Origin of the sequence: Aquimarina megaterium XH134 (genome assembly GCF_000520975.1) — a bacterium.
Taxonomy (GTDB): domain Bacteria; phylum Bacteroidota; class Bacteroidia; order Flavobacteriales; family Flavobacteriaceae; genus Aquimarina; species Aquimarina megaterium.
In genome coordinates this window covers 1-57,671 of sequence record NZ_JACB01000014.1, presented here as the reverse complement: position 1 = coordinate 57,671, position 57,671 = coordinate 1, and the positions used below count along the sequence as shown (strand labels likewise).

Annotated in this window: 57 protein-coding genes (1 of these 57 running past the window's edge); 35 read left to right on the top strand and 22 right to left on the bottom strand. The window is 32.5% G+C overall.

Annotation, left to right across the window (positions count from 1 at the left end):
• On the bottom strand, positions 1–270 hold the beginning of the coding sequence (locus Z053_RS0110175) for a flavodoxin family protein (RefSeq protein WP_025664911.1). Its footprint begins 330 nt before the window's first position; only the first 270 of its 600 coding nucleotides appear in the window; its start codon is at positions 268–270; the stop codon falls past the left edge of the window.
• Positions 271–297: 27 nt separating this feature from the next.
• Entirely contained in the window at positions 298–684 is a 387-nt protein-coding gene (locus Z053_RS0110170; RefSeq protein WP_025664910.1) for a hypothetical protein, read from the bottom strand.
• A 197-nt stretch (positions 685–881) separates the two neighbouring features.
• Between Z053_RS0110170 and Z053_RS28310 the strand changes: the two genes are divergently transcribed.
• Positions 882–1,640, top strand: a complete 759-nt coding sequence (locus Z053_RS28310) for a BRO-N domain-containing protein (protein WP_025664909.1) — start codon at positions 882–884, stop codon at positions 1,638–1,640.
• 160 nt (positions 1,641–1,800) lie between these two features.
• Here Z053_RS28310 and Z053_RS0110160 read toward each other — a convergent pair whose 3' ends face one another.
• Together Z053_RS0110160 and Z053_RS0110155 are read right to left on the bottom strand one after the other, a co-directional pair.
• Positions 1,801–2,241, bottom strand: a complete 441-nt coding sequence (locus Z053_RS0110160; RefSeq protein ID WP_025664908.1) for a GNAT family N-acetyltransferase — start codon at positions 2,239–2,241, stop codon at positions 1,801–1,803.
• A gap of 1 nt (position 2,242) precedes the next feature.
• Positions 2,243–3,481 carry a YncE family protein gene (locus Z053_RS0110155; RefSeq protein WP_025664907.1) on the bottom strand — a complete coding sequence of 413 codons (1,239 nt, stop codon included), beginning with the start codon at positions 3,479–3,481 and terminating at the stop codon, positions 2,243–2,245.
• A gap of 283 nt (positions 3,482–3,764) precedes the next feature.
• Between Z053_RS0110155 and Z053_RS0110150 the strand changes: the two genes are divergently transcribed.
• Complete coding sequence (locus Z053_RS0110150) at positions 3,765–4,556, top strand: LytR/AlgR family response regulator transcription factor (protein WP_025664906.1); 792 nt, start codon at positions 3,765–3,767, stop codon at positions 4,554–4,556.
• 1 nt (position 4,557) lies between these two features.
• Positions 4,558–5,640, top strand: coding sequence for a sensor histidine kinase (locus Z053_RS0110145; protein WP_025664905.1), 1,083 nt, complete (start codon positions 4,558–4,560; stop codon positions 5,638–5,640).
• Between the two features lie 19 nt (positions 5,641–5,659).
• On the opposite strand, the gene Z053_RS0110140 is transcribed toward Z053_RS0110145, so the two are convergent.
• Positions 5,660–6,331 carry an SGNH/GDSL hydrolase family protein gene (locus tag Z053_RS0110140; RefSeq protein WP_025664904.1) on the bottom strand — a complete coding sequence of 224 codons (672 nt, stop codon included), beginning with the start codon at positions 6,329–6,331 and terminating at the stop codon, positions 5,660–5,662.
• Between the two features lie 261 nt (positions 6,332–6,592).
• Between Z053_RS0110140 and Z053_RS0110135 the strand changes: the two genes are divergently transcribed.
• The 5 genes from Z053_RS0110135 (at position 6,593) to Z053_RS0110115 (ending at position 12,632) form a co-directional block, all read left to right on the top strand.
• Entirely contained in the window at positions 6,593–7,414 is an 822-nt protein-coding gene (locus Z053_RS0110135) for a hypothetical protein (RefSeq protein ID WP_025664903.1), read from the top strand.
• A 239-nt stretch (positions 7,415–7,653) separates the two neighbouring features.
• Entirely contained in the window at positions 7,654–8,550 is an 897-nt protein-coding gene (locus tag Z053_RS0110130) for a LysR family transcriptional regulator (RefSeq protein ID WP_025664902.1), read from the top strand.
• Positions 8,551–8,629: 79 nt separating this feature from the next.
• Complete coding sequence (locus tag Z053_RS0110125; protein ID WP_035095775.1) at positions 8,630–9,577, top strand: YeiH family protein; 948 nt, start codon at positions 8,630–8,632, stop codon at positions 9,575–9,577.
• Positions 9,578–10,053: 476 nt separating this feature from the next.
• Positions 10,054–12,258 carry a PAS domain-containing sensor histidine kinase gene (locus tag Z053_RS0110120; protein WP_025664900.1) on the top strand — a complete coding sequence of 735 codons (2,205 nt, stop codon included), beginning with the start codon at positions 10,054–10,056 and terminating at the stop codon, positions 12,256–12,258.
• Positions 12,255–12,632: a response regulator gene (locus Z053_RS0110115; RefSeq protein WP_025664899.1), complete on the top strand. Its 378-nt coding sequence runs from the start codon at positions 12,255–12,257 to the stop codon at positions 12,630–12,632. The genes Z053_RS0110120 and Z053_RS0110115 overlap by 4 nt, the downstream gene beginning before the upstream one ends.
• Before the next feature lie 41 nt (positions 12,633–12,673).
• Here Z053_RS0110115 and Z053_RS0110110 read toward each other — a convergent pair whose 3' ends face one another.
• The 3 genes from Z053_RS0110110 to Z053_RS0110100 form a co-directional block, all read right to left on the bottom strand.
• On the bottom strand, positions 12,674–13,783 hold the full coding sequence (locus Z053_RS0110110) for a DEAD/DEAH box helicase (RefSeq protein WP_025664898.1): 1,110 nt from the start codon (positions 13,781–13,783) through the stop codon (positions 12,674–12,676).
• Positions 13,784–13,872: 89 nt separating this feature from the next.
• Positions 13,873–14,262 carry a hypothetical protein gene (locus Z053_RS0110105; RefSeq protein ID WP_025664897.1) on the bottom strand — a complete coding sequence of 130 codons (390 nt, stop codon included), beginning with the start codon at positions 14,260–14,262 and terminating at the stop codon, positions 13,873–13,875.
• Positions 14,263–14,472: 210 nt separating this feature from the next.
• Positions 14,473–15,363, bottom strand: coding sequence for a DUF72 domain-containing protein (locus Z053_RS0110100; protein WP_025664896.1), 891 nt, complete (start codon positions 15,361–15,363; stop codon positions 14,473–14,475).
• 159 nt (positions 15,364–15,522) lie between these two features.
• On the opposite strand from Z053_RS0110100, the gene Z053_RS0110095 reads away from it, so the two are divergent.
• The 4 genes from Z053_RS0110095 (at position 15,523) to Z053_RS31470 (ending at position 20,437) form a co-directional block, all read left to right on the top strand.
• Positions 15,523–16,260, top strand: coding sequence for a LolA-like protein (locus Z053_RS0110095; protein ID WP_025664895.1), 738 nt, complete (start codon positions 15,523–15,525; stop codon positions 16,258–16,260).
• Positions 16,261–16,326: 66 nt separating this feature from the next.
• Positions 16,327–19,395: a WD40/YVTN/BNR-like repeat-containing protein gene (locus Z053_RS0110090; protein WP_025664894.1), complete on the top strand. Its 3,069-nt coding sequence runs from the start codon at positions 16,327–16,329 to the stop codon at positions 19,393–19,395.
• Between the two features lie 223 nt (positions 19,396–19,618).
• The gene (locus tag Z053_RS0110085) at positions 19,619–20,023 is read left to right on the top strand and encodes a hypothetical protein (RefSeq protein ID WP_025664893.1); all 405 of its coding nucleotides are present in this window, start codon (positions 19,619–19,621) and stop codon (positions 20,021–20,023) included.
• 237 nt (positions 20,024–20,260) lie between these two features.
• Positions 20,261–20,437 (top strand): hypothetical protein, encoded by a 177-nt coding sequence (locus tag Z053_RS31470; protein WP_160112203.1) that lies wholly within the window; start codon positions 20,261–20,263, stop codon positions 20,435–20,437.
• 51 nt (positions 20,438–20,488) lie between these two features.
• Here Z053_RS31470 and Z053_RS0110080 read toward each other — a convergent pair whose 3' ends face one another.
• Positions 20,489–21,442 (bottom strand): phosphoribosylaminoimidazolesuccinocarboxamide synthase, encoded by a 954-nt coding sequence (locus Z053_RS0110080; RefSeq protein ID WP_025664892.1) that lies wholly within the window; start codon positions 21,440–21,442, stop codon positions 20,489–20,491.
• A 59-nt stretch (positions 21,443–21,501) separates the two neighbouring features.
• Positions 21,502–22,458 (bottom strand): PhoH family protein, encoded by a 957-nt coding sequence (locus Z053_RS0110075; protein WP_025664891.1) that lies wholly within the window; start codon positions 22,456–22,458, stop codon positions 21,502–21,504.
• A 265-nt stretch (positions 22,459–22,723) separates the two neighbouring features.
• Between Z053_RS0110075 and Z053_RS0110070 the strand changes: the two genes are divergently transcribed.
• The 3 genes from Z053_RS0110070 to gldG all read left to right on the top strand — a co-directional run bounded on the left by Z053_RS0110070 (position 22,724) and on the right by gldG (position 26,375).
• Complete coding sequence (locus tag Z053_RS0110070) at positions 22,724–23,554, top strand: SAM hydrolase/SAM-dependent halogenase family protein (protein WP_025664890.1); 831 nt, start codon at positions 22,724–22,726, stop codon at positions 23,552–23,554.
• Positions 23,555–23,622: 68 nt separating this feature from the next.
• On the top strand, positions 23,623–23,907 hold the full coding sequence (locus tag Z053_RS28305; protein WP_035095772.1) for a putative quinol monooxygenase: 285 nt from the start codon (positions 23,623–23,625) through the stop codon (positions 23,905–23,907).
• A 68-nt stretch (positions 23,908–23,975) separates the two neighbouring features.
• Positions 23,976–26,375: a gliding motility-associated ABC transporter substrate-binding protein GldG gene (gene gldG / locus Z053_RS0110060; RefSeq protein WP_025664889.1), complete on the top strand. Its 2,400-nt coding sequence runs from the start codon at positions 23,976–23,978 to the stop codon at positions 26,373–26,375.
• A 108-nt stretch (positions 26,376–26,483) separates the two neighbouring features.
• Here the strand turns inward: gldG and Z053_RS32130 are convergent, their stop codons facing one another.
• The gene (locus Z053_RS32130) at positions 26,484–26,642 is read right to left on the bottom strand and encodes a hypothetical protein (protein ID WP_316930174.1); all 159 of its coding nucleotides are present in this window, start codon (positions 26,640–26,642) and stop codon (positions 26,484–26,486) included.
• Here Z053_RS32130 and Z053_RS0110055 point away from each other — a divergent pair.
• From Z053_RS0110055 to Z053_RS30040, 9 genes are all read left to right on the top strand, one after another.
• Positions 26,578–27,225 (top strand): ABC transporter ATP-binding protein, encoded by a 648-nt coding sequence (locus Z053_RS0110055; RefSeq protein ID WP_316930173.1) that lies wholly within the window; start codon positions 26,578–26,580, stop codon positions 27,223–27,225. The genes Z053_RS32130 and Z053_RS0110055 overlap by 65 nt on opposite strands.
• Before the next feature lie 355 nt (positions 27,226–27,580).
• Positions 27,581–28,603: a hypothetical protein gene (locus Z053_RS0110050; protein ID WP_025664887.1), complete on the top strand. Its 1,023-nt coding sequence runs from the start codon at positions 27,581–27,583 to the stop codon at positions 28,601–28,603.
• A gap of 124 nt (positions 28,604–28,727) precedes the next feature.
• On the top strand, positions 28,728–29,084 hold the full coding sequence (locus Z053_RS0110045; protein WP_025664886.1) for an MmcQ/YjbR family DNA-binding protein: 357 nt from the start codon (positions 28,728–28,730) through the stop codon (positions 29,082–29,084).
• An 82-nt stretch (positions 29,085–29,166) separates the two neighbouring features.
• Entirely contained in the window at positions 29,167–30,513 is a 1,347-nt protein-coding gene (rmuC, locus tag Z053_RS0110040; protein WP_025664885.1) for a DNA recombination protein RmuC, read from the top strand.
• 24 nt (positions 30,514–30,537) lie between these two features.
• The gene (locus Z053_RS28300) at positions 30,538–30,876 is read left to right on the top strand and encodes a hypothetical protein (protein ID WP_035095769.1); all 339 of its coding nucleotides are present in this window, start codon (positions 30,538–30,540) and stop codon (positions 30,874–30,876) included.
• 385 nt (positions 30,877–31,261) lie between these two features.
• Positions 31,262–32,422 (top strand): serine hydrolase domain-containing protein, encoded by a 1,161-nt coding sequence (locus Z053_RS0110030; RefSeq protein ID WP_035095766.1) that lies wholly within the window; start codon positions 31,262–31,264, stop codon positions 32,420–32,422.
• Between the two features lie 2 nt (positions 32,423–32,424).
• On the top strand, positions 32,425–32,793 hold the full coding sequence (locus Z053_RS0110025; RefSeq protein WP_025664882.1) for a hypothetical protein: 369 nt from the start codon (positions 32,425–32,427) through the stop codon (positions 32,791–32,793).
• Positions 32,794–32,836: 43 nt separating this feature from the next.
• Positions 32,837–33,379 (top strand): acyl-CoA thioesterase, encoded by a 543-nt coding sequence (locus Z053_RS0110020; RefSeq protein WP_025664881.1) that lies wholly within the window; start codon positions 32,837–32,839, stop codon positions 33,377–33,379.
• Between the two features lie 71 nt (positions 33,380–33,450).
• Positions 33,451–33,831, top strand: coding sequence for a c-type cytochrome (locus Z053_RS30040; RefSeq protein WP_025664880.1), 381 nt, complete (start codon positions 33,451–33,453; stop codon positions 33,829–33,831).
• An 85-nt stretch (positions 33,832–33,916) separates the two neighbouring features.
• Here Z053_RS30040 and Z053_RS0110010 read toward each other — a convergent pair whose 3' ends face one another.
• The 4 genes from Z053_RS0110010 to rpmH form a co-directional block, all read right to left on the bottom strand.
• The gene (locus tag Z053_RS0110010) at positions 33,917–35,134 is read right to left on the bottom strand and encodes a S8 family peptidase (protein ID WP_025664879.1); all 1,218 of its coding nucleotides are present in this window, start codon (positions 35,132–35,134) and stop codon (positions 33,917–33,919) included.
• A 629-nt stretch (positions 35,135–35,763) separates the two neighbouring features.
• Positions 35,764–35,892, bottom strand: coding sequence for a hypothetical protein (locus Z053_RS32075; protein WP_255518909.1), 129 nt, complete (start codon positions 35,890–35,892; stop codon positions 35,764–35,766).
• A 216-nt stretch (positions 35,893–36,108) separates the two neighbouring features.
• Complete coding sequence (gene carB / locus Z053_RS0109995) at positions 36,109–38,961, bottom strand: carbamoyl-phosphate synthase large subunit (protein ID WP_025664878.1); 2,853 nt, start codon at positions 38,959–38,961, stop codon at positions 36,109–36,111.
• Positions 38,962–39,061: 100 nt separating this feature from the next.
• Positions 39,062–39,220, bottom strand: coding sequence for a 50S ribosomal protein L34 (rpmH, locus tag Z053_RS30685; protein WP_074410140.1), 159 nt, complete (start codon positions 39,218–39,220; stop codon positions 39,062–39,064).
• 176 nt (positions 39,221–39,396) lie between these two features.
• Between rpmH and Z053_RS0109990 the strand changes: the two genes are divergently transcribed.
• From Z053_RS0109990 to Z053_RS28290, 3 genes are all read left to right on the top strand, one after another.
• Positions 39,397–40,281: a DUF6263 family protein gene (locus Z053_RS0109990; RefSeq protein WP_152538287.1), complete on the top strand. Its 885-nt coding sequence runs from the start codon at positions 39,397–39,399 to the stop codon at positions 40,279–40,281.
• Positions 40,282–40,289: 8 nt separating this feature from the next.
• The gene (locus Z053_RS0109985) at positions 40,290–40,805 is read left to right on the top strand and encodes a hypothetical protein (protein ID WP_025664876.1); all 516 of its coding nucleotides are present in this window, start codon (positions 40,290–40,292) and stop codon (positions 40,803–40,805) included.
• A 150-nt stretch (positions 40,806–40,955) separates the two neighbouring features.
• The gene (locus Z053_RS28290; RefSeq protein ID WP_025664875.1) at positions 40,956–41,762 is read left to right on the top strand and encodes a TlpA family protein disulfide reductase; all 807 of its coding nucleotides are present in this window, start codon (positions 40,956–40,958) and stop codon (positions 41,760–41,762) included.
• A gap of 7 nt (positions 41,763–41,769) precedes the next feature.
• Here Z053_RS28290 and Z053_RS0109975 read toward each other — a convergent pair whose 3' ends face one another.
• From Z053_RS0109975 to Z053_RS0109965, 3 genes are all read right to left on the bottom strand, one after another.
• Positions 41,770–42,138, bottom strand: coding sequence for a sulfite exporter TauE/SafE family protein (locus Z053_RS0109975; protein WP_025664874.1), 369 nt, complete (start codon positions 42,136–42,138; stop codon positions 41,770–41,772).
• A gap of 146 nt (positions 42,139–42,284) precedes the next feature.
• Positions 42,285–43,235, bottom strand: coding sequence for a lytic transglycosylase domain-containing protein (locus tag Z053_RS0109970; protein ID WP_025664873.1), 951 nt, complete (start codon positions 43,233–43,235; stop codon positions 42,285–42,287).
• A 67-nt stretch (positions 43,236–43,302) separates the two neighbouring features.
• On the bottom strand, positions 43,303–43,974 hold the full coding sequence (locus Z053_RS0109965; RefSeq protein ID WP_025664872.1) for a hypothetical protein: 672 nt from the start codon (positions 43,972–43,974) through the stop codon (positions 43,303–43,305).
• Positions 43,975–44,280: 306 nt separating this feature from the next.
• Between Z053_RS0109965 and Z053_RS0109960 the strand changes: the two genes are divergently transcribed.
• Positions 44,281–44,583 (top strand): GNAT family N-acetyltransferase, encoded by a 303-nt coding sequence (locus tag Z053_RS0109960; RefSeq protein WP_025664871.1) that lies wholly within the window; start codon positions 44,281–44,283, stop codon positions 44,581–44,583.
• A 79-nt stretch (positions 44,584–44,662) separates the two neighbouring features.
• Here Z053_RS0109960 and mtaB read toward each other — a convergent pair whose 3' ends face one another.
• A complete protein-coding gene (mtaB, locus tag Z053_RS0109955; protein WP_025664870.1) occupies positions 44,663–45,976 on the bottom strand; it encodes a tRNA (N(6)-L-threonylcarbamoyladenosine(37)-C(2))-methylthiotransferase MtaB in 1,314 nt (437 codons plus the stop codon).
• A 156-nt stretch (positions 45,977–46,132) separates the two neighbouring features.
• On the opposite strand from mtaB, the gene Z053_RS0109950 reads away from it, so the two are divergent.
• Both Z053_RS0109950 and Z053_RS0109945 read left to right on the top strand, forming a co-directional pair.
• On the top strand, positions 46,133–47,740 hold the full coding sequence (locus tag Z053_RS0109950; RefSeq protein ID WP_035095785.1) for an ABC transporter substrate-binding protein: 1,608 nt from the start codon (positions 46,133–46,135) through the stop codon (positions 47,738–47,740).
• A 115-nt stretch (positions 47,741–47,855) separates the two neighbouring features.
• Entirely contained in the window at positions 47,856–48,038 is a 183-nt protein-coding gene (locus tag Z053_RS0109945) for a hypothetical protein (protein WP_025664868.1), read from the top strand.
• Between the two features lie 161 nt (positions 48,039–48,199).
• Here the strand turns inward: Z053_RS0109945 and Z053_RS0109940 are convergent, their stop codons facing one another.
• The 3 genes from Z053_RS0109940 to Z053_RS0109930 all read right to left on the bottom strand — a co-directional run bounded on the left by Z053_RS0109940 (position 48,200) and on the right by Z053_RS0109930 (position 50,849).
• Positions 48,200–49,381: a GlmU family protein gene (locus Z053_RS0109940; RefSeq protein ID WP_025664867.1), complete on the bottom strand. Its 1,182-nt coding sequence runs from the start codon at positions 49,379–49,381 to the stop codon at positions 48,200–48,202.
• Positions 49,382–49,983: 602 nt separating this feature from the next.
• Complete coding sequence (locus tag Z053_RS0109935) at positions 49,984–50,235, bottom strand: type B 50S ribosomal protein L31 (RefSeq protein WP_025664866.1); 252 nt, start codon at positions 50,233–50,235, stop codon at positions 49,984–49,986.
• A gap of 137 nt (positions 50,236–50,372) precedes the next feature.
• Positions 50,373–50,849 (bottom strand): hypothetical protein, encoded by a 477-nt coding sequence (locus Z053_RS0109930; RefSeq protein WP_025664865.1) that lies wholly within the window; start codon positions 50,847–50,849, stop codon positions 50,373–50,375.
• A gap of 327 nt (positions 50,850–51,176) precedes the next feature.
• On the opposite strand from Z053_RS0109930, the gene Z053_RS0109925 reads away from it, so the two are divergent.
• The 5 genes from Z053_RS0109925 (at position 51,177) to Z053_RS0109900 (ending at position 57,040) form a co-directional block, all read left to right on the top strand.
• Positions 51,177–51,704, top strand: coding sequence for a DUF4199 domain-containing protein (locus tag Z053_RS0109925; RefSeq protein ID WP_025664864.1), 528 nt, complete (start codon positions 51,177–51,179; stop codon positions 51,702–51,704).
• A 153-nt stretch (positions 51,705–51,857) separates the two neighbouring features.
• Entirely contained in the window at positions 51,858–52,385 is a 528-nt protein-coding gene (locus Z053_RS0109920; RefSeq protein ID WP_024771189.1) for a DUF4199 domain-containing protein, read from the top strand.
• Between the two features lie 3 nt (positions 52,386–52,388).
• A complete protein-coding gene (locus tag Z053_RS0109915) occupies positions 52,389–53,336 on the top strand; it encodes a glycosyltransferase family 2 protein (protein ID WP_025664863.1) in 948 nt (315 codons plus the stop codon).
• Between the two features lie 121 nt (positions 53,337–53,457).
• Positions 53,458–55,185, top strand: a complete 1,728-nt coding sequence (locus tag Z053_RS0109905) for a phospho-sugar mutase (protein WP_025664862.1) — start codon at positions 53,458–53,460, stop codon at positions 55,183–55,185.
• A gap of 31 nt (positions 55,186–55,216) precedes the next feature.
• Positions 55,217–57,040 (top strand): ABC transporter ATP-binding protein, encoded by a 1,824-nt coding sequence (locus Z053_RS0109900; RefSeq protein ID WP_025664861.1) that lies wholly within the window; start codon positions 55,217–55,219, stop codon positions 57,038–57,040.
• The last annotated feature ends 631 nt before the right edge of the window (positions 57,041–57,671 follow it).

Below are 57,671 nucleotides of genomic sequence, written 5' to 3'. Positions count from 1 at the left end.
ATTTTTGGCAGCAGCTACTGTTACCACTTTTGATCCCCATCCTTTCTCTGATAAGCCTTCTGCAAATGATTTGCTTACCTTTTCATCAAGATTATAAATCGGATCAGGGTCGTAAACGATAAGTGCCTTCTGATCACTACTAACTGCTCCTACAATAGCAAACTTTTCTGGCCCTTTTTTACCCACAATGACAGTAAGCACTATCCAAACAATCAATGTTAATCCTAATACTACCAGAATATTCATCATCATCCTTTTTCTTCTTTTCATTATCAGTAATTATGTTTTTTAAAAAGATTAATATGGAACCAGTTCATATCCTGCATTCAGTAAGAGAACTCCTATTAAAAACAGTAGTACATATAACACTTGTACTAATTTTATATTGATAAATTCTAACCATTTTGCGGTTCCTTTCGGAAAGACAAATAGCAACAACCCCATACCTAATGAAGCCCAACCTATGGCTGTAATGATAAATTTCCAACTTGGTTCCCATATGTTATGAAAAAGGATGTTGAGTAATCCCACAATAATTGCTATAAACGAGATTATTATTACAAATTTTTGATCCTTCAGGTCCTCAAAAATCTGTTTAATCCTATTGGGATTAAAGCTCAATATGAAGAAAAACATAATCAAATACCAACCCCAAAATTTTGCTAAAAATATAGATATGTCCATAATAAACTTTTATATGATCCATCTCAAATATAAAGACTACACTTCTCTTTTAATATGACCAATGTCATTAGAGTACTCTTTAAAACTCACTCATAAGTCCAGTGCTATGAAAGTATTTAAAGATTTCAGAATCTGACAATTATCATTGTGAGATAATATATATGTGATTATTTTTATTTCTCTGGAAAACCACGGTAATGAAATCAGAAATCGTAAAAAAAGAAACTAATTATTTTCAGCAGTTAACGTCTGTAGAAATCAATAATCAAATTTGGTTTATTGTTGATGAAGTAGTGAAAGTGCTAGAGTTAGGAAATCCAGATGAAGTATGGAGTACACTGGATATAGAAGAACGTTTTGCTACCGAAATATTCTATAATGGAACTCAAAAAAATGCGAACCTAATTTCTGAAAGTGGTTTGTATTCTTTAATTTTTAAAAGTACGACAAACGGTGCTAAAAAATTTAGAAAATGGATTACTAACCAGGTTTTACCACTAATACGTGTTAGAGGATATTACACTACAAAACGGCTAGAAATACCCAATTTTGTAATTCGGTTTAATGACAATTGGGATCGCATATCTTCTGGCTATTTTTCGATATTAAGCGAACTTTTTATTAGGTTATATGGACGATTTGAACAAGAAGGTTATATTTTACCTAATAAAGCTTTAGATGGTAAAGAAATAAGGCCCGACATTAGTGTTTCTCTTCATTTTGAAAAATATCTTGAAAAAAAATTCCCACAATATAATCGTGAATTTAAAACATATCTTCATCGATTACCAAGTGGTAAAGAAATAGAAGTGAAACAATATAGGAATCATTTGCTACCCATATTTATAGATTTTGTCGACAAACATTGGTTACCCGAACATGCATATACTTATTTTAAAAGTCGTGATAAAGAAGCATTAAAATACCTTCCAAAATTAATCAGATCAGAAATTTAATATCAAACTCTTTATTTCAATTTACAAAATAAGCAACATACAAATTCTCTAAATTATTCCTGAGATATTTTTATTAAGACATTTTTTCACCCTAGTTAATCATGGATCAGTTATCTTTTTGAAGGGCTACAGGTCTAAAAGAAAGGAGCTTTACAAACGATCACGTTTTCATCTTATAGAGATGTAAACCCTTTGCCCAATAATGTTCTTCGATATGGTACGTTTCTAGTCCAAATTTCGCGTAAAATTGATACGAAAGCTGCGAAGTCCAAACTTCAATATTATGTATATCTGCGTCTTTGTCTATCTCTTCTAAGCAGTGTGAGATAATTTTTCTTCCTATTCCTTTACCTTTGAAATCTGGGTGAATAAAATCCCATGAAAGCCTTGCGGTAATATCATTACTTTTATGATAACCCCCGCAACCAATTACCGCATTTTTATTCTTAGCAAGAAAATATGTAGCACTGTGCAATTTTAAATACTCTGTAAAGTCGCTCCACTCTTCTTCTGCAAAATACTCAGGGACATTTAGAAAAAAAACATTCTTGATTTCTGATAACTGTTCTTCTTTATATCTAATAATTTCTTCTTCAATCATTTTAGAAAGGATTTAAAATTCTAATTCTTTGTGGCTCCCATTGCTCTACTAATGGGGTGTTCTTTTTATCATAAAAAGGCCATTGACTGTTCGAAACATAAAGATACCCCTTTTCTTTATAAAATTTACCGTTAGTAGGCTCTCCATTATGTGGCAATGCATTATCCAAGATTTCGACTTTAATTACTTTATTAGCATCTGTAGTAAGTTGTATTACCTTTTTAGGATTAGAATTATTTTGGATAGCAATTAATGTATTATCATTAATATAATTTAAACCGTCTATGCCTTTTAATAAATATGCTTTAGATTCATACCACATTCTATCTGAAAAATCTGCTAAACTCAATTTCATGATTCCTTTAATATAATCGGCTACATATATATGTTCATGCGTATTATCAAGAGTTATCCCTTGTAGATTAAATGCTTCGTTTACTTCAAAAGAATTTTCGAGCACTCCTTTATTGGCATCTATTACAAATATTTTTGGGGATACAGAATTAGTAGCATATATTTTATTGTTTTTAGCTAAAACCATACTCCCAATAACAGCTTCTTCTGGTATTTCTATTTTGGTCATTATGCTTCCGTTTTGGGTATCTATCTTATACACCAATGATTTGTTATTTTGTTCTTTGTCATATTTACTATAGTTCGGAAACATAGAAGAGGACACCCAAATAGAGTTTTTATCTACTCCATTTATAATTGCAAAAGCAGCACCTGCTATAGACAGGAGTTCTTCAGATTCTTTAGTTTTTAGATTATATTTAATAATAAATCCATTTCTAACATCTGTTAAGTAAGCCATACTATCTATCACTGCTACGTCTTCGACATGGTATTTGTTGGATATTTCAAAAAAAGTAGAACTTGATTCTTTTTGAGTTGAAAAAAAGGACGCTTTTTTCTTTAAATCGTTTGCAAATTTCTTCTCTTCTAACAGAGATTTAAAATCTTTATCTTCCAATTTTAATTCGGCATTCCAACTTAGCAAAGTACTCAAAAGTTCAAAAGCTTGTTTATTTTTACTATTAAGGGCGTAAGAAGCTGCCAAATTAAACAATATCGTAGGCTGTGAAGGATGTAACTCTAAGGCTTCTAAATTAAGTTTTTCGAAGGCTTCAAAATTTTTATTCTTATACGCTTCGATACTCTTTTTATAGAGTTCATTTATGCTTTGTGTATAGCCAGTTAAAGTTACCAAAAGAAGAATTATGAGTATTTTAAATTTCATGATCGTTATGTTTTTTTTGCAAAAACACTTTCTATTAACTCTAGAAGTTATTTTTTGATAGTCTATACATCAAATATGATAAATTACTATGTAAAAAATTGAGCAAAAATATCATGAAATAGGTCATAAATATCATTTTTTTGACAATTTGGTAAATGTTTCGTTTACTTACAGTCAGTTCTATACTTCGAAGTGTTTAAAAAATGATTTGATACTATGAATTAAAAGTTTAAATTATAAACAGTTTAATAAAACTACATACTTACTACCTAGATCCATTATTATGAAAATACTTATTGTTGATGATGAAGCTTTGGCCAGAAAGAGGATTTTAAAATTAATTATTGAAGCCAAAGTAACCGATTCTATTTTTGAAGCATCATCTGGTAAGGAAGCCATTCAATACATTCGTGAGTTAGAGCCCGATCTTGTTTTTTTAGATATACAAATGACAGATATGACTGGTTTTGATGTACTAAAAAAAGTGCATCCAGAATGTACTCCCACTATTATTTTTGTAACTGCTTTTGATAGTTTTGCAGTAAAAGCATTTGAGGTGCAGGCAATTGATTTTTTATTAAAGCCTTTTAAAAAAGATCGGTTTTTTGAAGCTTTACACAGAGGTATCAATCGTATTAAAATAAATGAAAAAGAAATCTTCTCTTCAAAAATGAGTAGCTTGATTCAATTTCTAAAAAATGAAGAAACAAGTATCTTAGAGGAGCGCAATACATACTTAGAGCGAATTGTTTTAAAACTCGGTAAGAAGTATTATTTTGTTGAGACTAGCGATGTAAAATATATCATTTCATCTGCATATTATGCCGAAATTTTCACATATTCGGGTCAAAAGCATGTATATCGTATTTCTATGAGTGATTTTATTAAAAAATTAGATCCAAAAAAATTTATTCGTATAAACAGGTCAACTATCGTTAGATTAAAAGAAATTAAAGAGGTTATAGGAGAAGGTATGGGGGATTATAGTATTACCATGAATGATGAAAAATCGTTCTCTTTAACAAAAACGTACAAAACATCTTTTTTAAAGAAAATTGACATTAAGAATTCTTAAAATGCTAGATAAAAAACTTTTTAGATTTATAGTTCTCTTTTATATTTTAGCATGTCTTTTTGGTCTTGTCAATGCTCTTTTTCAAAAAATAAGCGGAGTTTCATTTAAATCATTTACCTGGATTGGGCTTATCATGAATTATTTATTTAATTATGGTACTAAGTTCATATTTATCATACTATCGATCATATTTACGAGAGTATATATTATGCGTAAATTCTCTCTACCCATTAGTATTATTATTCATACTTTAATTTCAGTTTTATTATCACTCTATAGCTCTGTTTTGCTACTAGGATATGAGAAATATGTTCTTGGATATACCGATGTTATTGATATTAAACTAATTTTATTAAGGTTAGCTTATAGTTCGAACTTTAACTTTTTTGTCTATTTCACGCTAATCACCATTCTATACGCCTATTATTATTTTAAAAAACAAAAAGATCAGGAAATAAAAGAATCTAATTTAAAAACACAATTACTGGATTCAAAAATTAAAGTCTTACAATCACAGCTACAGCCACATTTTCTATTTAACGCATTAAATGACATCTCTTCCTTAATGGATATTGATATTGAAAAATCGCAAGATGCATTAGCCGATTTAAGTGAAATGTTAAGAAAAACACTAAGTATCAAAGATGTAAAATATATTACTTTAGAAGAAGAGTTATCAATTTTAAACAAATATTTAGGTATTGAAAAACTACGATTTGGAGAAAAATTAAATTTTAAGATTGATATTGCCGATTTTATGCTATTCGAAAAAGTACCACCACTTATCTTACAACCTATTGTAGAAAATTCTATAAAACATGGTTTTTCGTATACTCATGATACCATTATAATTGCTATAAAAATTTTCATGCTCTATGATGATATTGTTTTTGAAATAACTAATAATGGAGCACAATTACAGCAAGAAAAAATTGTTTTCGGTAATGGTATCAGTAATGTTTTAGAACGAATAGACACCTTATATCAAGGTAATTATTCATTTGATATTAGAAATAATAAAAATTCTGGAGTGATCAATAGTATAAAAATACCGAGAATCTTTGAACAAGGTAAGCACTCTTAACGCTTTACAATACAAATAACTACTTCAAAAATAGCGATTCTACAATTACTTTGGCTGCCACTTTACTACCAGATAATGAAGGGTGAAATTGATCTGGGCTGTAATATGAAAAATCGTTGGTCTTATCAAAATGTTGTTTCCATACTTTTCCTACAGGACATAATATCGCTTTATTTTTGATCGCTGCGTCTGTATAGTTTTTAATAACACCATCAAAAGTATGGTAGTATATTCTTGATGGCCATACCATAAAATAAGCCAGTTTTGCACCATTTGCAATACATAGGTTACTATATTCTTTTCCAGAATTAAGAAGCATCTCTCTCCCATCGGTTTGGGACGAAGGGCCTTGCTGTACAATCACAAAATCATATTTCTTTGTTTTAATCAGATGTTGAACCTCTTTATCTGTCCAATGATCTACAATAGCATAATTAGGCTTAGCTAGCATGGTAGTCGTAATCATAATCCCTTTTCTTTTTGCTTCTTGTGTTACTAATCTGGGCAAATTATTACTATACGTCAAACTATTACCTACAAATAAAAGGTCATATTCTTTACCCGGTATATAATGGCCATTGTCTTGCTGATCAGAATTTTCGACACCCGATTCTTGAGTAATATGACTCGATGAGCACGACATACACACTATAAATAATCCTATAAATATCATAATCGTTCTGCTAGTCATTGTGTTTTATTTAGATACAAATAAGTACATAAGTTTATACAAATATTCTGGTTTTAGAGATGAATGATATTGATAATATATTTTTTGATAAGAATACACTAAAAGTAGATATCTATTATTTCTAAAATCACTCAATTCCCAATACCTCATCCAATTTCTAATGAGTTATAACATAACATAATACCCCATAACAAATTGCAATAATCTTTTTACATATAAGATCTATACATTTGGATTTCAAACTTAAACTCACAATACAATATGAAAAGATCATTTTTAAAAAAGAAATCAAAATCATGGGCTGTGCCTGTATGTGTTCTTGTATCCATTTTTATGTTTTTTGCTTGTCAGCATGAAGATGGTGATGAACAAAGAATTGAATCTATCGACCAAGAAGAGGACGCTACATATTCTATGGCTAAGATTTTAATTTCTAACGGAACAGAAGTAGACTTTTTTGCAGTTAAAGGAGAAAAAGGCATCGGTATTGATGAATATACCCGTTCAGAAAATCCTTTGATTAAAATGGATGATAATGAATCCTTTTTGGAGTTATATCTAAAAATAGCTCCGAAAAATGCCGAAATTCCTTATAAATTAATTGAAGATTATGGTGAAGGCGCTCAAAAACTAATCTCTGGAAGAAAAATTACTAACAACATTGGTAAAACACTATCGGTAGACATGAAATCTGTTTCTTTTGAAATAGAAACTAAAGAAAATACAGGTGAAACAAAAAGTAGTTGTTTTCTAGACTGTTATTCTTTATCAGGTAATTCTGGTGGCCCCTATAGAAAATGTAGTTGGAACAAAACTTCTAGTTTTGGGGTAAATGACGGAGGCCATAAAAGGCGTCATATGGAAGCATTTACCAAAGCATGTGATGGTAGATGGGAACACAAATTACAGGTAAGACGTTTTAAAAAATGGAAAACCAAAATCACTAGAACTATTGAGAGCGGATGGACACGAAGAACAAAATATCGAGATATACGCAGGTCTCATAAAATACAAAGAAATACAAAGGGTAATGGTCCCCACGATGCTGATGCTGCATCAAGATTCTGGTCTGGCAAATTCTAGGATACAAATTTTTAGCAGCTTAAATGTTTAATTATCTTAAAAACCGTAAAATACAATTTTATTTTACGGTTTTTTTAAGTGTATTTTTTTCATTACTTCAATTGCAAATTGCATATCTGGTAGGGAATATACAAAGTAAAACGTTATAATTAATACTGCTAAGAAAGAGATTAACGTATCGAAATTTACTTTTTCAATACGTCTTTTTATCGAAAAGCAAATCACTTAAGTATAATCTAATGATCTACAGATTAAAAGTTTTTAAAAAAGTTGCACATTTTCTAAGTTTTACCAAAGCTGCCAAAATGCTTTTTATCACACAACCCGCAATAACGAAACATATTAACGAATTAGAAAAACATTTTGGCAAAGCTTTATTTAACAGACATGGTAACAAAATAAGTTTAACTCCAGAAGGAAAATTACTATTACAATATGCCAACAAAATATTGAGTTTATATAATCAACTAGAAGATGATTTTTTAGCTCTAAACAGTAAATTCCCAGATAAGATCATTATCGGAGCAAGTACCACAATTTCTCAATACATATTACCAAAAATATTATCAAAATTTAAAGCAAAATACAGCACTACCAACATCACTCTTCTCAATAATAATTCTGAACACATAGAATCATCAATTATTAATAAACAGGTAGATATTGGTTTTACAGAAGGAAATACTTCTAATCCACTTCTACATTACGAAACATTTGTGTTAGACGAAATTGTTTTGGTCACCAGTGCAGATAACACCGCATTAAAAAAGCAAGAAATTACTCTAAGAGAATTAAAAAAACTACCATTAATATTGCGAGAAAAAGGTTCTGGCACCAGAAACATTATAAAAGATGCTCTGCAAAATGTAAATGTAGATATTAGCCAATTAACAATTGAGATGACCTTAGGAAGTACAGAAAGTATCAAAACATATTTAATGCACTCAGGCTCCTACTCTTTTCTATCTATTCATTGTATTACAGATGAGTTAATGAATAATAAATTAAAAATCATTGATATTACTTCTTTTACTATCAAGCGTGTTTTTCATATGGTGAATTTACATGGAGAATATTCGAATACTGTAGAAAAAACAAAGCGCTTCTTTGCTGCCCATTATAACCTAATGGAATAAGGGATTACAAATTGTAATGAAATTTATTCTGTGAAAACGTTCAAATTTGCATCTACGATCCAGTATTAACAAGACGTAGATGAATTTTTTAAAGAAAGAAAAGGCGATTCGACCAATCAGAATAATTATATTTTCTCTAATTATAATAGCATGTTTATCTTCAGTTATAAATAGTTCTGTAGCCTTATTATTAGGTTTTATATTTACCAATGTATTCGGGAATCGATTTCTTGTATTTAATAACAAAGCCATTAGCTTTTTACTACAACTTGCTATTATCGGAATTGGTTTTAACCTCAATATTCAAGAAACCCTCGTTATTGGCCAAAATGGTTTTATGTATATCATGTTCTTTGTGATTTTTGCTTTATGCATTGGTATTGTATTAGGGAAAACCTTTAAAGTCGAACAAAAAACAGCTCATCTAATTTCTTCTGGAACTGCTATCTGTGGTGGGAGTGCTATTGCTGCAATAGCATCTACAATAAATGCCCCAAAAGAAGATATTTCTATTGCTTTAAGTATAGTTTTTATTCTTAATGCAATAGCGCTATTAGTTTTTCCAACTCTAGGGCACATATTTAATTTATCCGAATATCAATTTGGTTTATGGAGCGCTATTGCCATTCATGATACCAGTTCTGTGGTTGGTGCTGCGCAAATCTACGGAGAAGAAGCCTTAAAAATAGCTACAATCATTAAGTTGGTTAAGACGTTGTGGATTGTCCCGGTAGCTATTTTTTCTTCTCTGCTATTCAAGGGTGAATTCCATTCAAAAAAAATACCCTGGTTTATAATAATCTTTGTTTTAACAATTATCATAAATAGTTATTCATCTATCTCTAGTACAATTACAAATTCGGTATATATGATTTCAAAATCAATATTTGTAGTAGTTCTCTTTCTTGTAGGAATGAATTTATCTATTTCTAAAATAAAAGTGGTTGGATGGAAACCCGCAGTTCTGGGAATATCGACATGGTTTATCATATCAACAATCTCGTTACTCATAATACTTAATTTATAAATGAATCAGAGAATAAGTAGGTATAGCGCATCTGATGCGTTTATTAAAAACCCTTTTTTATGTTCCCTTTTTAAGTATATACAGGCTCCATATATATCTGGAGAGGTATAGTAATAGTATCTGAATCCACCTAAAAATAAGTCGGTTGTTTTTTTTTGGTTAGGTAGTATTTACTATTTATGGTAAGCTCTCTAAAGCTAATTTTAGAGAGCTTTTCTTTATTTTTCAAGATCAAGGTTACAATATTTTTGTTTTATATACTTCAAAATATCTCTATCGTTCCAATGAGTTACAAAAACATTAATATTCACATTATCAGAAATATCTGTAATTATTCCTGTATTTTATGAAGAAACACTACGAGCAAAGTTTAAGGTATCTCAACTATGATACAAGGAAAATTATTTTTTTGAAGTCAATTCCAAACAGAGAATTACAAATCATTTTGTAACTTTAAGTAGAATTAACCAGTACGTATGTCTTTAACTTTACAAAAATTTGGGATTTCATCAGAAAAAACATTACTATTTCTTTTTATTCTAAAAAAAGATGGAGAAATAATTTCTTTCAATAATAGGTGCGAACTATTATTTCCTCTTGATAAAAATAAAATTGAAGGAAAATTCATTACCGATTTTATAATTGATAAAGATGTATCTGTATTTTTAAATTCGACATCTGGTTTATCTAATAGTAATCCACTTATCAATGTATCTTTAAGCTTTCCTACAGAAAATCAAGGAGTAGTCTCTATAAAATTTGATTTCAAACTACATAATGATTTAATTTATGCAACAGGAATAGATACTACAGAAGAACACAAAGAACATAGGGCATTATTAACCATTTCAAAATTAGCCAAAACAGGTGCCTGGTATTTTAATCCCAAGAATAATGAAATGTATTGGTCAGATGGATGTTACTTAATAAGCGAATTAAGTTCCTGTACTCCTATAACAAGAGAAAAAGAAATTAGTTTTTATCCCGAAGATGCCAGAGTGAGAATAAAAAGTTTCCTCGACAACCTTATCAAAGACAAGGAAACTTATGAGTATACAGAAAAAATTATTACCGAAAAAGGAAATGAGAAATGGATTAGAGTTGTAGGGCAACCTGTTATTTATAAAGATGAAGTCGTATACGTAAACGGAACTATCACAGACGTTACAGATCGGTACAATTACATTGAAAAGCTGAAATACAGTGAAGAGACCAAACATTTAGCTTTAAAAGGAATACAATCTGGATTGTTTGATTATCATGTTAAGAACAATGAAGTTTTTTATAGTTCGGATTTTAAAAAAATGTTGGGATTACCTTTGGATCAGGATTTTGTAGCAGAAGAAGAGTTTAGAAAAATGATACATCCAGATGATGTAGCAAAAATGCTTAAAAGGAGACATGATAACTTTAATCAAGAAGGTAATTACTATTATAATTATTATCGGCTTAAGCATATTAATGAAGGATATCGTCATTATGAGGTGTACGGTTTCAAAAGAAAAAACGCAAAGGGAGAAATAACCCGAATGATTGGTAATTTGATCGATGTTCATCAAAAAAAGATTAATGAAAAGACTATCGTAGAAAGTAAAAACCGATTACTAGCAATTGTTAATAACGGATTTGCATATACAATTCTGTTAGATACAAAAGGGATAATCCTAATGACTGATGAAAAATCGGTAAAAATTATAAAAAGAGACTTTAATGTAAATCCAAATCAAGTTTCTTGTCGTTTTATAGATGTTATGCCCCTTAATTTCAAGAATTCCTTTGCTCATGAATTTAATGAAGCTCTAAAAGGAAATATTGTAAAAAAAGAAATAGAGCGCATTACTCATAAGGGTGATTTGCAATGGCTAGAAGCCAAATACACTCCTGTTTTTGATCATGAAAAGAAAGTAAACTCTGTTCTTGTTAGTTTTCTGGATATTACAGAACGAAAACTGGCAGAAATAGCAATTAAAGAATCACATATTAAAGAACAGGAGTTGAATAGTCTTAAATCAAATATATTATCCAATTTTAGCCATGAAATAAGAACTCCGCTAAATGGTATAATGACAGTAAGTAAACTCCTATTAGACGAGGAAAAACCTGATGAAAGAGAAAAACTTCTGGAGTATTTGGAAGAAAGTAAAAACAGACTGCTCGACACTATCAATAACTTATCTAATTTTAGCGAAATCGAAGCTATAAAAAAGAATATAAACGTACAAAAATTAGACATTAACTATACCATAGAAACTTCGTACAGAGAATATAAGCATATGGCCGAAGCGAAGGAATTAACGTATCAATTAGAACTCGATCAAACCAGTCCACAGGTTAACATTGATAAAGATTTATTTAGAGCTGCGATAAATAATATTATCCATAATGCAATTAAATACACTAATAAAGGAAGCATAATTATTAAAGTTAATTCTCAAAATTCAAAAAATAATGTTTATATTTCAATAACTGATACTGGTATTGGAATAGATAACGAGAATCTTAAGAAAATTTTTGATCCTTTTATGCAAGAAAGTATTGGTATGAGTCGTAAATATGAAGGAACCGGTATCGGACTAAGCTTATCTAAGCGATATATTGAAATCCTGGAAGGGAAAATAAAAGTTAAAAGTAAAATAGGTAAGGGTACCGAATTTAATATTATAATTCCAAAATGCCTATGAATGTTCTCTACGTAGAAGATAATAAAATAAACGCAATGGTAATGGATAAAATGTTATCCAGAAATGATTCTAATGTTATTATTGCAGAAAATGGTTCACAAGCCCTTAAAGTTGTGAAGGAAGAAGTGCTGGATCTTATTTTGGTTGATATTAATCTTGGCCTTAATCAAATGGATGGCTGTGAATTACTTCAAAGATTTCGCAAACTGGATATCCTCAAAAACATTCCTGTTTTTGCAGTAACAGCTTATGCTATGCCTGGCGATGAGCAACGTTTTATTAATATCGGGTTTGATGATTACTTCTCTAAGCCTGTAAATTTTGACCAACTTTTATCGGTAATATCAAAAATAAGTACATCACAAACAACATAATTGTAGAAAGAATTATAAGAATCAAAAACTATAGTTTTTGATTATCTAACCTGGTTAAATCGTATCCCAAGTTGTTTTTCTAGTTCTCTTATAACCTGCACCTCTGATTTGGTTATTAGAGCTAAGGATAAACCTGTTTTTCCTGCTCTGGCTGTTCTACCACTTCTGTGTGTATAATATTCTATTTGATCCGGCAATTGATAATGAACAACAAAAGCTAGATTAGCAACATCGATACCTCTTGCTGCAACATCTGTAGATACTAGTAATTGTAACGTTTTTTTCCTAAACGCTCTCATTACTTTATCTCTATCTTTTTGTGTCATTTCTCCTTCGAGAAGGCCTACTTCATAATTTTTAGCTTTTAGTTGTTTATGAAGTACTCGGGCGGCAGCTTTAGTTTTTGTGAAAATAATTCCCCTACCTCCTTTTTGCGTTTTCAGAAAATACGCAAGCGTATCTAATTTATTAACCTCATCACCTACAACAAATTGATGTTGTATCCCTTTATTAACTGCATCATCTTTATCAATACTTATTTGTACTGCACTTTTACTAACATAAGAATTTATAATTTCGTTTAGAGAAGACGGCATCGTAGCAGAAAAAAGCCAAACATTTCTATTTCCTTTGGTTTTGGACAAAATTGTAGTTAGATCCTTCTTAAACCCCATACTTAACATTTCATCCGCCTCATCCATAACCAACGTCTTTATTTCAGAAATATCGACCGCTTTCCTATTCATCAAATCTATAAGTCTGCCTGGTGTTGCTACAATAATATGTGTAGGTCTTTTTAATCTCGAAAGTTGTTTTTCAATTTTTTCGCCACCATATACCGATTCGGTAAAAATCTTATCTGTATACTTAGTGAACTTAAAAAGTTGTTTTGCTATCTGTTGACCCAATTCGCGAGTAGGTGCCAAAACTAAAGCCTGAACATGTTTTTTAGAAGGGTCAATCCGGGATAATAATGGAATTCCAAAAGCTGCAGTTTTTCCAGTTCCGGTTTGAGCTTTCCCAATAAAATCGGTTTGCTGACTCATTAAAACAGGAATTGCCTGTTCTTGAATCTTTGTAGGATTTGTAATTCCCATCTCCTTAAGACCTTTATTAAGATCTTTGGGTACTCCTAACTCTAAAAACGTCATACATATCTGATTTAAGTTGCAAAAGTAATTGAATATCTATTCATAATTCAACTTAATCAAAAAATAACCAGCTTAATTGTTAAATCCTACTAACAAGCAATACTCATAAAATAATCAAAGAGTTGTTTTTTCATACTTAATCCCTTTTTATGAAAATGAGATTTATTCATGCAAAACCCACCAGAGCAGTTAAAATCAGACCCTTCGTCAGAGAATATGATATCTAACAAAACTACGTCATTAGCATGATCATGATCTGCATGATCATTTTCGGTTTCAACGACATTAAAATCGTAAGAAAAAACCTTCTTTTTAGAAAATACATGATTTTGGATTAAAATAGGCTGATCGGTAAGAAAAGAAAATATATTTTCCTGTTCGTGATTAGAATGATTGATGGTAGTACTAGATTGAGAATTAGCTAGATTAGCAATTAACAAAAAAACAAATATAAGAGGATAGCGTAAAAGTTTATTCATACAGTTGATATTTAAGGGACCATGAGTAATTATAACTGAATTCAAAACAATAATATTAAGTAATTTCCTACAATATTAATTTTAAATTCATCGGCAAAATACACATATGTTCGCTTAAAAGCAACAAAAACTAAACTTTTAACATTTACAAAAGAAGGTAATACCGTTAAATCATAAGAAAAACCTACCTGATAGCTCCATAGCTCTATGCTAAAATAATTTGAGATCGTCTGATAAATGGTTTGGCAAACCTAATTGTGTTCCTAAATGATCATTTAATTCTTTAATGAAGTACTTAGACAGTAAGGGGGATTCTACCTCCAAATTTTGATGTACAAAAAAGTGTATATGGTTAATCCCTTCATCTTTCCAGGTAGAAAGTCGCTTTACCCAGTCATCTAGCCTTGTATAATCTGTTTTGTGATTTGCTCCAACATATCTCACAAAAGCTTCATCATTGGTTAAACGCATATGAAGTAAATCTCTTCTACCCGCCGTATCTGTAATGATATTCGATATATTATTACTTTCAAGAAGGCTATATAATTCACCAGCTACCGTTACATCATTAAACCAATCTGTATGCCTAAATTCTACGGCCAAACGTATTTCTTTAGGCCATTTTTCTATAAATCGAATAACTCTATCAAAATTTTTAGGAGCAAAATTACCATGCATTTGTAAAAATATGGTTCCTAACTTTTCTTTTAAGTGAATTGCATTAGATAAATATTCATCTACATAAGGCGCTACATCTTCATTTAATCTTTTTAGATGAGAAATATTCTGTACGAGTTTTGGAAAAAATTTAAATCCTTCTGGAGTTTTATCGTACCATTTTTTAAACTGATCTTCAGGAAAAATCCTATAAAATGTAGCATTCAATTCAATACTATTAAACTGTCTCGAATAATACTCTAGTTCATCCTTTGTTCCTCTGGGGTAAAATCCTTTTAAATCTTGCCTGTTCCACTTGGCACAACCAACATAAGTTGATAAACTTCCTTTTGCTGTAGTATTTAAAACTCTTACCGTATCCTTATGATCATCTGGTAAGCTAAAATCTATGATATCAGGGTGTTCTACTTTGCCAAATTTCATGCATTTGCTTTTTTATATTTATGTGATGAAAATTAATTAAAAAAATAAGATTCTGAACAATTACTTTGCTCCTATAACTATAAAAATATCTAAAAAAGTGTAACAAAAATGTTACTAGATTGACTAATTGTTACAACAACATCATAAAAATCACAACTAATGAATGCTTTAAAATCTATTACAGTAGCTCTTGTACTAGCTATCTCAACATCGTTCTATGCACAAACTGCAGATGAAATAGTTAATAATTACTTCGAAAATACAGGGGGAAAAGAAAATTGGGAAAAACTAGAAGGCATTACTATGAAAGGAGTAATGAAAATGCAAGGGATGGAAATTCCTTTTGAACAAGTTATGATGAAAGATGGACGCCAGTCTACTACAATCGAACTACAAGGAAATAAAATGATCTGGGCCGCATATGACGGAAAAACTTCATGGTCTAGAAATCAACAAACTATGGAAGCTGAAAAGAGTGACAATGAAGCTACAGAAAATATGAAGAAGCAAATCAAAGATTGGCCTTCTCCATTTTTAAATTATAAAGAAAAAGGGTATGCAATAGAGCTTATAGGTAAGGAAACTGTAGATGGAACAGAGACTTTTAAAATAAAGGTAACCAAAGATCCAATTACTGTTAATGGTCAATCACAACCTAATATTTCTCATTACTATTTTGATACCGAAAATTTTGTACCTATCATAGTTGAAGAAGAGATTCAGGAAGGTCCAATGAAAGGTCAGAAAATAAAAATGTCTATTAGTGATTACCAGGAAGTAGAAGGACTATACTTTCCTTTCTCACAAAGTAGTCAATTCCAAAGCATGGATTTCAAGGAGTTTGATCTCAATCCAGAAGTAGAAGCTGCATTATTCGCTTTCCCAGAAGGAAAATAAACACAAATTATAATCCCCAAATCAAAAATTTGGGGATTTTTTATTCTAAATAAACAACCAGTAATTATGAACAAACAATTTATAATTGCAAGCTTGGCTATACTCTTTTCCATACACTTGCAAGCACAGGAAGTTGTTCTAAAAGGCAAAGAACTATTCGGAAACCTTGAAGCACGACAAATCGGACCCGCCCTCATGAGTGGTCGGATTATAGATTTAGAAAATCACCCTACCAACGATAGAATACTATATGCCGGTACTGCTGGTGGTGGAGTTTGGAAATCCTCGAATGGGGGAGCAAGCTTCTCCTCTGTATTCGATGATCATGCACAATCAATAGGAGTAGTAAAAATTGATCCTAATGATCCAGATAATACTATCTGGGTAGGAACAGGTGAAATATGGACCAGAAACAGTGTTTCTATCGGTGATGGGTTATATAAATCCACAGATGGAGGGGCAAATTGGAAAAAAATGGGGTTTGAAAACTCAGAACGAATTGGTAGTATAGAGATTAATCCCAAAAACTCTAATGAAATTTATGTTGGAGTCTTAGGGGCTTTATGGGGAGATAGTGAAGAAAGAGGAGTATACAAAACGGTAGATGGAGGAAAAACCTGGAATAAGATACTTTATGTTAATGAAAAAACAGGAGTTAATGACCTTATAATGGATCCCAACGATCCTAATACGCTTTATGCAGCGATGTGGGAGTTTAGAAGAACCGCTTGGGGATTTAATTCAGGAGGACCTAATAGCGCATTGTACAAATCTACAGATGCCGGAAAAACATGGAATAAAATCCATAACGGTTTTCCTAAAGGTGATCTGGGGAGATTTGCATTGGCAATAGCCCCCTCTAACCCCAAAATAGTATACGCAGTAGTAGAAAGTAAAGAAGATAAAGGACTATATCGCTCTGATGATGCAGGAGCCAGTTGGAAATTATTAAATGGAGATTTTGGTTTGGTAGTTAGACCTTTCTATTTCTCAAGAATCGTCGTAGATCCAAAAAATCCGGATATTCTGGTTAAAGGAGGGTTGTTTGGATCTATCTCTAGAGACGGAGGAAAAACCTTCAAAAACCTGGGAAATATGCATGCAGATATACATGATGTTGTTTTTGACATCAACAACTCAGATCGAATGTATGTAGGAACCGATGGTGGAGTATACAGAAGTTGGGATGGTGGATCTACAATGGATATGGTAGATAATTTACCAATTTCTCAGTTCTATCATATTAGTGTAGATAATGAAGAGCCTTACAATATCTATGGAGGCCTACAAGATAATGGTTCCTGGTGGGGACCATCTTCTTCTCCAGGAGGTATAGAAGCACGTGATTGGAATCGCGTTGGATATGGAGATGGATTCAGAGTATTAAAACACCCAACCAAGAATATTATTTATTCTGAAATGCAAGGAGCACAAAATGTATGGAGATATGATGTAGATAAGAATTACACCAAAAACATTGCTCCTCTACCTATTAAAGGAGAAGTTGATCTACGCTTTAACTGGAATGCTCCAATGGCAGTGAGTAACCATCAACCGGATCGGTTTTATATGGGTAGTCAATTCCTTCATGTAAGTGATGATATGGGCGACAACTGGAAAAAAATATCACCAGATCTTACTACCAATGATCCTGCAAAACAAGATAAAGAATCAGGAGGTATCTCTACAGATAAGTCGGGAGCCGAAACACATACTACAATTTTTACAATTGCAGAATCCCCAATTGATCAAAAAGTAATTTGGGTAGGAACCGATGATGGTAATGTGCAGGTTACTCAAGATGGTGGAGCAACCTGGATTAATACAGTAGCCAATATTCAAGGATTACCAAAAAATACCTGGGTATATCACATAGAAGCTAGTTCACATCATAAAGGAACGGCATATGCTGTGTTTGATGGTCATGCATCGGGAGATATGAACACCTATGTATATAAAACCTCTGATTTTGGAAAAACATGGAAATCCCTGGTGACAGATGAAATCATAGGGTTTGCAAGAAATATTCAGGAAGATTATGTAAATGAAGACCTACTATACTTAGGAACCGAATTTGGATTATTTATATCCATAAATGGTGGTAAAAACTGGTCGCGCTTCACCAATAATATGCCTGCTGCTGCTGTTCATTTTATTGATCTACAGAAAAAAACTAATGATCTTGTATTAGGGACCCACGGTAGAGGTGTTATCATTATTGATGATATCTCCCCTCTAAGGCAAATAAATCAAGAAATTCTTGCCAAAGATGTTCACTTTTTTAATACTAAACCTTCAATAATCAAAGAAGAAGGTGGTTTTGGTGGAGGAAGTACAGAACTTCAATTTACAGGAGATAATCCAAGCTCTTCTGCAAAAATTATCTACTACCTCAAAAAGAGACATACTTTTGGAAAAATGACGCTATCTGTACAAGATCAAAATGGTACCGAGATAGTAAGTCTTGTTCCCGGAAAAGCTAAAGGTATCAATATAGTAACCTGGAATTTCAGGAAAAAAGGACCTAAAGTAGCTGCTGGAAAAACATTTACCTTTGGTGGATTTACTGCGCCAAGAGCTTCTGAAGGCACTTATAAAATAGTACTTAAGAAAGGTAAAAAACAATATGAAAGTACCATAACGCTACAAAATGACCCTACTTCTTTAATATCAGAAAAAGGCAGAATTGCTCATAATAAAACAACGCAAGAGTTATTTAACGATATGGAAGATCTGGCATATCTGGTTCATAAAATTGATCAAAATATAAAGAAAGCCGAAGCAGTATTAAAAAAAGACCCAGCTTCACAAAAAGTTACTTCTGCAGCTGTTAAAGAATTAAATGCATTAAAAGAAACTCTGGTAGTCACTACAGGTGATAATTATGTTGATGAAGCCGAACCTCAACTAAGAGAAAAATTATCTGATTTATATGGCGAAGTGGCAGAACAGTTCGAAAAACCTTCTTTTGCCCAATTAGAAAATCAGGAAGTATTAGAGGCTAGATTAAATGAAGCTAAGGCTGCATACGAAAAAATAAATGGTAAGCAGGTAGCAAAATTTAACAAATACCTTGAAAAATCTGGTGAAACTCCTGCCAAAATTTTAAGCAAAGAAGAATTCATAAAGAAATAAACGAAAAAACACCCTGTTATACAAAAGCCCTCTATATAGAGGGCTTTTATTATAAATAACTTATTGTTAAGGTAATGTAGCACGAAAATAAAAAGATTAGATTAGTATAACAAAACACTCCATATATGCAACTCTTTTATTGTTTATAAGTCGTTTAAAACTCTAAACATAGTCTTGATTTTTAAGCATAACAAATACTTATTTTTAGTAAACCTTCTTTATTATGGAAAACAGGGAAACAAATTTATTGGCAATACGACCACAGTTATTAAATGCAAGAGTTTCTGAAAACATGTCTAATGATGAACAATTTCAGAACAAAACGATTAGACCTATTATAAAATTACAGGGAGACCTATTGATCGAAGTATTTAAAAACTATATTAAAAAAAGAAAGAATACTTTCTATGAGTTATCCTTAGAAAAACGCTTTGATTTTATAGAGAATGCTATCCAAAAGGATATGAAATTCAGAAATAGTTTAAAAGGAATGATTATAGGGCAATTCACTGTAGAAGAATACCAGATCTATATGAAAAACTCTTCTGCGTTAAACAAACGAATGATGAGTATCGTAAAAGAGCGCTTACAAGATAATATACAATTGTTAGAATATAAGGTGGCTTAACATCTTAACATTCTTAAAAAACTGACTTTCGTAGGATAAGTTTTAATTCATTTTTGATGATAGGCTTGATTTTAATACAAACCATATAAAAAACCTTCAAATCATAGGTTATCAAGTCTTTTTTCAAATCATTGACATGGTTTTTTATTTCAAAAATCAACTACCTTACATTGCATGACATACACCGTATGCCATCATAGTAATTAGGTAATTATTAATCTTAAAAATCCAAAAATCATGCTAACAAACATTTTACATCTCGAAGGAGCTCAACAGTTAAACAGAAAGCAACAATCATCTATTAATGGAGGAGATATAGATCCTGTATGTATGCCACATGACAATGGCGTTTGTTATCGATGTGGCTCTTTTTGCAGAGAATTACAGTGCCAAGAGCCAGATTGTAATGAATAAAGATTAAATTTTGCTAATCCGTAATAAGGACAAAAAGTTAGATGCTAACATCTAACTTTTTGTCTTTAGATAATCAAGTACATTCTCTTCTATCCTTCCCTGTATATCAGAGACATCTTCTTTTATAAAAGATACTCCTGTTATATTTTCATATAATTCGATATATCGCTCAGAGACAGAACTAATATATTCATCTGTCATTTCGGGAATCTGTTGGCCTTCTTTACCTTGAAAACCATTACTAATTAACCATTGTCTTACGAATTCTTTAGACAGTTGTTTTTGTGATTCTCCATTCTGTTGTCGTTCTTCATATCCTTCAGCATAAAAATAACGAGAAGAATCCGGAGTATGAATTTCATCAATCAATACAATTTGACCCTCTTTTGTTTTCCCAAACTCATATTTGGTATCCACAAGGATCAATCCTCTTTTGGCAGCGATCTCTGTTCCTCTTTGAAAAAGTTTACGAGTATAATCTTCAAGAATCAAATAATCTTCTTCAGAAACGATTCCTTTTGACAAAATCTCTTCTCTAGAAATATCCTCATCATGCTCTCCATTATCAGCTTTGGTAGAAGGTGTTATAATAGGTTCAGGAAATTTATCATTTTCTTTCATTCCATCTGGCATTGCAACACCACATAGTATTCGTTTACCGACCTTATATTCTCTTGCTGCATGACCAGATAAATATCCGCGAATTACCATCTCTACTTTAAAAGGGTCACAGAGGTGCCCTACTGCTACATTAGGATCTGGAGTGGCTATTAACCAATTTGGCACCAAATCTTCGGTTTCTTTCATCATCTTGGTTGCAATTTGATTAAGAATCTGCCCTTTAAAAGGAATTCCTCTTGGCATAACTACATCAAATGCAGATAAACGATCAGTAGCAATCATTACCAAAAGTTCATCATTTATACTATATACTTCTCTTACTTTTCCCTTGTATACCGATTTTTGATTAGGAAAATTATAGTTTGTATCTACAATTGTATTCATTACTTAGGTTTCGGGTTTCTGGCTTTAATTTCAATTAGAAACTAAAAACCTGAAACTATTTATCCATTTCTATTTTCAATTTCTTTATAGGCTGCAATTACCTTTTTCACTAATCTATGACGAATCACATCTTTATCGTCCAGATAAATCATACCAATTCCCTGAATATTCTTAAGTACCAGTAAAGCTTCTTTAAGTCCAGAAGTAACTCTTCTTGGTAAATCTATTTGCCCAGGGTCTCCGGTAATAATAAACTTAGCATTCTTACCCATACGTGTCAGAAACATCTTCATCTGTGCATGTGTTGTATTTTGAGCTTCATCAAGGATTACAAAAGCATTATCTAATGTTCTACCACGCATAAATGCCATAGGAGCAATTTGTATAACTCCTTTTTCTATAAAACTATCTAGTTTTTCATTAGGAATCATATCCCGTAAAGCATCATACAAAGGCTGCATATATGGATCCAGCTTCTCTTTAAGATCTCCTGGTAAGAATCCAAGATTTTCGCCGGCTTCTACTGCAGGACGAGTAAGAATAATACGTCTAACCTGTTTCTCTTTTAGTGCTCTAACGGCTAATGCAACTCCTGTATACGTTTTTCCGGTACCGGCTGGTCCTATAGCAAAAACCATATCATTTTTATTACAGGATTCTACTAGTTTACGCTGGTTAGCTGTTTGGGCTTTAATTAATTTACCTCCTACCCCATGCACCAACGTTTCTCCACTATTAGCCGATGTTTCGTAATCTGCTTTACTTTCACTAGTGAGTACACGTTCGATTACATTTTCATCCAGTTTATTGTATTTACTAAAATGTTCAAGAAGCATATTAAGACGCATATCAAACTCTTCGAGCATATCTTCATCTCCATACACTTTCATTTTACTGCCTCTTGCTACAATTTTTAACTTCGGGAAGTATTTTTTTAATAATTGAATATTGCTATTCTGAAGTCCGAAAAACTCTCTCGGATTGATTTCTGTAAGTTCTATAATAAGTTCGTTCAAAAGCTATACGAATTTTAGTATGATTTTTTTTTAGGATTGACTAAGTTTGCTAAAGTTGTTCAAGTTTTTGTCGGGAAAACAAAATAGAAATTTAAAACGAAGCAAAATGTTTATATCGTCACTATATGAATCAGTGATCAAAAAAACAGTAAATACGATGGTTTTATCATCATTTTGTTGTCCAAAGAAAAGCTTTGAATAACTTCAAAACAAATTTACATATTTTTAAGTGCTTACAACTAAAAGATATTAACAATTCTTATACATGCCAATTATTACCTTAACTACAGATTTTGGAATCAAAGATCATTTTGTATCTGCGGTTAAAGGGGCTATTTATACCGAATTGCCAGATGCCAAAGTTGTTGACATATCCCATGAAATCTCACCTTTTCATATAACAGAAGCCGCATATATCATACAAAATGCTTATAAAAGTTTTCCCAAAGGAAGTATTCATATCATAGGGATCGATAGTGAACCTAATCCAGAAAATAAACATATTGCTGTAAAACTAGATGAACATTATTTTATATGCGCTAATAATGGACTGGTAGGTTTAATCACATCAGAATTTAATCCTGAGAAGGTCGTCGAAATAAATATTCATGATGCCATTGTTTCTAATTTTCCTGTGTTAGATGTTTTTGTTGCTGTGGCCTGTCATATTGCCCGAGGTGGTACACTAGAAGTTATTGGAAAAACTATCTCAGAAATCAAAACCATAAAAGGGATTACTCCTATTGTAAATCTTGGAGATAAGCAGATTGTAGGTAGCATTATCTATATCGACAATTATGGTAATTTGGTTACCAACATTACACGTAAGTTATTTGATGAGATAGGTAAAGGACGAAAATTTAAAATCACAGCACGTACAGCGGTATTTGAAAATGTATATAATAGATATAGTGATGCTATAAATTTTGATATCGAAAAAAGTAAGCGAGAAGAAGATGGTAAAAAATTAGCCGTCTTTAATTCTTCAGGATACTTAGAACTAGCTATTTATAAGAGTAACCCTAAAACTGTTGGAGGAGCCTCTAGTCTCTTTGGATTATATTACAGGGATACGGTAAGCATTAGTTTTGAATAAATTAATATCTAAAAAGAATCGAGAATAAACTGTAAAACCCTTGTAGGTATACTTTTGAAAATTAAAAAATGATAATACGAATCGTAAAAATGGGATTCTTACCCGATCAAATTGATGCTTTTTTAGAGAACTTTAAGCAAAATAAAGAGAAGATCAGAAATTTTGAAGGGTGTAGCCATCTAAAATTAATAAGAGATATAAGTCAAACCAATCAATTTTTCACTTATAGTCATTGGGAATCCGAAGAACATCTCAATAACTATAGAAACTCTACGTTATTCAAAGGAGTTTGGGCAAATACCAAAAATAAATTTAGCCAAAGGCCCGAAGCTTGGAGCGTAACCGAAGTTTAAAGTTTATCACATCTGGTTTCAGATTTTCCTGATACCACAAACTTAAAAACCTCAATCCTAAAAAAACTATGTTTGCATTAATACGAAAAGAAATCAATACCTTTTTCTCCTCTGCCGTAGGGTATTTGGTGATTGCTATATTTTTAATTCTTAACGGACTCTTTTTATGGGTCTTTAAAGGGCAATTTAATATTTTGGATAGCGGGTTTGCCGATCTTTCGCCATTTTTTCAGATTGCTCCATGGATATTGCTATTTCTTATCCCTGCTGTAACCATGAGAAGTTTTGCAGAAGAAAAGAGACAGGGAACTTTAGAGGTCTTGATTACAAAACCAATTAAAAACTGGCAACTGGTATTAGGAAAATATCTGGGTAGTTTATCCTTAATCCTAATTGCCTTGATCCCTAGTCTCCTTTATATACTTACTATTTATCAGTTAGGAAAACCAATAGGCAATCTCGATATCGGCAGCACGATAGGTTCCTACATTGCGCTGCTATTACTTGCAGCATCCTATACTGCAATGGGTATATTTTCTTCTTCGATTACCAACAATCAAATTGTTGCCTTTTTGATTGCTCTGTTTCTGTGTTTCGTTTTTTATTTTGGTTTTAGCGGACTTGCAAATTACAACTTGCCAGAAGCAATACATACTTTCCTAGAACAACTAGGAATGCAATTGCATTACGAACGCATAAGTCAAGGTATTTTAGACACTAGAGATATCTTTTATTTTTTAAGTAGTATTCTATTATTTGTAGTTCTTACTATTATCATTCTTAAAAAAGGTACTGCCAAGCAAAAAATCAAACCTATTGGTATTACACTAATCCTTACCATCATTTTATTTTTGACAGGAAACTCATTATACAATCGTTTTGATCTTACCCAAGATGGTCGTTTTACACTTTCTGAAGCTACAAAAAACCTAGTTAAAGAAGCTGCTGCTCCTGTTGTTATCGATGTACTACTAGAAGGAAATTTCCCTTCAGAGTTTAGACGTTTACAGTCTGAAACTAAACAAATTTTAGAAGAGTTTAATGTCATAAACCCTAATATCCAGCACATTTTCACCAATCCACTAGAAGAAGAAGAAATACGTGCCCAAACCATTACAGAATTACAAAAGTTTGGTCTAACCCCAATGGAGGTTAGCGTACAGCAAAACGGAAAAACCGAAACCGAAACCTTAGTTCCCTGGGCTATTCTAAGCTATCAAAACCGAAGCGTAAAGATTTCTTTAATCAAAAATACTATTGGAGCTACTTCCGAAGAAAGAGTAAATAGTTCTATTCAACAATTAGAATATGCTTTTGCAGATGGTTTAACCAAGTTACTACATCCTAAAAAACATAAAATTGCTGTGCTTAAAGGAAATGGGCAATTACCCGATATCAAAATTGCCGATTTTATCAAAACCTTGCAAGATTACTATTTTGTTGGAGCATTTACTCTGGATTCGGTATCGAGCAATCCCACAAAGACATTAAACGAGTTGCAAAAATTTGATATGATTATCAATGCTAAACCCACAAAAGCTTTTTCTGAAAAAGAAAAATATGTATTGGATCAATTTGTAATGAACGGAGGAAAGTCATTGTGGCTATTAGAATCTGTAGCTATGGAAATCGATAGTTTAATGAATCCTGAAGGATCCTCTGTTGCGATTATGCAGGATCTAAGATTAGGGGACGCTTTATTTTCTTACGGACTAAGAGTTAATCCCGTCTTGGTAAACGATTTATATTCTGCACCACTGGTATTAGCTTCTGGGCAAGGTAATAATACTCAATTTACTCCATATCCCTGGTTTTACGGATCATTAACCAAAAGTACTGGCAACCACCCTATTATTAAAAATACAGAATCTGTAAAATTTGAGTTTTCGAACCAGATTGACACCCTAAAAAATGGTATAAAAAAGACGATACTACTTACAAGTTCTGATAAATCTAAAATAGAAGGGGTACCCAAAGAAATACGATTAGAAAATATTATTAGAAAAAAACCAGATATTGCTAGCTATAACGAAGGACCTCAAAACCTAGCGGTGTTACTCGAGGGAAGTTTTAAATCTACCTATAAAGATCGAATAAAGCCATATAAAATACAAGATCACAAAGATAAGAGTGTTTCTACAAAAATGATCGTTATTGCCGATGGTGATATTATTAAAAACCAAACGAGAAAAGGACAACCAATAGAGTTAGGTTTTGATCCTACCATGAATCTAAAATATGGAAATAAAGAGTTTCTATTAAACGCAGTAAATTACTTGTTAGATGATTCTGGTCTTATCGAAATTAGGAGTAAAGAAGTCAAAATTTCATTTCTGAATGTAGAAAAAGTTGTTGCCAGTAAAACGCTATGGCAAGTTATCAATATATTGGTTCCTTTATTTATCCTTGCCATTTTCGGGTTTTTATTTTCGTTTATCAGAAAGAAAAAGTATAGAAAAATTGTTTAAAATTCTATTCTTTATATTTGATATAGAAAACTTTGAACCCTAAAACCTTAAATCTATTAATCGTGAAGCCTTAAATATCGTTCTTAAAACAGAAGATCTCTCTATTGGTTATCGCACCAAAAAGGAACTTAATGTTATTGCAGCAGATATCAATCTAAAATTACACGAAGGAGAACTAGTAGGATTGGTAGGTGCCAATGGTATCGGTAAATCTACCTTACTACGCACTCTATCCCGTGTACAACCTGCTCTACATGGTAAAGTCATGTTATCTGATATAGAACTTCAATCCTACAAATCTGTCGAACTGGCTTCGCAGTTAAGTATTGTATTAACAGAACAAATTGCTTCAAAAAACCTAACAGTACAGGAATTAGTGGCCCTGGGTAGACAACCTTATACGAACTGGGTAGGAAAAATGGCAGAAGAAGATATAGAGCAAATAAAAAAAGCGATCGAGGTAACACATATTGGTGATTTAGTCGCCAAAAGATGTTTTGAACTTAGTGACGGGCAGTTACAAAAAGTACTTATCGCCCGTGCTATTGCCCAAGACACTCCTTTTATTATGCTGGATGAACCCACAACACATTTAGACGTCTACCACAAAGCTTATATATTAAAACTACTTAAACGTCTAGCCTTTGAGACCAGAAAAACTATTCTTTTTTCGACTCATGAAATCGATTTTGCGATACAATTATGTGATAAAATGATTGTAATGAATCAAGATGGTTTCGAATTTGGAAGACCAAAAGAATTAGTACAATGCCGAGCTTTTTCGTCTCTTTTTCCCGAAGACCTGATTCTTTTTGATTCTAAATCTGGGAGATATAAAGTAAGAAGTTAAATTCTTGTAAAGCACCTGTGCTCTCCTACCTCTTTTTGCTTTTAACTTAGATTATGCATTAGAACTCCGTTATGAGGTTTGAAAACACCCTAAAACATAACATTTTCTTAGTTTTAGCATAGCAGTTTACTCGGAGTTTATCGAAGGGCTATGGTTTAACTGAAAAATGTAGTGCAACGGTATATTTTAAAGTAGTTTCAAGACGTAATAGACTTTCTAATGCATAATCCAGATTTAATTACACTTTATCGAATAAATCTGCTTATCAAGGGAAAACTGTAAAATTTTGAAGTTACTAACACCTTACAATTAGTCTGGAAAGCTATAATTTTATCACAAATTATAAATTAAACCTATGAATACCATGTTAAAACTCAAATCAATTGTAACTTTATTAATCATCGCAACTTTTACATTTAGCTGTAGCTCTGATGATAATGACGATCTTATTCCTACTGATGGTGAAATATTTGATGCAGAACTTATCGTATCAGAATCCGGTGTTGGTGATAATCGCACTGTTAATGTTACTGGAGGTGCTACCAATACAAGTATAAAATCAAAAGTAAAATTTTCTTCTACTACCAAATCGATGAGAAGATTATATATTACTCAAAATATTAATGGTGTAGGTGAAGAGCCATATGTATTTACATCACAAGAAGTTGATGAAAAACCTGATGGATCTTTGGACCTTGTAGGTGGAGACAAAAAAGATTTCGAATTTAAAATCGATCTACCAACGCCAAGTATGGCCAATGGTACTATTGTATATAAATTCTGGGCAACTACAGGAAGAGGTGATTTTAGAGATATTACAAAAAGAAATGCATTAGGAGATAATGTGCTAGGAACAATAACTGTAAAGTATGGTTTAGGTACAAATAGTGGTTCTGGTATTAAATCTTTTACACAAACTATACTATCTGCTCCTCTGGCAGACGGATCTTCTAAAACATTTATTTCTTTATTCAATGAAACAGTATATAAAATAAACCAAGGGGAAGAGTTTGCAGCTTTATGGGATTTTGGATACTATTATGGATTAACAGGAAAAGCATCTTTGGCTTCTTCTAATAATTATCCAACAAATATCATAGATGTACCAACCATTGGAGGTGTTACTGCTGATGAATTAAACAAAGCATATTTTGGACTATCCACTAAAACTGTAGCAGAATTCGAAGCAATAAGTAACAGAAGTGATTTAGATTTTGTTGTACAACCAGCAAATCAAAGAATTAATAATTTAGCCGTTAACAATATTATTGATTTTGTCGATAATTACGGTAATAAAGGCCTTATAAAAGTAGTAGAGATTTCTGGTACCGATGGAACAGGAGATTTCATTAAACTAGACATTAAAATACAAAACTAGAATCTCAATTTATAAAAAAGCCAGCTTTTCTATACCAATAAAAGGCTGGCTTTTTAGTTTATTATTCCCTTTTTTTAATTACATTTTGTAACTTCACTAAACAAGAGCAAAAAATAACTTAGTGATGAACATCGAAGAATACAGAGGATACTGTATTAGCAAAAAAGGAGTAACCGAATCTTTTCCTTTCGGAAAACTTCCTGATGTTTTAGTTTTTAAGGTATTAGGAAAAATGTTTACTGCAACAGATATATCTTCTTTTAAAGCCATAAGTGTAAAATGCAATCCCGACAATGTTGATATGCTAAGAGAAACCTATACCGCTGTAGAACCCCCGTCATACATGAGTAAAAAACACTGGAATAAAATAATAATGGATCACTCTATCCCAGATACTCTAATTAAACAATGGATAGACGACTCTTATGATTTGGTAATCAAAAAATTACCTGTTCGGGATCGAGATAAGCTAAAAGAATAGTAACATCATAAATATGAAAACTTCGGGTACTTCATCCAAATTTTCATTGCTTATCTTTATCTTTGAGTAAACAAAAGATTACATGTCAGAATACACACCGATTATCATTGCCGTTGGGGTAATCATCATATCAATTATCGTAGGCTTTTTTATTGGAAAATATGTAGTTTCATTACAACATAACAGTGAAAAAAGTGCTACTAATGAAAGGGCAAATTTGCTTCAATCTCAATTTGATGAGCTTAAAAACAATACCGAAAAACAACTTTCTGAATTGATTAAAGAACGTGAAGAGATTCGTAGAGAAAAAGATTTTCTCAATACAGAGCTTACGCGTCGTAATGCAGAATACGAAAATCTTCAACTTAAAAATACATCGCAAAAAGAAGAAGTAGAAAAACTTCAGGAAAAATTCACCAAAGAATTTGAGAACCTTGCCAATAAAATCCTCGATGAGAAGTCTAATAAATTTACCGAACAGAACAAAGAGAATATTAAAAGTATCCTGAATCCATTACAAGAAAAGATCAATACTTTTGAGAAAAAAGTAGAACAAACTCATAAAGAAAGTATCGATTATCACGCTGCGCTGCGCCAGCAAATAGTAGGCCTTAAAGACCTTAATGAACAAATGAGCAAAGAAGCTACTAATCTTACCAAAGCACTTAAAGGCGATAGTAAAATGCAAGGTAATTGGGGAGAATTGGTGTTAGAACGTGTATTAGAGAAGTCTGGATTAGAAAAAGATAGAGAGTATTTTGTACAACAAAGTTTTACTCTTGATAATGGACAACGAGTGATGCCCGATGTAGTGATTTATCTGCCAGACAGTAAAAAGATGGTTATTGACTCTAAAGTAGCACTTACTGCATATGAACGTTATATCAATGAAGAAAATGAAGAACTAAGAGGTACTCACCTTAAAGAACACATCACATCATTAAAACGTCATGTAGATCAACTTTCAGAAAAAAACTATCAAGATCTGTATGATATCGAATCACCAGATTTTATTTTGATGTTTGTTCCTATAGAACCCGCTTTCGCGATAGCGATTAATCAGGATAATAAATTATACAACCAGGCTTTCGAAAAAAATATAGTGATCGTTACTCCTTCTACCCTTTTGGCTACTTTGCGTACTATTGATACTATGTGGAATAATGAAAAACAACAACGTAACGCAATTGAGATTGCACGGCAGGCTGGGGCTCTATATGATAAGTTTGAAGGGTTAGTAAAAGATCTCACTGGGGTAGGTAAAAAGATAGATGATGCAAAAAAAGATTACTCTGCTGCAATGAATAAATTAGTTGAAGGGAGAGGAAATCTGATTACCAGTGTCGAAAAACTCAAAAAAATGGGGGCCAAAGCCAAAAAATCATTACCCGAAGCTGTGATTAAAAGAGCTACCGAAGAAAATGAATAATCAACAAAACATATATCAATAATCATGGAGTCAAGTTCTAACGTATCAGAAATTATACATAGGATCATTGGGGGGCTGTTTTACATTCTACCCATCCTTTTATTTATAATACTTACGATTTATTATATAAGCAAAAAAGGAACAACAAAAGAAGGTGTCCTTATACTTATCGGTAACATCCTGATCCTTGTTGTAGCAGTTTTACATCAATTTATCTATAGGTTTGTAGATTCATGGGGGTTTGACGCATACCTTATTATTAACTCTGGAATAAATACTATTTCATTCATTGGATCCATACTTTTCATAATCGGTTTCTATATAATGATCCAGAAAATTATTAAAAATAAGGTTTCTGAATAAAAACAATTATGGAGCAAGGTATTACAGAGATCATTAAACACATTTTTTTAGGCATTATAACCTCAATACCACAACTAGTTATAGCTATACTATGTATTTATTACATAATTAAAGTAGGATTAAAAACAGAAGGGATATTATTAACCACAGGTAGTATTATATCTTTATTATGTGGTATTTCGAATATTGTGGGTGCTACATATATTAGTACATTAGGAGTAGGTTCTTACGTAACCTTTATATATTTCATACAAGGTTTTTCCTTTTTAGGGTCAGTTCTTTTTGTAATTGGCTTTTTCTTATTGATTAAAAAAACAATAAAGTACTTTGTTCAACACTAAAAGATTGAAACTGGTATTTACAAATAATTAAAAGATGTAAACACATGAAATCTATACTTATAAAAATATATTTCTTTGTAGTTCTTTTCGGAAACGTTTTTCATATTGCTACTGCACAACAGATTTATTTTCCCGAACGCGGAAACTGGGAGGAAAAAAATCCAACCGAATTTAAAATAAATGCACAAAAGCTTCAGGAAGCGGTACAGTTTGCTCTGGATCATGAATACTCGGGATCAAAAGATCTACGCGAAGCTATTGTAAAAGGTTTTGAGCGAGAACCCTATCACAAAATCCTGGGGCCTACCAAAAAAAGAGGCGGTCCTGCTGGTCTCATCATTAAGGACGGATACATTATATCAAAATGGGGAGACGTAGACAGAGTAGATATGACATTTAGTGTTACCAAAAGTTATCTATCTACTATGGCTGGGTTAGCTATAGATAATAAGTTAATACATTCTGTTGATGATCACACCTATACTACCATATGGGATCATACCTTTGATGGAAAGCATAACAAGAAAATTACCTGGAGACACTTACTTACACAGTCCTCAGATTGGTCAGGACAACTATGGGGTGGATATGACTGGGCAGATCGTCCCCCAAGAAAAGGTGGTATCGATGATTGGAAATTTAGAAAACTCAGCGAACCCGGAACTGTCTTTGAGTACAACGATGTTCGTGTTAACGTATTGGCATATTCCTTATTACATGTTTGGAGAACTCCATTACCACAGGTACTAAAAGAAAAAATAATGAATCCTATCGGTGCATCAACCACATGGAGGTGGTATGGGTATGATAATTCTTGGGTTGCAGTTGATGGTATCAATATGCAATCTGTAAGCGGAGGTGGTCATTCTGGTGGTGGATTATTTATCAATACCTTAGATCATGCCCGGTTCGGATTACTTTTTCTTAACAACGGAAACTGGAACGGAACACAATTATTATCTGAAGAATGGATCAAAGAAGCGACCAAACCTTCGCAGGCCAACCCAAACTATGGTTTTATGTGGTGGCTTAACCAAAAAGGATCCAGGCATTGGGAAGGATTACCAGAACATTTATACTACGCTGCAGGCTTTGGTGGTAACTTTATTGTGATTGACCAAAAACAAAATCTGGTTGTAGTTACGCGATGGCTCGAACCCAATCAGATTGATGAATTTATGACCAAAGTATATAACGCATTCTAAATATGAAAAAAATACTCGCAATACTCATTATTGTAATTTTAACGCTTTTTGCTGCATGGTATGCATTTATATATTATGCATCTTATAGTGAAGGAACCCGAAGTGGTGAACTTATAAAATTTAGTAATAAAGGTGTGGTTTTTAAAACCTGGGAGGGCGAAATTAGTCAGGGGATCTCTGGAGCACAAATTTTTAGTTTTTCTGTTGAAAGCCAGAAAGAAGATATTATAAAGAAGCTCGAAAAATTTCAGGGTAGATATGTAAAACTAAAATATAAGGAGCGTTTTGCAAAAGTTTCCTGGCTTGGAGATACAAAGTATTTTGTGATCGATGTCGTTGAGGAAGACTCTCCTCACTTTAGAAATAAGTAGTATAGTTCTTACATCATACACTATCAACTAAATGAATAATAGAATGAAAAAGTACAAAACCAATACAGAATCCAGAGTAATTATTTCAGAACTCATGCTTCCCTCTCATTCTAATTTTAGTGGAAAAATACATGGTGGTTATATCTTGTCTTTGATGGATCAAATTGCTTTTGCATGTGCTTCCAAACATTCTGAGGCTTATTGCGTGACTGCCAGTGTAGATAAAGTGGATTTCTTAAAACCTATCGAAGTTGGCGAACTTGTAACGCTTAAAGCATCAGTAAATCATGTAGGCAATACTTCTATGGTTGTTGGAGTACGAGTCGAGGCAGAAAACATACAAACCGGTAAAGTAAAACATTGTAATTCGAGTTACTTTACTATGGTGGCTAAAAACGACAAAGGTAAAAGTGTTCCTATACCAGGGTTAATTTTAGAAAACAAAACTGCAATACGTCGATTTGTAAGAAGTATTATACGTAAAGAAGATGCAGTTACAAGGCGTAATCGTTTTAAAGATTCAGAATTTGAGCTCGAATCTCATCTGGAAATCCTTGACCAATATAATGTAAAGATCGACTTATAATTAAGTCAAGATCATTACATCATACTATCTATTAGCAAAATCTTTGTATATTTCATACAAAAACCCCCGTTATGGAAAGTATATTCAAAAAAATTTCAATACTGCTCATCACCTTACTTTGCTTTAACTGTAGCAGTGGTGATGATAGCCCGCAACCTAATCCCAATCCGGATCCCGATACAAACCCAAACCCGAATAAAATTACAACTTATGATGCAGATGTTAAGGCAATTATAGATGCTCAATGTGTACGTTGTCACACTGTTCCTGCACAAAACGGAGCTCCTTTTCCTATGCGCAATTACACCGAAACTATAGTTGGAGTAAATAGAGATCTTGTTCTTTTAGTTAAATCAACAGGAGCTAATGTAATGCCTCCAGAAGGTAGGTTACCACAGGCAACAATAGATATTATTTTAGATTGGGAAGCTGATGGTTTTTTAGAAAAATAACATTGTAACTCTCTCTTAAAACACAAAAAAGAGGCTGGAATCACCCAGCCTCTCTAATACATACTCAAAATATGAAACTACCGTATTAATTTGTGGTAGCTATAGGAGCCGAGTGGCCTCCTTTACTTACAGAACCATCTGTTCCTGTACTGTTACCTCTTAGTAATAATATTCCTGCCACGTGTGGTGACGCCATAGAAGTACCAGAGATTCTATTAAATTGTCCGTTTAACCACGTAGACCATACTTGCGTACCTGGAGCCCAACGATCTACACTTCTTCCGTAATTAGAAGTTCCTGCAGGACCATCATTTCTGGTCATATTACCAACATTCCAAGAGTTTCTAGTTCGTAATCTTTGTGGTGAATAATACTGTGTATCATCATTACTATTACCCGCAGCCATAGCCCCGTAAGTTGTTCTTTCCAGATTTCTAAATGCATTATCTATAGTTACATTAGTATGACGATTTCTATATCCTACACTATAATTCCAGGTATCTCCATTTCTTGCATTTCTGGCTACATAATCTATACCGCCAAGTATACCTGCATCACTACCACTACCCTGTGCATTTAAAACTCTTACAGAAACAACTGTAGCGCCATAGGCCACACCAATAACTCCAGAACCATTATTTTTTGCAGCAACTGTTCCTGCTACGTGAGTTCCGTGTCCGTTTTGATCTTGCCACGATCCACCAACAAAACTTCTGCTTCGGTTAGTATCAATGTTTAAATCACTATGAGGCGCAATCCCACTATCAATGATCCAGCAAGTTCTACCAGTACCATTTGATCTACCTACTCTATTTATACCCCATGGTAAAAAGTCTCCACTAGGTAACCAAGAACCTTTGTTCGCTGCTTTATTATCTACAGTTGCAGGAAGTTGACTCACAGGTTTTCCCATTTCAACATCCAGTGTTCTGATATAATTAGGCTGTACATGTGCAATTTCTGGGTCATTTTTAAGTGTTCTCACCTGCTTTTCAGATAAATTTTCTATATGAAAACCTTGGATAGCACTGCTGTAGATTTGCTTTATATTATTCTCTGCTATCGCATATTTGGATAACGTTTGCTGGGATTTAGCTTTCATACCAGCACTTTTACCAAATAGAGATTCATCTTCTTTATAAATTATGATATATTCTCCAGGTATCGCCTGTTCTGCTCCTACAGTTTCTGTAGTTTCTATTCCCGTTTCTATATCGGTAACCCCATCGGCGTCTTTCTCACAACTATAAAAGAAGAAAGAAAAGACTGTTAGTATACTTAAAAATTTCAGTTGAGTTTTCATTATTGTTTGATTTTTCTATTAAATGTTTTAATTCTAGATTTTAAATTAAAAATGTTGAGCTCTCATTAAAATTTGTTATTCAAAAGTAGAGATAAATTCAAATAAACAAATACGGCAAACACGTAACAAACAAATAGTTACATTTCATTTATTTAACTTCAATCTAAATAAACCATCCCTTGATTTTCAATAATGCAACAGTGTTGCATTATTGAAAATCAAGGGATTAAACGAAAAACTGGAACCGACAATTTAGGGGAAATTTCAGCAGAAAAACGGCATCATAAACCAAAAGGGAATAAGGTCAATTTAACTATATTTAACACATAATTAGCTTTAAATTAACATATATACGAATCTTATTCGATAAGAATTAGTGCTATTTCTATAATATTATTATCAAAAAAATTATGCTTTTTGGACTAAAATGTGTGTTTTTTCTAAAATTCTAACAAAAAAATTAATTTTTACATAATCCAGATATCTATAAAAAAACAAAATCATGCATTTCAAAATTCATATTCATATATTAGAATTTAGTTAGTAGATGTATTTAATAAAAAAGCTATTGCCTAATATCTACATATCAAACAATAGCTTTCCCTAATTTCTAGCGATAATTTATATCACTAAAAATCAATCTCTTCAGAATTTTCATCCATAAATCCACTACTCCTTCTTCTTCTTAATGCTACTCCCACTCTTCTTACTCTTCTCCTTGTTCCCCCCATAATAGAATGTAATTCTTGTTTTTCCAATTTTTTGAAATTTAAATTTTTCATGCTATAAAAGTTTTATTTGTACTATGTTATTTATCTAGACCAAAGAACATGAATAAAAAAAGTAAAACACAAAACCAGGCTAAGAAATAGGTCTGAATGTATACAACTCTACAGTTTTAATGTATATGACAAATAAAAAAACCAGATTGTATATTCTACAATCTGGTTTTTATAAATTCTATATATAAGATCCTATTTACTCAAATACATTTTACGTCTTGAATATAGATCATAAAATTGATCATCTTTAAGATCATCAATAAACAAGATACTCTCTCCGGTACTTTTCATTTCTGGACCTAATTTCTTATTAACATTAGGGAATTTATTGAAAGAGAATACAGGTTGCTTAATGGCATATCCCTCTAAGTGGGGTTTAAAGTCAAAATCTGTCACTTTCTTTTCTCCCAGCATCACTTTGGTTGCATAATTTACATAAGGTTCTCCGTATGCCTTAGCAATAAAAGGTACTGTTCTCGAAGCTCTTGGGTTCGCCTCAATGATATATACCATATCATCTTTGATTGCAAACTGAATATTTATTAGCCCCACAGTGTTTAATGCTAATGCAATTTTATGTGTATGATCTTTAATCTGTTGCATTACAAATTCTCCAAGATTAAACGGAGGTAAAGTAGCATTAGAATCTCCAGAATGAATTCCACATGGTTCTATATGCTCCATAATTCCTATGATATACACATTTTCACCATCACATATTGCATCTGCTTCTGCTTCGATTGCACCATCCAAATAGTGATCTAATAGCAATTTATTATTAGGAATTTTACGTAATAAATCGACCACATGTTCTTCTAGTTCCTGCTTATTAATTACAATCTTCATGCCTTGCCCTCCTAATACATAAGACGGTCTCACCAAAATTGGAAAATCTAAACGGTCTGCCACCTCAAGTGCCTGATCTGCAGTTTCTGCAGTATCAAACTCGGGATATGGGATATTATTTTCTTGTAACAATTTAGAGAAATGCCCTCTATCTTCAGCAAGATCTAGTGATTGGTAACTTGTTCCTATAATCTTAATCCCATAGCGATCCAGCTTTTCGGCTAGTTTTAATGCAGTTTGCCCTCCAAGTTGAACAATTACTCCTTCGGGTTTCTCATGTCGGATAATATCATAAATATGTTCCCAAAATACAGGTTCAAAATATAGTTTATCTGCAGTATCAAAATCAGTAGATACAGTTTCTGGATTACAATTAATCATTATCGTTTCATATCCACACTCTGCAGATGCCAAAACGCCATGCACACAACAATAATCAAATTCTATTCCTTGTCCAATCCTGTTAGGTCCCGAACCTAAAACAACAATTTTCTTTTTATCACTAACAACACTCTCATTAGAGACCGATATTTCTCCTTCTGGTGTTTCTATTTCTGCTTCAAAAGTTGAATAAAAATAAGGAGTTTGAGCTTTAAATTCTGCAGCACAGGTGTCTACTAATTTATACACTCTTTTTATCCCTAATTCATCTCTCTTATTGTATACTTCACTTTCATAACACCCTACCATATGAGCTATCTGTCTATCTGCAAAACCTTTTTGTTTTGCTTCTAGTATTAATTCTTTGGTAAGGGATTGAATAGTATATGTTGAAATTTCTTTTTCAAGATTATATAATTCCTCATATTGTTTTAGGAACCACATATCTATTTTTGTGATTTCGTGTATTCTGCTTAATGGGATTCCCATCTGGATAGCGTCATAGATTACAAACACACGATCCCAACTGGCATAGGTAAGTTTATCTATAATTTGATCATAGTCTTTATATCCTTTTCCATCGGCACCAAGTCCGTTTCTTTTAATTTCTAAAGACTGAGTAGCTTTATGTAATGCTTCTTGAAACGATCTACCGATTGCCATAACTTCTCCAACAGATTTCATCTGAAGCCCTAATGTACGATCAGACCCTTCGAATTTGTCAAAATTCCATCGTGGTATTTTTACAATTACATAATCTAATGTAGGTTCGAATAAAGCCGAAGTAGATTGGGTAATCTGGTTATCTAATTCATCCAGATTATATCCAATAGCCAGTTTTGCAGCTATTTTTGCAATCGGATATCCTGTCGCTTTTGATGCCAATGCAGAAGAACGAGAAACTCTAGGATTAATCTCGATAGCAATAATATCTTCATTTTCATCGGGACTTACTGCGAATTGCACATTACATCCTCCTGCAAAATCTCCAATACTACGCATCATATGGATTGCCATATCACGCATACGCTGAAAAGTTTTATCACTTAACGTCATTGCTGGAGCAACCGTAATCGAATCTCCAGTATGGATTCCCATAGGATCCATATTCTCTATAGTACAAATAATAACTACATTATCATTATTATCTCTTAACAGTTCTAACTCATATTCTTTCCACCCAATCAGAGCTTTATCGATCATCACTTCGTGAATCGGAGAAACTTCTAACCCGCGAGTAAGTAATGTATCAAAGTCTTCTTCTTTATAAACAAAAGATGCCCCTGCACCACCAAGTGTATATGATGCTCTAATAACAAGAGGAAATCCAAATTCCTGAGCGATCTCTTTTCCTTTTAGGTAAGAATTGGCGGTTGCCTGAGGAGCCATAGGAATCCCAATAGAAAGCATTAGTTCTCTAAATTGCTCTCTATCCTCAGTAATATTTATAGCATCAATATCTACTCCTATGATCTCTACATCAAAATCTTTCCATATTCCTTTTTCATCTGCTTCTATACAAAGGTTAAGAGCAGTTTGTCCTCCCATTGTGGGTAATACAGCATCAATCTGAGGATGTTCTTTTAGAATCCCTATTATTGATTTGGTATTTAATGGTTTTAGGTATACATGATCCGCCATAGAAGGATCTGTCATAATAGTAGCTGGATTCGAATTGATCAGAATCGTTTCTATCCCATCTTCTCTTAAAGAACGTAGGGCTTGTGTACCAGAATAATCAAACTCACACGCTTGACCAATAACAATTGGTCCCGATCCTATAATAAGTATACTCTTTAGTTTTTCTCTTTTTGGCATGTAATAACGGTATTGCTTTTCCTATAAAATTATGTATTAGATATAAAAAAAGGCGTTACCTATAAAGTAACACCTTCAATATTTTTAATGAACGTTATCATTAGTGCTTATGTCTTAGTTCAGACGAAACAGATATCTTCTTTCTTCCTTTTGCTCTTCTACGAGCCAACACCTTTCTACCATTTGCAGAAGCCATACGCTCTCTGAAACCGTGTTTGTTTTTTCTCTTTCTCTTCGATGGTTGAAACGTTCTTTTCATTGCTATATATCTTTATAAATCTTCTTGAAATATCTAATTCGATCTTTTCTGAGAATTTCTTCCCAAAACTGCGGGCAAATATACAAAGAGTTTTTACTTTGACAAACGTAAATATCAAATATTTTTTATCCAAAAAAATTAGTTTCTTTGCACAAGAAAATCGCAATCCTGTTTTTATGAAAAAACCAATCCTTTTTATACTAGTATTGATACTGTCGATTACTGGTTTTTCTCAAACTGCTTTGCAATATAATCTTAATGTTGGAGATTCTTTTGCAATTCGTCAGGATTCTGAACAAATAATTACGCAAGATATTTCTGGAGGGCAACAAATAATCACAAATGATATTAGTGCAGAAATGTCTTTTATAGTGACAAAAATAGAAAACAGCTTGTTTTATATAGAAATGAAATACCAAACATTAAAAATGAAAACAAGCTCTCCTTCTCTAGGGGTTCTTATGGATATGGATACTTCTATAACGCCAGATTCTACAGATGTACAGGGACGTATTTTTCAAGGGCTAATCAATTCTCCTGTTACTATGGTAATGCAAAAAAATGGTAAAATTAATGCCTTAGAAGGAACAGAAGCCCTTATCGATAATATGATTAAAAATGCTGGTATTACAGATCCTAATGCTATAAAACAAGTTCGCATTAGTTTGGATCAACAATGGGGAGACAACCAATTATTAGGTAATTTTGAGCAAATGACATATATCTATGGTGATAATAATGGTACTGCGGGTGACAAGTGGGAAAATGAGTATACCGGTAAAATGAAAAGCAAAAATAAATGGAACATTGCTTCAATTATGGATGAGAGTGCTACAATTGCAGGCACATCAGAAATAGAAATGGAAAATACGAATGCCAGCGCTACTATAATAGTATCTGGTTCTCAAAAAGCAATGATCACAGTTAATAATAAAACGGGGCTTATGCTAGAAGGAAGCTCAGAAGGTATATGCAAAGGAAATACACTAATCTCTACTATGCCAGATACCAAAATACCGACATCAATAAAATTTAAAAATAACTACAAAACAATAAAATAAGGTTAAAAATGTACAACAAAAATATAAAATTAGTAATCGCAGCAATCGTTACCGGAGTAGCAATATGGCAGATAGTAGAAGGATATGTAGGTAATGGAATTATGCTTATTTTATTAGCTGCAATTTTCGTCTTTTTATATTTTAAAAACGAATTAATCCTCCTGGCTTTCTTAAGATTACGTAAACAAGATTTTGATGGTGCCAGAAAATGGTTAGACAAAATCAAAAACCCAGAAAGTGCTCTTACTACAAAACAACAAGGGTATTACAATTATCTTCTCGGTATTATGTTATCTCAGACCAACATCACACAAGCCGAAAAACACCTTAAAAAGGCAATAAAACTCGGATTATCGATGAATCAAGATCTTGCCGTGGCAAAATTAAATCTTGCCGGTATTGCAATGACAAAACGCCGTAAAAGAGAAGCTCAAATGTTGCTTACAGAAGCCAAAAAATTAGATAAACACAATATGCTTAAGGATCAGATCACTATGATGAAACAGCAAATGAAGAAAATTTAGGCATACTAATTGTACAGAAAATTACGTTTAATGATAGTTTAATACAATCTTTAGAACGTTTTTTAATTAAGTGAACATCAAAAAGTTTTACACCTAAAAAATGTTTTTTTGATGGCATTATATTACATTAGCTACCGTAATCTATTTATAATGAAGAAATTATTAGTATTAGGAATACTCTCTTTATATTTTAGCAATTCCTTTGCTCAAGAAGAAAGACAAATACCATTTTCGGTTGCTATTTCGGCGCATATCGTAAAATATAACCAAAAAATTGATCTTGCCTATAAAGATAAAGATCTGGAACGTGCAGAATTCTTATTTGACTCCCTGGTAACTAATCACCTTAGCGGAACCTATATGGATAACTTTAATGTATATCCGCTAAAAGGAGATCCTATTCTTTTAAGAGATTACGAAAAACCAATTTTTCTTATCACATATGCTTCTTGGTGTGTTCCTGGTATCGGAGAAATTCCTGCACTAAATGATTTAGCAGATAGATTTCATGATCAGATTGATTTTGTAGTACTCTTCTGGGATAATAAAGAGAAATTAAAAGAAAAAGTAAAAGAATACAATAGTAACATTCATTTAGTTCATATTGATGAAAAGACGAATCAGGATTCATATATTATCAATAAACTAAAACATGCATTAGGTTTTCCTATGATGTATTTTATGGATGGAAATAAAAAAATATTAGATATTAGAAAAATTGTTACTCATCACTCTAGTGAAACACTAAGTAACTCTTACAATATTCACTTTAATTCGTTATCCAAAGGCGTTTCTCTTTTAATTGCTGATCTGGATTTAAATACTGAAATAAATAATACCGAAGCTGAAGCAAAAGAAAATGAAGACGGACGTACAGATGAGGAGCGAAATATTGACGAAGAATACGAAAGATATAAGCGAGAACGAGATTCTATAAGTAACAAAAAGGATAATTAATAATTATCTATTTACCCATTATCATTTTTAGGGCTACCAGCAGTAATACTCCTCCAAAGATTTTTTTTAGTAATTCCTGGTTTATAGAAATTGCCAGTTTGCTTCCCAAATATCCCCCAATAATAAAGGTTACGGCTATTACAATCGCGTATTTCCAATTTACGAATCCCTCGTGATAATAATTATATGCTGCTAATAACGTTACAGGAACTGCCAATACAGCAAGACTGGTTCCTTGCGCTTCGTGTTGAGAAAAGTTTACCCACAAAATCAAAAGAGGAATCATAATCACGCTTCCTCCTATCCCCAATGTACCACTAAAAAACCCAGCTAATAATCCAATTAAGATTAACGAAATAAGTACTGAAGTATTCACACCTTTAAATTTTAATAATCACCTGGTAACTAATTATAAAATTAAGAACGTGTAATTACACAACGTTCTCTTATTAAAAGCAGTTTCAAATATGAGTTAAAACTACTTTAAAACAAGTTGCTAACTTAATAAAAAATCTCAAGTTTTTATTGCCCGGTTGTTGTTTTATAATATCCTTCTCTTGGTATTTTTATAAGATATTCTTTACCAGAATGATTATTTAAACGGGCTTCTCTAAGCCAGGGATTATGTAGTTTTAGAATCTTATAATTGATATCATATTGCTCAGCAAAGTCAGTAAAATCTGCAATAGGTTCATCTACCAGAACATTAAATGTAGGAATATGAGTATATAAATCTTCATTACTAAAGTTAAAGCCATATTTCTTTGGGTTGCTCAAGATTTCTTTTACTGCTACAATTCTGAACACATATCTTCCCGTTTCTTCTCCTAACAAAAGATCATAATATGAGGCTGCTTTTTGTTTTTCTAGTCGTCTATTAATCCCAGCTCTACCTGCATTATATGCTGCTGCTGCCAAAGTCCAGGAACCAAATTTTTCTTTTGCACTTTTAAGGTATTTACAAGCTACTTCTGTAGATTTTTCAATATGATAACGCTCATCTACATTTTCGTTTACCTCTAGTCCATATTCTTTTGCAGTACCTTTTAAGATTTGCCAAAATCCTGTTGCTCTTGCAGGAGATACTGCTTGAGTTAAACTACTTTCTATTACTGCCAAGTATTTAAAATCATCAGGAACACCCTGTTCTTTAAGAATTGGTTCTATAATAGGAAAATACTTATTAGCTCTCTTAAAAAGGAGTAAACCATTAGATTGCCAGTAGGTGTTAACCAACAATTCTCGATCCATTCGCTCTCTTATATCCGGATTTTCTATAGGAACTAATTCTCCAGAAAAATTAAGATTATCTGGCATTGCAATAGCATATACGTTATAATCATTTACTAATTTTTCTTCCAGAATTTCTTGAGCTAGTGGTTTTTCTGGCTGATGGTCTTGTGTAGCGTTTACTAAAATTCCGAAGGTGAACAGCACACCTAGAAGAACTAAAAATTTCTTAATTGTTTTCATTACTTAAGTAGATTTTGATTTTATTGGGGAATAAAATTTATTGTACAATATAGCGTAAAAAGTTAGATTAACGTAAGTTATCACTAATTATTTCGGGTAAATTTTTATTAAACCACCTTGCTCTATTTACAATCATAACATGAGTTCCCCCATCAACTGTTATACAATTTTTTATATTTGAGATAGGAAAAACGATGTCTTTATCCCCATGAATATGAACAAGATTATCTGGTGTTTTTTCCTGATTCCAACATACCATATTTTCTATAGCCCAATCCAAATACCTTTTATCATTTATAGATAAATATTTTTGATACATGGCTGCACGTTTTTTTGCAAAATCACCAAAAGCCAATTTTTCCCAATTATCTATCTTAGAAACTATTGCTGTTGGCAACAGTTTATAAGCCTTGGTTTTTCTGGCAATTTTAATTCGGGTAGGTAATTCGAACTTGTTTTTTACACTCGAAATAATAACAAGTTTCTTTAAACTCAAATACTTACTCATCTCTTGCACCATCACACCTCCAAACGATACCCCGATCAAAATACAGTTCTTATGCTCAATTTCTTCACACATACGTTTAGCATAATCCTCTATAGATTCATTCTTATTTGGGATTTTCCAAGGTAGGGTTTGAGTTACAAATTTATCCTTGGGAAGCTTAATATATTCGAATATCGAAACATCTGCTGCCATCCCTGGAACAAAGTAAACATGGCTAACTTCCTGCGACATAGGTATTTTAACAGTGGGTATTAAATTTAAAACTCTAATTTTCTTATCTTTGCGTATCAAAATTATAGTATTCCTTTGTTAGAAAAAAGGAAACATTGAGTTAAATTTTTGCAAAAGGGAATTTTAGAACTAACTAATTTTAGTTAGATGAGACAAGGTAAAACCTCATTTTTATTAGGTTAAAAACCTATATTTCAGATATATATCTGAAAAACCTTCTCTAATTAAGATGGTTATGATTAGTAAGGTTAGCTCCTTATAAACATTTGATTAAATATCTCAATAATTTAAAAAAATATGGAGAACATGAGTGCTGTTGAATTAGAAATTATCGACAACGAATTTCTAAGACAATTCGAAACTACAATTGACGGTCAAAAAGCAAAGATCGAATACGCGCTACAAGAAAGAAAAATATTTCTTACTAAACTTATCATGAGTGAAGAACATCTTGAAAAAGGTTACGAACAAGATTTTATCGTTGCAGTATTTAATGTAATTGAAGAACGTAATATTAGATTAGTACCTACTAGTCCTATTATTGCAAAATTTATGCGAAAAAACCGAAGGAAATATAAAGATTTACTTCCCGTAGGAATAAATATATAGTATACTACTCTATTATAACACACAAAAGCCTGCTATACAGCAGGCTTTTGTGTGTTATATATTGAACTTCGCTTGATTTTTATGCTATAAAATCAAATCTCACCATCCCATCTTCATCAATAGTTCTTAATCTCACCTTATGTAAGGTATTCACATACAATGGATTCCATGGCATTTTTACTTTCACATAATTTTCTGTAAAACCATGTATATATCCTTCTTTATTTTCAGACTCAAACAGAACTGTTCTTTCGGTTCCTAACTGGCTTTCATAAAACGCTCTTCTTTTCTTTGCAGATAATCCTCTTAACATTTTACTTCTTTTCTTTCTAACATCCAGAGAAACCACACCATCTAAAGCTGCAGCTACTGTATTATCTCTTTCAGAATAGGTAAATACATGTAAATATGAGATATCTAATCGAGATAAAAAGTTATAGGTGTCTAAAAAGTGATCATCGGTCTCACCAGGAAAACCAACAATAACATCTACCCCAATACATGCATGAGGCATTACTTCTTTAATCTTTTGTACCCTATCAACATATAGATCACTAAGATATCTGCGACGCATCAGTTTTAATATATCATCATTCCCAGATTGTAAAGGGATATGAAAATGTGGCACAAAAGTCCTGGAACCTGACACAAAATCTATAGTTTCATTTTTAAGTAAATTGGGTTCTATAGACGAAATTCGTAATCGTTCAATACCTTCAACCTCATCCAATGCCTGTACAAGTTCGAAAAAAGTATGTTCATGTTTCTTATTTCCATACTCACCTTTACCATAATCTCCTATATTAACTCCGGTAAGCACAATCTCTTTAATTCCTTTTTCAGAAATTTCTTTAGCATTTTTTAATACATTCTGCAGGGTATCGCTTCGTGAAATTCCTCTGGCAAGCGGGATTGTACAGTAAGTACATTTATAATCACAACCGTCCTGCACTTTTAAGAATGCACGGGTACGATCTCCTATAGAGTAACTACCCACATAAAAATCGGCTTCTTCGATTTCGCAAGAATGCACTTCTCCAAAATCATTCTTAGAGAGATCATTAATATAATCGGTGATCTTAAATTTTTCTGTAGCTCCCAAAACAAGATCTACACCATCTACAGAAGCTAATTCTTCAGGTTTTAACTGGGCATAGCATCCCACAGCAGCTACAAAAGCATCTGGATTTACCTTTTGCGCTTGTTTAACTATGGTTTTAAATCTTTTATCTGCGTTTTCGGTAACAGAACATGTATTAATGACATAGATATCTGCATTCTCAGAAAAATCTACACGATCAAAGCCTTCATCTGTAAAATTTCTTGCTATTGTAGAGGTTTCTGAAAAATTCAGTTTACAACCCAAAGTATAAAAAGCAACTTTTTTTCTCATAAAACATAAGTGTCATTTCCGCAGGGGCAGAAATCTCATTATATTTACCCATACCAAAACTCAAAAATATTGAGTCACTCTAGAATAAATTTTCAGGGTGCAAATATACCAACAATAATTCGTTTACTAAAATTGAAGTGTGTTCATTATTTTTTCATAATTCGCTATTTAACAATAGCTTATATTTTACTTACTCTCGTATCCTGTAAAGATTCTTCTCAAGAAAACAGAGATCATTTGGTATTTCGGTATAATCAATATGAAAACATAAGTTCATTAGATCCCGCATTTGCGAGGGATGTTGCTAATATCTGGTCTACAAATCAGTTATTTAACAGTTTGATACAACTAGACGATTCTTTACATATTAAGCCGGATATTGCAAAAAGGTGGGAAATTTCTGAAGACGCCCTTACCTATACCTTTATACTTCGAGATGATGTAAAGTTTCATAAACATGAACAATTTAAAACTAAAGACAGTACTCGATATGTTGTTGCAGAGGATTTTGTGTATAGTTTTAATAGATTAGTTGATCCCAAAGTAGCATCTCCCGGTAACTGGGTTCTTAAAACAGTAGACACCTATAAAGCTATTAATGATACTATTTTTGAAATCAAACTAAAAAAACCTTTTCCCGCATTTTTGGGATTAATGAGTATGCGATATTGCTCTGTGGTTCCTAAGGAAGTTGTATCGTTTTATGGTAGTGAGTTTAGAGCGAATCCTATTGGTACTGGTCCTTTTAAATTTAAATTATGGGAAGAAAACATCAAGCTCGTTTTGCGTAAAAATGAATTGTATTTTGAAAAGGGCAAAAATGGCAAACAACTCCCCTATCTCGAGGCTGTAGCCATTACTTTTTTACCCGACAAGCAAAGTGAATTTTTACAGTTTGCCAAAGGAAATATCGATTTATTAAACAGCTTAGATGCCTCATATAAAGATGAATTATTAACCCCTAGCGGAAAGTTAAGAGAGAAATACAGAGAACGTATCAATATAAGTAAAGGCTCTTATCTAAATTCTGAATACCTGGGTTTCTACCTCGATACAGACAAAAAAGAAATACAATCGAAACTACTGAGGAAAGCCATCAATCATGGTTTCGACAGGAAAAAGATGATCACCTATTTAAAAAATGGTATAGGAACCCCTGCAATACACGGTTTTATCCCAAAGGGTATTCCCGGGTTTAATAAAATTCCTGGATATGAGTATGACCCTGTAAAAGCTCGTAAGTTAGTAGAAACCTATAAAAAGCAAACAGGAAACAACAATCCAACCATACGAATTGCTACAGATGCAAATTATCAGAGCATTTGCGAATTTATACAGCGAGAACTTGAGAAAGTTGGATTAAACATTATTGTAGATGTAATGCCATCTTCGACGATACGCCAAAAGAAATGGAAAGGAAAATTAGAATCTTTTCGTGCCAGTTGGATTGCAGATTATCCGGATGCCGAAAATTTTCTATCACCATATTACAGTAAAAATTTTACTCCTCACGGCCCTAACTATACACATTTCAAAAATGAAACTTTTGATCGCTTATACGAAGAAAGTTTCTTAATAACCGATATCAAAATAAGAGAGCAGCACTATGCAAAAATGGACTCTATCATTATTGCAAATGCTCCTATCGTTCCTCTATATTATGATCAGGTAGTTCGATTTACTCAAAAAAACGTAAAAGGACTCACCAATAATCCACAAAATTTCCTGGTACTAAAACGAGTGTGGAAAGAGAAAATAAAGTGATTATTTCTACAAAAAATAAAACTATTCTGCTTTTTATCGATTTAATATGCTTTATGACAGCTAAAATTATATTTTAGCAAGAATAAATAATTCTATTAATTCAAACAAATTAAGTATGAAATCCATTTTGGAAATTCAAGGAGTACAAAAACTTACCAAGAATCAACAAGCAAAAGTAAAAGCTGGAAATACTGCCTGCTGTACAGTAGGAGCAATTCAATCCGGAACAGGAAACTGGTGGGGAGGATTAGTAAGCTGGGCTTGTGTATGCAAAGGTAGAAAGGATAATGCAGAATAAATTTTGCTAAATAAAAAATGCTGCATAGATGATAGTATCTTTTGCAGCATTTTAAAAATTTCTAATCGTTTTATTTATCTCTTGTAAAAAAACAATAAATCACCAATTCCTTAGAGTCTTCTGATTTAGTGAGATAATTATATTATACAAACACAAGAGAACTATTTTTCATAACTCTTTCGCCATTGCTTAGTATCTTCAAAGATATGTTCGAGAATCTGTTCTTCTTGTTTTGTAAACTCAACTTTTCTTCTGGACATAACTACTTTAGCCACTTCAAAGGCTTTTTTGGTCAAGTAGGTCGTAAAACCTGCACTCCCTCCCCAGCTATAGCTAGGCACAAAATTACGTGGAAAACCTGTACCAAAAATATTGGCATTTACCCCTACAACAGTCCCTGTATTAAACATGGTATTGATACCACATTTAGAATGATCTCCCATCATCAAACCACAGAATCGCAATCCTGTTTTTGTAAAACTTTCTGCTTCATAATTCCATAAGCGAACTTCGGCATAATTATTTTTAAGATTAGAGGTATTTGTATCTGCTCCCAGGTTACACCATTCTCCTATTACAGAATTCCCCATATACCCGTCATGCCCTTTATTAGAGCATCCAAATATTACAGAGTTATTAATCTCTCCTCCTACCTTAGAATACACTCCAATAGTAGTACCTCCATAAATCTTTGCTCCCATCTTTACTACAGCACGATCACAAAGCGCAAAAGGCCCTCTAATCATACTACCTTCCATGATTTCGGCATCTTTTCCTATGTATATCGGTCCTTTACTGGCATTAAGTGTTGTAAATTCGAGTGTTGCTCCTTCTTCAATAAAAATATTTTCGGGTGCGATGATATTATTACTTTCAGGAATAGGCTCACTTACCCTACCCTGTGTTAGTAGCTTAAAATCATCGGCAATCGCCTGTTCATTTTTTGAAAAGATATCCCAGGTATGCTGTACCGTAAACACATCCGTATCGTACGTTATTATCTCGTAGGCTTCAAAATCTACCTCCTGCTCCTCTTTAACATAAAAAGCGATAGGTTCGTCATTACAAAAAATAGCCTGTTCGGGTTTCAGGTTTTTGATAGCAGCCACCAACTGCTCTGATGGTAAATAAGAAGCATTGATCATTATATTCTCTGCCAGCTCTACCATAGGAAATTTTTCGCTTAGATATTCTTCAGTTACTGTAGAAGTAGTAGATCCCAAATATTTCTCCCATTTCTCGCGAATGGTTAATATCCCAATCCTAATCTCGGCAACTGGTCGTGTATAAGTAAATGGTAATAACGCATTACGTGAGACACCGTCAAAAAGAATATAATTCATGTTTTGATTTCAAAAAATTAGTTAGTTATACGGCTGCAAAAATAAAGACGTTAATATTAAAAATAGTGTTGTTTGACGAATTTATTTGTAAAATAACATAAATAATATTTAAGAGCAGATACATCACTTCGAGTAAAATTCTATAAAAACTTAGTATCGAGAAGTACTTTTTAGTTATACATTTTCTTGTTTTCGATACACCAAATCAGAGATCTGGTACTCAAACTGACAAAAATTTCATATCCATTATTCATGTTAAAATAGTAAAATGAATTTGTCATAATTTGAGTTCGATCTAAGAAAATCACATAGACTCGAGTGCCACGTTTTTGGACGTGGTGTATTAAGCCCTTCGACACACTCAGAATGATAAGGATTTGCTAAAAAAGTTATTCTCGATAGCCCTGCTGAGCCCTTCGATAAACTCAGGACAAGCCTTGCCGAAGTACATTTTGTCTCCATTCCATTATGACAAAACACTCGAATTGACGCTTTTTAAGTATTATAATTTACATCGAACTCGTATTTAATTAATCTGAATTTTTGGGAATAAAAAAAGCCTTTCCGATCGGAAAGACTTTCTATTATAGTATAGTACTAAATTACTTTTTGAACTTAGCATATTTGTTTTTGAATTTATCAATACGTCCTGCAGTATCGATAAGTTTAGACTTACCGGTATAGAAAGGATGTGATGTTCTTGAAATTTCTAATTTCACTAACGGATACTCTACACCATCTACTTCTAAAGTTTCTTTAGTATTGGCTGTAGATTTAGTTAAAAAAACTTCATCGTTAGACATATCTTTAAAAGCAACTAATCTATAATTTTCTGGGTGAATACCTTTTCTCATTGTATTATTCTTTTCTATTTTCGAGGTGCAAATTTACAACTATTTTTTTAAATGCAAAAATTATTTCACAAATAAAGAAATGTAAATTAATTGGTGTGAAAGGTACCTGTTAACTATTCTAGGATACTATTAAAATATTATTCTTCTTGACAGCCGCATGCCCAATTAAGCAAGGCTCCTAGTTCTTTGTAATTTGCACCAACAGAGTCACTAGCATCACAACAACCTGAATTCTTACTAGATTTCGTTTTAATATTTAATCTTAGATACTCAAATTGATCAGCAATATTATAAAATTCTTCTGTAGTCATATTTAATGCTACTAACTGATAATACACATCCAGAAAAGCTTGAGTTTGAATCCCTAAGAAATTCTGAACCATCTCTTCCAATTCAGCTTGATTTAACGGTGTCGTAGAAGATTTTTCAGACACAGAATTAACAAATGTTTCATATTTCCCGCTTTTAACTGCACTATTATTAAACTCAATAATAGTCTGCTTTACCAGGTATTCTTTCTCCGCTAATGAAACTTGTGTAGATTCCTCATCTCGAGAACAAGAAATTACAGTAAGGAAAGAAATCACACATGTAAAAAGTAATAGTTTTCTCATAAATACTAGTTTCGTTAATATATTTTTATACAACTCAAATTGGGGTAAGCAATTCTAAAAAAGTTTGTTTCATCAATAATCTACTATAAAATTACTCCTAAAACACAAGTTATCAACAGATTAATCCTTTACAGTCATTTTAAGCGAATCCCCTTATTTTACGCCTGCTGACACCATATTTTAACTACGGTAAAACCGTAATAATCTAGTAAATATACGATAAAAATGTGAATTATATCGATAAAGTGCTATTTTTACAATACTAATACCATTTTATTATATTTGCGCACTTATGGTTAACAAACAACTGAAAAACATTTTTATACTATGGAAAAAACAACTATTTCTATCAAAAAACACATATTAAAATATGGAATAACTTTAGGGATATTATTCGTTGTATATGGTGTTATTTTATACCTAACTAATAATACAACCAGCAAAAATCAAATTTTTGCTGTTATAAGAGCAGCGGTACTAATTGGAGTTATTATTTATGGAATAAAAGTTTACAAATCAGCTAATAATGGTTTTTTAAAATTGAGTGAAGCTCTAAAAATAGGTATTGGGATTGCTTTGATCGGAGGTATTATTACTATTGTTTGGAATTCTCTTTTAATGAACGTAATCGAACCCAATATGACAGATCAAATATTCGACGCTCAACGAAAGGCAATGTTTGAAAAAAACCCAAATATATCTCAAGAGCAAATCAAACAAAGTAGAGCAATGGTTGAAAAAATTAACTCTCCTTACATAATGTCAATAATAGGAATAGCTTGGAATCTATTTTCCGGTTTTATTATTTCTTTAATAGGCGGAGCCATCATGCAAAAAAACAGAGATGTTTTTTAATGTATAGATCTATTTATCTACTTATTTATCATTATTATATCTAAAAATACTAAGTAGACATTAGTGATCAATCCTATAAATTTATTACGCATCCTGTAACAATTTACTATATTTGTGTACTTATGGTTTATAATAACCAAAACTATAGTATATATGGAAAATGATAAGGCATCAACCAAGAAAATTATAATCAACTACGGAGTAATCCTGGGGATTCTCTCTGTCCTAATGGGAGTAGTAGTCTATGTTATGGATGGATATGCTGAGCAAAACTGGGTACATTCTGTTATCGGTTTGGCAATTATGGTCGGTGTTACCGTATACGGAATAAAAGCATATAAAGCTGCCAACGGTGGATTTCTTAAACTTGGTGAAGCCATAAAAATTGGGCTGGGTATTGCTCTTATTGGCGGTATCATAAGCGTTATCTGGACGATTCTGTTAATGAGCGTTATTGAGCCGGATATTGTAAACCAAATGAATGAAGTACAGCGTGAACAGATGATCGAGCGTTTTCCTGATATGCCAGAAGAACAATTAAACCAAAGTCTGGAGATGACTAAGAAATTTACAACTCCATATATGCTTTCGGCATTTGCGTTAATCTGGAGTTTATTTATTGGATTTATCATTTCCCTATTTGCAGGATTAGCAATGCAAAAGAAACAAGACTTATATTAATATATGAATATATCTGTGGTCATACCACTGCTTAATGAGCAGGAATCACTTAACGAATTATACAATTGGATTGCAAAAGTTATGCAATCCAATTCTTTTTCTTACGAAATTATCTTTATCGATGATGGTAGTACCGATGGATCGTGGGATACCATCTCTGCGTTATCAACAAAAGATTCGAATGTAAAAGGAATTCGTTTTTTAAAAAACTTTGGCAAATCCCAGGCGCTACACTCGGGATTCAAAGAAGCACAAGGTGATGTAGTGATCACTATGGATGCTGATTTACAGGACAATCCTGAAGAAATCCCAGAATTGTATGATATGATCACCAAAGAAGGATATGATCTTATTTCCGGATGGAAAAAGAAACGATATGATTCTGTTATTGCCAAAAATCTACCTTCAAAATTATTTAATGCTGCGGCCAGAAAAACATCTGGTGTTAAATTACATGATTTTAACTGTGGACTAAAGGCGTATAAAAATATCGTAATAAAAAACATAGATGTACATGGTGAGATGCATCGTTATATCCCGGTACTTGCCAAAAATGCCGGTTTTGCCAAAATCGGTGAGAAAGTAGTGCTACACCAGGCTCGAAAATATGGTAAAACCAAATTTGGAATGAGTCGTTTTATTAACGGTTTCCTAGATTTAATCACCATTTGGTTTATGTCGCGTTTTGGCAAAAGACCCATGCACTTTTTTGGTCTTATCGGTACCTTACTTTTTATTATAGGGTTCTGTTTTTCGTTATACCTGGGAATCGATAAACTTTTTATAGAAACCAAAGGGAGACTCATCGCACAACGCCCCGAGTTTTATGTAGCGTTAACCTCTATGATCCTGGGAACACAGTTCTTCCTGGCAGGATTCTTAGGTGAAATTATCCTAACCAGTAAACGAAGTAAAGAGCGATATAGCATTGCAGAAAAGATACATCTTTAATGTACTCAATTCATCTTGCAGACATAAAAAATCAAGATGAATTATATATCGAAGCAGTTTATGCGTATTTCGAAACTTTTTTACCAAAATTAAATAGTATTTTTGCACTAAAATCACAAGCATGCAAATCACAGATTCTGTTATAAACCTAAGAGTTGACGAGTGGTTAACTCCGGTTTTTGATACCGCTACACAAAAAGAAATTAAAAATTTACAGGATACTAATTCAGAAGAATTAAAAGAGAGTTTTTATAAAGATCTCGAATTTGGTACCGGAGGTATGCGTGGTATCATGGGCGTAGGTACCAATCGAATCAATAAATACACCCTGGGAAAAAGCACACAAGGATTAAGTAATTATCTGATCAAGCAATTTCCGGGAGAACAGCCAAAAGCAGTAATCGCTTATGATTGTAGACATAATAGTGATACGCTTGCACAAGTAGTTGCAGATGTATTTTCTGCTAATGGAGTTAAAGTCTATTTATTCTCTAGCCTTCGCCCTACTCCAGAATTATCTTTTGCCGTACGAGAATTAGGATGTCATTGTGGTATTGTACTTACTGCAAGTCATAATCCGCCAGAATATAATGGCTATAAAGTATACTGGCAGGATGGCGGACAATTAGTTCCGCCGCAGGATGGTGAGATTATTTCAGAAATAAATGCATTAAAATATTCAGATATTCAATTTGATACCAATCCCAGTCTTATTCAAAAAATAGATCAGGAGATTGATACCGTTTTTATTGAACAAAGTGTAAAAAACGGAAGTTTTGCAGCTACCCAGGAAGCAAAAGACAATACAACAATTGTTTTTACTTCTTTACACGGTACTTCTATTACTGCTGTACCCGAAACTCTCGAAAAAGCAGGATACAAAAATGTACATATTGTACAAGAACAAGCAGAACCCGATGGTAATTTTCCTACTGTAAAATCTCCTAATCCAGAAGAACCAGAAGCCCTAACTATGGCAATGGAACTTGCTGCCAAAGTTGATGCAGATATTGTAATCGGTACCGATCCTGATTGTGATCGATTAGGAATAGCTGTGCGTAATGACCAGGGAGAATTACAGTTACTTAACGGAAATCAGACTATGATTGTAATGACCTGGTTTTTGTTAGAAAATTATAAAAAACAAGGGTTTACGGGTAATGAATTTATTGCCTCTACCATAGTATCTACTCCTATGATGCAAAGTCTGGCCCAGGCCTACAGTGTAGAATATAAAGAAGTGCTAACTGGTTTTAAATGGATTGCCAAATTAATCAAAGATTTCCCCGAGCAACACTTTATTGGTGGTGGCGAAGAAAGTTTTGGATTTATGGTTGGTGATTTTGTTAGAGATAAAGATGCCGTAACATCTACCTTACTTGCTTGTGAGATTGTTGCTTTTGCGAAAGCAAATGGTAGTTCTTTTTATAGTACTTTATTAGATTTATATACAAAACATGGTTTTTATAAGGAACATTTGGTTTCATTAGTGAAAAAAGGAATCGATGGTGCTGCAGAGATTAAGCAAACTATGGTGGATTTAAGAAATAATCCTCCAGAATCTCTTAATGAAGAAAAAGTAGTACTGATCGAGGATTATCAAACGGGTATTGCCAAAAACATTCAGGATCATACAGAACACAGTATCGATATCCCAAAATCAAATGTTTTGATATTTTATACCGAAGCTGGAAGTAAAATTGCAGCCAGACCAAGCGGAACAGAACCAAAAATAAAATTTTATATAAGTGTACAGGAATCACTTCATACCAGTGCCGACTTTACCACTGTGCAACAACAATTAGATGGTAAAATTGAAGCCATCAAAAAAGACTTACAATTAACTTAAACAACAGTGATAGCTGTTCAGTATATTTTTAATGAATTATTTTAAACAAATTCTTCGCTTTGCGAAACCCTATAAAGTATATGCTATATTAAATATAATTTCTAATATTTTTTATGCCCTTTTCGGAACACTATCTATGGTGTCTTTATTTCCCATGCTGAAGGTTCTTTTTGACAAAACTGAAAGGATTAGGGTTAAACCAAAATGGGAAGGCATATTAAAAGCTAAGGAATACGGTGAAGATTACCTTAATTATTTTGTAACACAAAAAGCCGATGAAGGTAATGAGGACGTTCTAATTTTTATGGTCGTTCTGGTAATTAGTATGTTCTTTCTTAAGAATATTTTTAATTATCTAGCCATGTATTTTATTACATTCCTAAGAAATGGTGTACTAAAAGATATACGTAATGAATTATACAAAAAGACAGTAGAATTACCATTGTCATATTTTTCAGAAAAAAGAAAAGGAGATACTATGGCTAGAATATCTACAGATGTTTTAGAAATACAACATTCCTTTTTATCTATATTAGAACTTATCGTAAGAGAACCTCTAATGATTCTATTTACGATACTCACCATGTTATTGATAAGTCTAAAATTGACAATATTTGTCTTTATTTTTATTCCTATATCGGGGTTTTTGATTTCCTTAATTGGAAAAAAATTAAAAAAACACTCGGATAAAGTACAACAGGAACAAGGTTTTTTTCTTTCTATTGTTGAAGAAACTCTTGGTGGATTAAAAGTTATCAAGGGGTTTAATGCTGAAAAAATATTTGGAAAAAAATTCCAAAAGTCTACTTCACGTTTCTATAATTTCTCTAATACGCTACTAAACAGGCAAAATCTTGCATCTCCAACAAGTGAATTTTTGGGTATAACCGTTATTTCTATTTTATTATGGTATGGGGGGCAAATGGTACTGGTTGAAAAATCATTAGATCCAGGGCTTTTTATTGTATATATGGGTCTTGCTTATAATATTCTTACGCCAGCAAAAGCTATTTCTAAGGCGAGTTATGGAGTAAAAAGAGGTAATGCAGCGGCAGAACGTGTACTAGAAATACTAAATACCACCTCTCCTCTACAAGATCACCCTGATGCAAAAGAGAAAAAAGAGTTTACCTCTGATATTAGTATAGAAAATATCTCTTTTAAATATGAAGATGAGTATGTGCTAAACGATTTTTCTTTAAAAGTACCAAAAGGTAGTTCTGTTGCACTGGTTGGTCAGTCTGGTAGTGGTAAATCTACCATCGCCAATCTGGTTACTCGTTTTTATGATGTAAATAAAGGAAACATAAAAATAGATGGTGTTGATATCAAAGATCTCACTAAACACTCCCTAAGAGATTTAATGGGGTTGGTTACCCAGGATTCTATTTTATTTAATGAGTCTATAAAAAATAATTTACTGGTTGGAGATCCAACTGCATCTGACGAAGAAATTATAAAAGCTTTAAAAATTGCTAATGCTTGGGAATTTGTAAAAGATTTACCGGCCGGTATTGAAACCAATATAGGAGATAGCGGTAATAAAATTAGTGGCGGACAAAAGCAACGGTTATCTATAGCACGTGCGGTATTAAAAAATCCTCCGATCATGATTTTGGATGAAGCCACTTCTGCTTTGGATACCGAAAGCGAACGGTTGGTACAATCTGCATTAGAGAACATGATGAAAAATAGAACAAGTATTGTAATTGCACATAGGCTATCTACAATACAAAATTCAGATTTAATCGTTGTAATGCAAAAAGGAAAAATTGTTGAACAAGGAACACATGATGAGCTTATTTCTAAAGATGGTATTTATCAAAAGTTGGTAAATATGCAATCACTAGAATAGGTAAATCCTCGATAATAGCTATTATATAAATAAAAAAGAGTGCTTTCGCACTCTTTTTCTTCACACAAATCATCTTAATTTAGGGGCTTATTCTAAAATTAAAACTCACTCTTATTAATATCTTCCATCTTGGGGGGGATGGAAAGACTAACTTTCTTTAATTATGGTGTAAATATAATGCAAAAATCCGGTACACACAAATAAAAATTGAATTTTACCTATAAAAAATACTTTTTATCAGCACAAATTAAAAATAAAATCATTTTTTTGTAGTATAAAACTTACAATATTGTTCATTAAATAAACAACAAATTTTCTTTAAGTAAAGGTTATCCAAAGTATAAAGCATAAAAAAGAGTGCTTTCGCACTCTTTCTCTTCACACAAATCATCTTAATTTAGGGGCTTATTCTAAAATTAAAACTCACTTTTATAAAAACTTTCATCTTGGGGGAAATGAAAGAACTCAATCATTATTACACTGTAAAGATAGTAATTATTTTTAATCCACCAAATAAAAGGTGCATTTTATCTAATAATTTTGTTTTTTAACATTATTAAAGATGGGAATTATCATATTTTGTAGTAATAAACCTACAATTGTTAATTTTATACAAAAAATATGAAACAGA

What these genes read in the sequence shown, in the direction of transcription:
- Z053_RS0110160 (WP_025664908.1), bottom strand. Translation starts at nt 2,241, where the DNA reads ATGATTGAAGAAGAAATTATTAGATATAAAGAAGAACAGTTATCAGAA.
- Z053_RS31470 (WP_160112203.1), top strand. Translation starts at nt 20,261, where the DNA reads ATGCTAACAAACATTTTACATCTCGAAGGAGCTCAACAGTTAAACAGA.
- Z053_RS0109920 (WP_024771189.1), top strand. Translation starts at nt 51,858, where the DNA reads ATGGAAAATGATAAGGCATCAACCAAGAAAATTATAATCAACTACGGA.
- Z053_RS0110095 (WP_025664895.1), top strand. Translation starts at nt 15,523, where the DNA reads ATGAATGCTTTAAAATCTATTACAGTAGCTCTTGTACTAGCTATCTCA.
- rpmH (WP_074410140.1), bottom strand. Translation starts at nt 39,220, where the DNA reads ATGAAAAGAACGTTTCAACCATCGAAGAGAAAGAGAAAAAACAAACAC.
- Z053_RS0109935 (WP_025664866.1), bottom strand. Translation starts at nt 50,235, where the DNA reads ATGAGAAAAGGTATTCACCCAGAAAATTATAGATTAGTTGCTTTTAAA.
- Z053_RS0110085 (WP_025664893.1), top strand. Translation starts at nt 19,619, where the DNA reads ATGGAAAACAGGGAAACAAATTTATTGGCAATACGACCACAGTTATTA.
- gldG (WP_025664889.1), top strand. Translation starts at nt 23,976, where the DNA reads ATGTTTGCATTAATACGAAAAGAAATCAATACCTTTTTCTCCTCTGCC.
- Z053_RS0110130 (WP_025664902.1), top strand. Translation starts at nt 7,654, where the DNA reads ATGATCTACAGATTAAAAGTTTTTAAAAAAGTTGCACATTTTCTAAGT.
- Z053_RS0109990 (WP_152538287.1), top strand. Translation starts at nt 39,397, where the DNA reads ATGAAAAAACCAATCCTTTTTATACTAGTATTGATACTGTCGATTACT.
- Z053_RS0109960 (WP_025664871.1), top strand. Translation starts at nt 44,281, where the DNA reads ATGAGTGCTGTTGAATTAGAAATTATCGACAACGAATTTCTAAGACAA.
- Z053_RS0110050 (WP_025664887.1), top strand. Translation starts at nt 27,581, where the DNA reads ATGAATACCATGTTAAAACTCAAATCAATTGTAACTTTATTAATCATC.
- Z053_RS0109905 (WP_025664862.1), top strand. Translation starts at nt 53,458, where the DNA reads ATGCAAATCACAGATTCTGTTATAAACCTAAGAGTTGACGAGTGGTTA.
- Z053_RS0110135 (WP_025664903.1), top strand. Translation starts at nt 6,593, where the DNA reads ATGAAAAGATCATTTTTAAAAAAGAAATCAAAATCATGGGCTGTGCCT.
- Z053_RS0110010 (WP_025664879.1), bottom strand. Translation starts at nt 35,134, where the DNA reads ATGAAAACTCAACTGAAATTTTTAAGTATACTAACAGTCTTTTCTTTC.
- Z053_RS0110030 (WP_035095766.1), top strand. Translation starts at nt 31,262, where the DNA reads ATGAAATCTATACTTATAAAAATATATTTCTTTGTAGTTCTTTTCGGA.
- Z053_RS0110140 (WP_025664904.1), bottom strand. Translation starts at nt 6,331, where the DNA reads ATGACTAGCAGAACGATTATGATATTTATAGGATTATTTATAGTGTGT.
- Z053_RS28305 (WP_035095772.1), top strand. Translation starts at nt 23,623, where the DNA reads ATGATAATACGAATCGTAAAAATGGGATTCTTACCCGATCAAATTGAT.
- Z053_RS0110110 (WP_025664898.1), bottom strand. Translation starts at nt 13,783, where the DNA reads ATGACGTTTTTAGAGTTAGGAGTACCCAAAGATCTTAATAAAGGTCTT.
- Z053_RS0109900 (WP_025664861.1), top strand. Translation starts at nt 55,217, where the DNA reads ATGAATTATTTTAAACAAATTCTTCGCTTTGCGAAACCCTATAAAGTA.
- mtaB (WP_025664870.1), bottom strand. Translation starts at nt 45,976, where the DNA reads ATGAGAAAAAAAGTTGCTTTTTATACTTTGGGTTGTAAACTGAATTTT.
- Z053_RS30040 (WP_025664880.1), top strand. Translation starts at nt 33,451, where the DNA reads ATGGAAAGTATATTCAAAAAAATTTCAATACTGCTCATCACCTTACTT.
- Z053_RS0109965 (WP_025664872.1), bottom strand. Translation starts at nt 43,974, where the DNA reads ATGTCGCAGGAAGTTAGCCATGTTTACTTTGTTCCAGGGATGGCAGCA.
- Z053_RS0109985 (WP_025664876.1), top strand. Translation starts at nt 40,290, where the DNA reads ATGTACAACAAAAATATAAAATTAGTAATCGCAGCAATCGTTACCGGA.
- Z053_RS0110155 (WP_025664907.1), bottom strand. Translation starts at nt 3,481, where the DNA reads ATGAAATTTAAAATACTCATAATTCTTCTTTTGGTAACTTTAACTGGC.
- Z053_RS28310 (WP_025664909.1), top strand. Translation starts at nt 882, where the DNA reads ATGAAATCAGAAATCGTAAAAAAAGAAACTAATTATTTTCAGCAGTTA.
- Z053_RS0109970 (WP_025664873.1), bottom strand. Translation starts at nt 43,235, where the DNA reads ATGAAAACAATTAAGAAATTTTTAGTTCTTCTAGGTGTGCTGTTCACC.
- Z053_RS0110080 (WP_025664892.1), bottom strand. Translation starts at nt 21,442, where the DNA reads ATGAATACAATTGTAGATACAAACTATAATTTTCCTAATCAAAAATCG.
- Z053_RS0110170 (WP_025664910.1), bottom strand. Translation starts at nt 684, where the DNA reads ATGGACATATCTATATTTTTAGCAAAATTTTGGGGTTGGTATTTGATT.
- Z053_RS0109945 (WP_025664868.1), top strand. Translation starts at nt 47,856, where the DNA reads ATGAAATCCATTTTGGAAATTCAAGGAGTACAAAAACTTACCAAGAAT.
- Z053_RS0110145 (WP_025664905.1), top strand. Translation starts at nt 4,558, where the DNA reads ATGCTAGATAAAAAACTTTTTAGATTTATAGTTCTCTTTTATATTTTA.
- Z053_RS0110025 (WP_025664882.1), top strand. Translation starts at nt 32,425, where the DNA reads ATGAAAAAAATACTCGCAATACTCATTATTGTAATTTTAACGCTTTTT.
- Z053_RS0110090 (WP_025664894.1), top strand. Translation starts at nt 16,327, where the DNA reads ATGAACAAACAATTTATAATTGCAAGCTTGGCTATACTCTTTTCCATA.
- Z053_RS0110100 (WP_025664896.1), bottom strand. Translation starts at nt 15,363, where the DNA reads ATGAAATTTGGCAAAGTAGAACACCCTGATATCATAGATTTTAGCTTA.
- carB (WP_025664878.1), bottom strand. Translation starts at nt 38,961, where the DNA reads ATGCCAAAAAGAGAAAAACTAAAGAGTATACTTATTATAGGATCGGGA.
- Z053_RS0110105 (WP_025664897.1), bottom strand. Translation starts at nt 14,262, where the DNA reads ATGAATAAACTTTTACGCTATCCTCTTATATTTGTTTTTTTGTTAATT.
- Z053_RS0110115 (WP_025664899.1), top strand. Translation starts at nt 12,255, where the DNA reads ATGAATGTTCTCTACGTAGAAGATAATAAAATAAACGCAATGGTAATG.
- Z053_RS0110120 (WP_025664900.1), top strand. Translation starts at nt 10,054, where the DNA reads ATGTCTTTAACTTTACAAAAATTTGGGATTTCATCAGAAAAAACATTA.
- Z053_RS32130 (WP_316930174.1), bottom strand. Translation starts at nt 26,642, where the DNA reads ATGACTTTACCATGTAGAGCAGGTTGTACACGGGATAGAGTGCGTAGT.
- Z053_RS0109930 (WP_025664865.1), bottom strand. Translation starts at nt 50,849, where the DNA reads ATGAGAAAACTATTACTTTTTACATGTGTGATTTCTTTCCTTACTGTA.
- Z053_RS0109915 (WP_025664863.1), top strand. Translation starts at nt 52,389, where the DNA reads ATGAATATATCTGTGGTCATACCACTGCTTAATGAGCAGGAATCACTT.
- Z053_RS0110020 (WP_025664881.1), top strand. Translation starts at nt 32,837, where the DNA reads ATGAAAAAGTACAAAACCAATACAGAATCCAGAGTAATTATTTCAGAA.
- Z053_RS0109940 (WP_025664867.1), bottom strand. Translation starts at nt 49,381, where the DNA reads ATGAATTATATTCTTTTTGACGGTGTCTCACGTAATGCGTTATTACCA.
- Z053_RS0110150 (WP_025664906.1), top strand. Translation starts at nt 3,765, where the DNA reads ATGAAAATACTTATTGTTGATGATGAAGCTTTGGCCAGAAAGAGGATT.
- rmuC (WP_025664885.1), top strand. Translation starts at nt 29,167, where the DNA reads ATGTCAGAATACACACCGATTATCATTGCCGTTGGGGTAATCATCATA.
- Z053_RS0109925 (WP_025664864.1), top strand. Translation starts at nt 51,177, where the DNA reads ATGGAAAAAACAACTATTTCTATCAAAAAACACATATTAAAATATGGA.
- Z053_RS0110045 (WP_025664886.1), top strand. Translation starts at nt 28,728, where the DNA reads ATGAACATCGAAGAATACAGAGGATACTGTATTAGCAAAAAAGGAGTA.
- Z053_RS28300 (WP_035095769.1), top strand. Translation starts at nt 30,538, where the DNA reads ATGGAGTCAAGTTCTAACGTATCAGAAATTATACATAGGATCATTGGG.
- Z053_RS28290 (WP_025664875.1), top strand. Translation starts at nt 40,956, where the DNA reads ATGAAGAAATTATTAGTATTAGGAATACTCTCTTTATATTTTAGCAAT.
- Z053_RS0110070 (WP_025664890.1), top strand. Translation starts at nt 22,724, where the DNA reads ATGCCAATTATTACCTTAACTACAGATTTTGGAATCAAAGATCATTTT.
- Z053_RS0110125 (WP_035095775.1), top strand. Translation starts at nt 8,630, where the DNA reads ATGAATTTTTTAAAGAAAGAAAAGGCGATTCGACCAATCAGAATAATT.